The organism is Buttiauxella sp., assembly GCF_049686335.1.
Taxonomy (GTDB): Bacteria; Pseudomonadota; Gammaproteobacteria; order Enterobacterales; family Enterobacteriaceae; genus Buttiauxella.
The window spans coordinates 1-57,671 of sequence record NZ_JBAVHX010000021.1 but is presented as its reverse complement, the minus strand read 5'-3'; the positions used below and the strand labels follow the sequence as shown (position 1 = coordinate 57,671).

At 51.0% G+C, this 57,671-nt stretch carries 54 protein-coding genes; 42 read left to right on the top strand and 12 right to left on the bottom strand.

The features are described 5' to 3' along the window. Positions 1–17: 17 nt before the first annotated feature. From purF to hisP, 7 genes are all read left to right on the top strand, one after another. Positions 18–1,535 carry an amidophosphoribosyltransferase gene (gene purF, locus WBL83_RS14120; RefSeq protein WP_424589742.1) on the top strand — a complete coding sequence of 506 codons (1,518 nt, stop codon included), beginning with the start codon at positions 18–20 and terminating at the stop codon, positions 1,533–1,535. Positions 1,536–1,711: 176 nt separating this feature from the next. Next, positions 1,712–2,281, top strand: a complete 570-nt coding sequence (locus WBL83_RS14115) for a UbiX family flavin prenyltransferase (RefSeq protein ID WP_424589741.1) — start codon at positions 1,712–1,714, stop codon at positions 2,279–2,281. Positions 2,282–2,579: 298 nt separating this feature from the next. After that, positions 2,580–3,362, top strand: a complete 783-nt coding sequence (gene argT / locus WBL83_RS14110) for a lysine/arginine/ornithine ABC transporter substrate-binding protein ArgT (RefSeq protein WP_424589740.1) — start codon at positions 2,580–2,582, stop codon at positions 3,360–3,362. 297 nt (positions 3,363–3,659) lie between these two features. Further along, positions 3,660–4,442: a histidine ABC transporter substrate-binding protein HisJ gene (gene hisJ / locus WBL83_RS14105; protein ID WP_424589739.1), complete on the top strand. Its 783-nt coding sequence runs from the start codon at positions 3,660–3,662 to the stop codon at positions 4,440–4,442. Between the two features lie 74 nt (positions 4,443–4,516). Continuing rightward, positions 4,517–5,203, top strand: coding sequence for a histidine ABC transporter permease HisQ (locus WBL83_RS14100; protein WP_424589738.1), 687 nt, complete (start codon positions 4,517–4,519; stop codon positions 5,201–5,203). After that, positions 5,200–5,916, top strand: coding sequence for an ABC transporter permease (locus WBL83_RS14095; RefSeq protein WP_424589737.1), 717 nt, complete (start codon positions 5,200–5,202; stop codon positions 5,914–5,916). Before WBL83_RS14100 ends, WBL83_RS14095 begins: the two co-directional genes overlap by 4 nt. A 9-nt stretch (positions 5,917–5,925) precedes the next feature. Next, positions 5,926–6,699: a histidine ABC transporter ATP-binding protein HisP gene (gene hisP / locus WBL83_RS14090; RefSeq protein WP_424589736.1), complete on the top strand. Its 774-nt coding sequence runs from the start codon at positions 5,926–5,928 to the stop codon at positions 6,697–6,699. Between the two features lie 90 nt (positions 6,700–6,789). Here hisP and WBL83_RS14085 read toward each other — a convergent pair whose 3' ends face one another. The 3 genes from WBL83_RS14085 to yfcG all read right to left on the bottom strand — a co-directional run bounded on the left by WBL83_RS14085 (position 6,790) and on the right by yfcG (position 8,788). Beyond that, on the bottom strand, positions 6,790–7,683 hold the full coding sequence (locus WBL83_RS14085) for a TIGR01777 family oxidoreductase (protein ID WP_424589735.1): 894 nt from the start codon (positions 7,681–7,683) through the stop codon (positions 6,790–6,792). Between the two features lie 16 nt (positions 7,684–7,699). Next, positions 7,700–8,074 (bottom strand): dihydroneopterin triphosphate 2'-epimerase, encoded by a 375-nt coding sequence (folX, locus tag WBL83_RS14080; protein ID WP_424589734.1) that lies wholly within the window; start codon positions 8,072–8,074, stop codon positions 7,700–7,702. Positions 8,075–8,158: 84 nt separating this feature from the next. Then, entirely contained in the window at positions 8,159–8,788 is a 630-nt protein-coding gene (gene yfcG, locus WBL83_RS14075) for a GSH-dependent disulfide bond oxidoreductase (protein ID WP_424589733.1), read from the bottom strand. Between the two features lie 150 nt (positions 8,789–8,938). Here yfcG and yfcF point away from each other — a divergent pair, with 150 nt between their 5' ends. The 3 genes from yfcF to yfcD are packed head-to-tail and all read left to right on the top strand — an operon-like array spanning position 8,939 to position 10,793. Next, positions 8,939–9,583 carry a glutathione transferase gene (yfcF, locus tag WBL83_RS14070; RefSeq protein WP_424589732.1) on the top strand — a complete coding sequence of 215 codons (645 nt, stop codon included), beginning with the start codon at positions 8,939–8,941 and terminating at the stop codon, positions 9,581–9,583. Positions 9,584–9,639: 56 nt separating this feature from the next. Next, positions 9,640–10,191, top strand: coding sequence for a phosphodiesterase (gene yfcE, locus WBL83_RS14065; protein ID WP_424589731.1), 552 nt, complete (start codon positions 9,640–9,642; stop codon positions 10,189–10,191). A 56-nt stretch (positions 10,192–10,247) separates the two neighbouring features. Continuing rightward, positions 10,248–10,793, top strand: a complete 546-nt coding sequence (yfcD, locus tag WBL83_RS14060; RefSeq protein WP_424589730.1) for an NUDIX hydrolase YfcD — start codon at positions 10,248–10,250, stop codon at positions 10,791–10,793. Positions 10,794–10,875: 82 nt separating this feature from the next. On the opposite strand, the gene pta is transcribed toward yfcD, so the two are convergent. Beyond that, complete coding sequence (gene pta / locus WBL83_RS14055) at positions 10,876–13,017, bottom strand: phosphate acetyltransferase (protein WP_424589729.1); 2,142 nt, start codon at positions 13,015–13,017, stop codon at positions 10,876–10,878. Between the two features lie 199 nt (positions 13,018–13,216). Continuing rightward, positions 13,217–14,419, bottom strand: coding sequence for an acetate kinase (gene ackA, locus WBL83_RS14050; RefSeq protein ID WP_424589728.1), 1,203 nt, complete (start codon positions 14,417–14,419; stop codon positions 13,217–13,219). A 335-nt stretch (positions 14,420–14,754) separates the two neighbouring features. On the opposite strand from ackA, the gene yfbV reads away from it, so the two are divergent. The 4 genes from yfbV (at position 14,755) to WBL83_RS14030 (ending at position 18,363) form a co-directional block, all read left to right on the top strand. Next, on the top strand, positions 14,755–15,210 hold the full coding sequence (gene yfbV / locus WBL83_RS14045; RefSeq protein ID WP_424589727.1) for a terminus macrodomain insulation protein YfbV: 456 nt from the start codon (positions 14,755–14,757) through the stop codon (positions 15,208–15,210). 72 nt (positions 15,211–15,282) lie between these two features. Next, positions 15,283–15,777, top strand: a complete 495-nt coding sequence (locus tag WBL83_RS14040; RefSeq protein WP_424589726.1) for a YfbU family protein — start codon at positions 15,283–15,285, stop codon at positions 15,775–15,777. Continuing rightward, positions 15,770–16,450, top strand: coding sequence for a sugar phosphatase (locus WBL83_RS14035; RefSeq protein WP_424589725.1), 681 nt, complete (start codon positions 15,770–15,772; stop codon positions 16,448–16,450). Before WBL83_RS14040 ends, WBL83_RS14035 begins: the two co-directional genes overlap by 8 nt. A gap of 80 nt (positions 16,451–16,530) precedes the next feature. Further along, a complete protein-coding gene (locus WBL83_RS14030) occupies positions 16,531–18,363 on the top strand; it encodes an SLC13 family permease (protein WP_424589724.1) in 1,833 nt (610 codons plus the stop codon). A gap of 90 nt (positions 18,364–18,453) precedes the next feature. Here WBL83_RS14030 and yfbR read toward each other — a convergent pair whose 3' ends face one another. Next, a complete protein-coding gene (gene yfbR, locus WBL83_RS14025; protein WP_424589723.1) occupies positions 18,454–19,053 on the bottom strand; it encodes a 5'-deoxynucleotidase in 600 nt (199 codons plus the stop codon). A 97-nt stretch (positions 19,054–19,150) separates the two neighbouring features. After that, positions 19,151–20,365 (bottom strand): alanine transaminase AlaA, encoded by a 1,215-nt coding sequence (alaA, locus tag WBL83_RS14020; protein ID WP_424589722.1) that lies wholly within the window; start codon positions 20,363–20,365, stop codon positions 19,151–19,153. 1,010 nt (positions 20,366–21,375) lie between these two features. Between alaA and lrhA the strand changes: the two genes are divergently transcribed. The 20 genes from lrhA to WBL83_RS13920 all read left to right on the top strand — a co-directional run bounded on the left by lrhA (position 21,376) and on the right by WBL83_RS13920 (position 43,563). Then, the gene (gene lrhA / locus WBL83_RS14015) at positions 21,376–22,311 is read left to right on the top strand and encodes a transcriptional regulator LrhA (RefSeq protein ID WP_424589721.1); all 936 of its coding nucleotides are present in this window, start codon (positions 21,376–21,378) and stop codon (positions 22,309–22,311) included. Between the two features lie 639 nt (positions 22,312–22,950). After that, on the top strand, positions 22,951–23,439 hold the full coding sequence (nuoA, locus tag WBL83_RS14010; RefSeq protein WP_424589720.1) for an NADH-quinone oxidoreductase subunit NuoA: 489 nt from the start codon (positions 22,951–22,953) through the stop codon (positions 23,437–23,439). A 96-nt stretch (positions 23,440–23,535) separates the two neighbouring features. Then, positions 23,536–24,210, top strand: a complete 675-nt coding sequence (locus WBL83_RS14005; protein WP_424589719.1) for a NuoB/complex I 20 kDa subunit family protein — start codon at positions 23,536–23,538, stop codon at positions 24,208–24,210. An 89-nt stretch (positions 24,211–24,299) separates the two neighbouring features. Then, positions 24,300–26,111 (top strand): NADH-quinone oxidoreductase subunit C/D, encoded by a 1,812-nt coding sequence (nuoC, locus tag WBL83_RS14000; protein ID WP_424589718.1) that lies wholly within the window; start codon positions 24,300–24,302, stop codon positions 26,109–26,111. Positions 26,112–26,113: 2 nt separating this feature from the next. Next, positions 26,114–26,614 carry an NADH-quinone oxidoreductase subunit NuoE gene (nuoE, locus tag WBL83_RS13995; RefSeq protein WP_183270008.1) on the top strand — a complete coding sequence of 167 codons (501 nt, stop codon included), beginning with the start codon at positions 26,114–26,116 and terminating at the stop codon, positions 26,612–26,614. Continuing rightward, positions 26,611–27,951, top strand: a complete 1,341-nt coding sequence (gene nuoF / locus WBL83_RS13990; protein WP_424589717.1) for an NADH-quinone oxidoreductase subunit NuoF — start codon at positions 26,611–26,613, stop codon at positions 27,949–27,951. The genes nuoE and nuoF overlap by 4 nt, the downstream gene beginning before the upstream one ends. A 165-nt stretch (positions 27,952–28,116) precedes the next feature. Further along, complete coding sequence (nuoG, locus tag WBL83_RS13985; protein WP_424589716.1) at positions 28,117–30,840, top strand: NADH-quinone oxidoreductase subunit NuoG; 2,724 nt, start codon at positions 28,117–28,119, stop codon at positions 30,838–30,840. Next, complete coding sequence (gene nuoH, locus WBL83_RS13980; protein WP_064512669.1) at positions 30,837–31,814, top strand: NADH-quinone oxidoreductase subunit NuoH; 978 nt, start codon at positions 30,837–30,839, stop codon at positions 31,812–31,814. Before nuoG ends, nuoH begins: the two co-directional genes overlap by 4 nt. Before the next feature lie 14 nt (positions 31,815–31,828). Beyond that, positions 31,829–32,371: an NADH-quinone oxidoreductase subunit NuoI gene (gene nuoI, locus WBL83_RS13975; protein ID WP_121268553.1), complete on the top strand. Its 543-nt coding sequence runs from the start codon at positions 31,829–31,831 to the stop codon at positions 32,369–32,371. Positions 32,372–32,383: 12 nt separating this feature from the next. Beyond that, positions 32,384–32,941 (top strand): NADH-quinone oxidoreductase subunit J, encoded by a 558-nt coding sequence (gene nuoJ / locus WBL83_RS13970; RefSeq protein WP_424589715.1) that lies wholly within the window; start codon positions 32,384–32,386, stop codon positions 32,939–32,941. Then, on the top strand, positions 32,938–33,240 hold the full coding sequence (gene nuoK, locus WBL83_RS13965; protein ID WP_034458791.1) for an NADH-quinone oxidoreductase subunit NuoK: 303 nt from the start codon (positions 32,938–32,940) through the stop codon (positions 33,238–33,240). Before nuoJ ends, nuoK begins: the two co-directional genes overlap by 4 nt. After that, on the top strand, positions 33,237–35,078 hold the full coding sequence (nuoL, locus tag WBL83_RS13960; RefSeq protein WP_424589714.1) for an NADH-quinone oxidoreductase subunit L: 1,842 nt from the start codon (positions 33,237–33,239) through the stop codon (positions 35,076–35,078). The genes nuoK and nuoL overlap by 4 nt, the downstream gene beginning before the upstream one ends. Before the next feature lie 75 nt (positions 35,079–35,153). Next, entirely contained in the window at positions 35,154–36,683 is a 1,530-nt protein-coding gene (gene nuoM / locus WBL83_RS13955) for an NADH-quinone oxidoreductase subunit M (RefSeq protein WP_424589713.1), read from the top strand. Positions 36,684–36,689: 6 nt separating this feature from the next. After that, positions 36,690–38,147 carry an NADH-quinone oxidoreductase subunit NuoN gene (gene nuoN / locus WBL83_RS13950; protein WP_424589712.1) on the top strand — a complete coding sequence of 486 codons (1,458 nt, stop codon included), beginning with the start codon at positions 36,690–36,692 and terminating at the stop codon, positions 38,145–38,147. Between the two features lie 110 nt (positions 38,148–38,257). Next, positions 38,258–39,673: a deoxyribodipyrimidine photo-lyase gene (gene phrB / locus WBL83_RS13945; protein ID WP_424589711.1), complete on the top strand. Its 1,416-nt coding sequence runs from the start codon at positions 38,258–38,260 to the stop codon at positions 39,671–39,673. A gap of 10 nt (positions 39,674–39,683) precedes the next feature. Beyond that, positions 39,684–40,427 carry a type 2 GTP cyclohydrolase I gene (locus WBL83_RS13940; RefSeq protein ID WP_424589710.1) on the top strand — a complete coding sequence of 248 codons (744 nt, stop codon included), beginning with the start codon at positions 39,684–39,686 and terminating at the stop codon, positions 40,425–40,427. Positions 40,428–40,447: 20 nt separating this feature from the next. After that, entirely contained in the window at positions 40,448–41,104 is a 657-nt protein-coding gene (gene pxpB / locus WBL83_RS13935; RefSeq protein ID WP_424589709.1) for a 5-oxoprolinase subunit PxpB, read from the top strand. Beyond that, positions 41,098–42,030: a 5-oxoprolinase subunit PxpC gene (pxpC, locus tag WBL83_RS13930; protein WP_424589708.1), complete on the top strand. Its 933-nt coding sequence runs from the start codon at positions 41,098–41,100 to the stop codon at positions 42,028–42,030. The genes pxpB and pxpC overlap by 7 nt, the downstream gene beginning before the upstream one ends. Positions 42,031–42,047: 17 nt before the next feature. Further along, positions 42,048–42,839, top strand: a complete 792-nt coding sequence (gene nei / locus WBL83_RS13925; RefSeq protein ID WP_424589707.1) for an endonuclease VIII — start codon at positions 42,048–42,050, stop codon at positions 42,837–42,839. Between the two features lie 91 nt (positions 42,840–42,930). Beyond that, a complete protein-coding gene (locus tag WBL83_RS13920) occupies positions 42,931–43,563 on the top strand; it encodes a hypothetical protein (RefSeq protein ID WP_424589706.1) in 633 nt (210 codons plus the stop codon). Between the two features lie 122 nt (positions 43,564–43,685). On the opposite strand, the gene WBL83_RS13915 is transcribed toward WBL83_RS13920, so the two are convergent. Together WBL83_RS13915 and WBL83_RS13910 are read right to left on the bottom strand one after the other, a co-directional pair. Then, on the bottom strand, positions 43,686–44,972 hold the full coding sequence (locus WBL83_RS13915) for a citrate synthase (protein WP_424589705.1): 1,287 nt from the start codon (positions 44,970–44,972) through the stop codon (positions 43,686–43,688). Between the two features lie 336 nt (positions 44,973–45,308). Further along, positions 45,309–45,467 carry a hypothetical protein gene (locus WBL83_RS13910; protein WP_424589704.1) on the bottom strand — a complete coding sequence of 53 codons (159 nt, stop codon included), beginning with the start codon at positions 45,465–45,467 and terminating at the stop codon, positions 45,309–45,311. Positions 45,468–45,745: 278 nt separating this feature from the next. On the opposite strand from WBL83_RS13910, the gene sdhC reads away from it, so the two are divergent. The 8 genes from sdhC to sucD all read left to right on the top strand — a co-directional run bounded on the left by sdhC (position 45,746) and on the right by sucD (position 55,484). Then, a complete protein-coding gene (sdhC, locus tag WBL83_RS13905) occupies positions 45,746–46,150 on the top strand; it encodes a succinate dehydrogenase cytochrome b556 subunit (protein ID WP_424589703.1) in 405 nt (134 codons plus the stop codon). After that, entirely contained in the window at positions 46,144–46,491 is a 348-nt protein-coding gene (gene sdhD / locus WBL83_RS13900; RefSeq protein WP_424589702.1) for a succinate dehydrogenase membrane anchor subunit, read from the top strand. Before sdhC ends, sdhD begins: the two co-directional genes overlap by 7 nt. Next, the gene (gene sdhA / locus WBL83_RS13895; protein ID WP_424589701.1) at positions 46,491–48,257 is read left to right on the top strand and encodes a succinate dehydrogenase flavoprotein subunit; all 1,767 of its coding nucleotides are present in this window, start codon (positions 46,491–46,493) and stop codon (positions 48,255–48,257) included. The genes sdhD and sdhA overlap by 1 nt, the downstream gene beginning before the upstream one ends. A 15-nt stretch (positions 48,258–48,272) precedes the next feature. After that, complete coding sequence (locus WBL83_RS13890) at positions 48,273–48,989, top strand: succinate dehydrogenase iron-sulfur subunit (protein ID WP_064512632.1); 717 nt, start codon at positions 48,273–48,275, stop codon at positions 48,987–48,989. Between the two features lie 276 nt (positions 48,990–49,265). Further along, the gene (gene sucA, locus WBL83_RS13885) at positions 49,266–52,073 is read left to right on the top strand and encodes a 2-oxoglutarate dehydrogenase E1 component (protein WP_424589700.1); all 2,808 of its coding nucleotides are present in this window, start codon (positions 49,266–49,268) and stop codon (positions 52,071–52,073) included. Positions 52,074–52,087: 14 nt separating this feature from the next. Continuing rightward, positions 52,088–53,314: a 2-oxoglutarate dehydrogenase complex dihydrolipoyllysine-residue succinyltransferase gene (gene odhB / locus WBL83_RS13880; RefSeq protein ID WP_424589699.1), complete on the top strand. Its 1,227-nt coding sequence runs from the start codon at positions 52,088–52,090 to the stop codon at positions 53,312–53,314. A 131-nt stretch (positions 53,315–53,445) separates the two neighbouring features. Further along, the gene (gene sucC, locus WBL83_RS13875; RefSeq protein ID WP_424589698.1) at positions 53,446–54,612 is read left to right on the top strand and encodes an ADP-forming succinate--CoA ligase subunit beta; all 1,167 of its coding nucleotides are present in this window, start codon (positions 53,446–53,448) and stop codon (positions 54,610–54,612) included. Further along, on the top strand, positions 54,612–55,484 hold the full coding sequence (gene sucD, locus WBL83_RS13870; protein WP_424589697.1) for a succinate--CoA ligase subunit alpha: 873 nt from the start codon (positions 54,612–54,614) through the stop codon (positions 55,482–55,484). The genes sucC and sucD overlap by 1 nt, the downstream gene beginning before the upstream one ends. 121 nt (positions 55,485–55,605) lie before the next feature. Here sucD and WBL83_RS13865 read toward each other — a convergent pair whose 3' ends face one another. From WBL83_RS13865 to WBL83_RS13855, 3 genes are all read right to left on the bottom strand, one after another. Continuing rightward, positions 55,606–55,923, bottom strand: coding sequence for a hypothetical protein (locus WBL83_RS13865; protein ID WP_424589696.1), 318 nt, complete (start codon positions 55,921–55,923; stop codon positions 55,606–55,608). A gap of 201 nt (positions 55,924–56,124) precedes the next feature. Further along, entirely contained in the window at positions 56,125–56,730 is a 606-nt protein-coding gene (locus WBL83_RS13860; protein WP_424589695.1) for a hypothetical protein, read from the bottom strand. Beyond that, the coding region (locus WBL83_RS13855; RefSeq protein ID WP_424589694.1) for an RHS repeat-associated core domain-containing protein at positions 56,723–57,671 on the bottom strand (949 nt) is incomplete at its 5' end. The genes WBL83_RS13860 and WBL83_RS13855, both read right to left, overlap by 8 nt.

Genomic DNA, 57,671 nt, shown 5'->3' with positions numbered 1-57,671 from the left:
AATGAGGAAAAGACAACATGTGCGGTATTGTCGGTATCGCCGGTTTTATGCCGGTCAACCAGTCGATTTATGACGCGTTAACGGTGCTTCAGCATCGTGGGCAGGATGCCGCAGGCATCGTCACCATTGATGCCTTAAACTGTTTTCGTCTGCGTAAAGCTAATGGTCTGGTGAGCGATGTATTTGGTGCCATTCACATGCAACGCTTGCAGGGAAACATGGGTATCGGCCATGTACGTTACCCTACAGCGGGTAGCTCGAGTGCCTCTGAAGCCCAGCCTTTCTATGTGAACTCCCCTTACGGTATTACCCTTGCACACAACGGTAACCTGACGAACGCGCACGAACTGCGTCAAAAGCTGTTCGAAGAAAAACGTCGTCACATCAACACCACCTCAGATTCCGAAATCCTGCTCAATATTTTCGCAAGCGAGCTGGATAACTTCCGCAACTATCCGCTGGAAGCTGACAACATTTTTGCTGCCATTGCCGCAACTAACCGCCAGATCCGTGGCGCCTATGCCTGTGTTGCCATGATCATCGGCCACGGCATGGTAGCGTTCCGTGATCCTAATGGCATCCGTCCTTTGGTGATGGGTAAACGCGATTTGGGCGATGGCCGTACCGAATACATGGTGGCATCTGAGAGCGTAGCGCTTGACACGCTGGGCTTTGAATTCCTGCGTGATGTCGCCCCTGGCGAAGCGGTGTATATCACCGAGAAAGGGCAGTTGTTCACACGTCAGTGTGCCGACAATCCGACCAGCAATCCATGCCTGTTTGAGTACGTTTACTTCGCGCGCCCGGACTCATTTATCGACAAGATTTCCGTGTATAGCGCACGCGTTGAGATGGGTAAAAAACTCGGCGAGAAAATTGCTCGCGAGTGGGAAGACCTGGATATTGACGTAGTTATCCCAATTCCAGAAACCTCCTGTGATATCGCGCTGGAAATCGCCCATATCCTCAATAAACCGTACCGTCAGGGCTTCGTGAAGAATCGCTATGTTGGCCGTACCTTTATCATGCCAGGCCAGCAACTGCGTCGTAAATCTGTGCGTCGTAAACTCAACGCTAACCGTGCTGAGTTCCGCGATAAGAATGTGCTGCTGGTGGATGACTCCATCGTTCGCGGTACCACTTCTGAGCAGATTATCGAAATGGCACGTGAAGCGGGTGCGAAAAAAGTGTATCTCGCATCAGCGGCACCAGAAATTCGCTTCCCGAACGTATATGGCATCGATATGCCAAGCGCAAACGAACTGATTGCTCATGGCCGTGAAGTGGACGAAATTCGCCAGCTCATCGGTGCTGACGGTTTGATTTTCCAGGATCTGGACGATCTGATTGAAGCGGTTCGCGTTGAGAACCCGGACATCACGCAGTTTGAGTGCTCAGTATTCAACGGTATCTACGTCACCAAAGACGTGGATCATGAATACCTTGAGTATCTTGAGTCGCTGCGTAATGACGATTCGAAAGCCATTCAGCGTCAAAATGAAGTGGAAAACTTAGAGATGCATAACGAGGGCTAAAACCTTCACTTATGCCACTTATAGGGTGGATAAGTGCTGCGTCATCTACCTGCATTTATGGCGGATGACGCGGGGCTTATCCGCCCTACAAATTCCAGATCCACCACGTAACCTTGCATCCATCCCCATCTTCCGGCAAAGTCAGCCCAGATAAACTTCTCGGGCGAACGCAAATTATGAAACGGTTAATTGTTGGAATTTCAGGTGCCAGTGGCGCAACGTACGGTGTGCGACTGCTTCAGGTGCTGCAACAATTACCGGATATCGAAACGCATCTGATTATGAGCAATGCTGCTCGCCAAACCCTTGCGCTGGAAAGTGATATGTCCGTGCGTGAAGTTCAGGCGCTGGCGGATGTGGTTCATGATGCCCGGGATATCGCCGCCAGCATCTCCTCAGGCTCTTTTAAGACGCATGGCATGGTCATATTGCCTTGCTCTATCAAAACCCTTTCTGGCATTGTTCACAGCTATACAGATGGCCTGCTAACGCGTGCTGCAGATGTGGTGCTCAAAGAGCGACGCCCTTTGGTACTTTGTGTGCGCGAAACTCCATTGCACCTCGGCCATTTGCGCTTAATGACCCAGGCGGCTGAGTTGGGTGCCGTGATTATGCCGCCGATGCCTGCGTTCTATCATCGCCCGCAGAGCGTGCAGGATATTATTGACCAGACGGTTAATCGTGTACTCGACCAGTTTGATATTGAGCTTGCGCAAGACCTGTTCACCCGCTGGACTGGCGCATAAACACTGTGCCAGTGTGGTGCATCACAAAACCCAGCGCCTCATAATGGGGCGTTTTTGTAACCCCGATCACTTCCAGAACATTTATCCGCTATTTTCCTCCGTTAATGCTTTTCCCTCAGGCCAGACCTGCTATCTTTCAAGTCTGTGACATGGTTGTAACTATTTTTTAACACAAAAATGCGCACTTTCTTTCACGCAAGAAAAAGTGGCATGAGAACTGCAACTCTGAATCAGCAACACAAAACAAACACAACACGACATTACACATAATAAGATCAGTCAAACTTGAGGGTTACGTATGAAAAAGCAAGTTCTCGCTCTGTCTTTACTGCTCGGCTTGAGCACCACCGCAAGCGTCTTTGCAGCCCTTCCACAGAGCCTTCGTCTTGGTACGGATACGACATATGCGCCGTTTTCATCTAAAGACGCAAAAGGGGATTTTGTTGGTTTCGATATTGATCTCGGTAATGAGCTCTGTAAGCGCATTAATACTAAATGTACGTGGGTTGCAAGTGACTTTGATGCCCTGATTCCTTCGCTTAAAGCGAAGAAAATCGACGCCATCATCTCCTCACTGTCTATCACCGAAAAGCGCCAGCAAGAGATTGCCTTCTCCGACAAACTGTATGCTGCTGACTCCCGCTTAATTGCTGTTAAAGGCTCACCGGTTAAACCGACGCTGGATTCACTTAAAGGCAAGCACGTAGGCGTGTTGCAGGGTTCAACCCAGGAAGCGTTTGCTAATGCTGAATGGCGCACCAAAGGTATCGATGTGGTGGCTTATGCCAACCAGGACCTGATTTATTCGGATCTGGCGGCTGGCCGACTGGACGCGGCTTTCCAGGATGAAACTGCCGCGAGCGAAGGCTTCCTGAAATTGCCAGCAGGGAAAGGTTATGCGTTCGCAGGCCCGTCTGTGAAAAACAAACAGTACTTCGGTGACGGCACCGGTATTGGCTTGCGCAAAGACGATACTGAGCTGAAAGATGCCTTCAACAAAGCACTGGCAGAAATGCGTAAAGACGGTACTTACGACAAATTTGCTAAGAAGTACTTCGATTTTAATGTTTACGGTGAATAAGATTATCCCGTAGTCTGTAGCCCGGTTATGCTTTGATGCAGCCGGGCTGAATAGAATTGCAATCTAACCAAAGTTCGTTGCACCTGTAAGGTGCAAAAATTTAGCAATGCACCAAAATAGTGTATTGCTTGCATCTTGTTGGTGCAGTGGGTTTTTTTGACTTTTTGTGGCATGTGATTCTGGCGCGCCAGAATAGGAAAAAAACACTGTAACAAGATGCATAAATTGGCATGGAACGTGCAATTTTATCCGGTTAAAAAGCAATCGCGTATAAAAACAGTCTATTCGAGGATAATTATGAACAAGCAGATCATCGCTCTTTCGTTAGTACTGGCATTTTCCAGTGTTTCCACAGCTTTCGCCGCTATTCCTAAAAACCTACGCATCGGTACAGACCCGACTTACGCCCCGTTTGAATCAAAAAACGCGCAAGGGGAATTAGTGGGTTTTGACATCGATCTGGCAAAAGAACTCTGTAAACGCATCGAAACGAACTGCACCTTCGTGGAAAACCCACTGGATGCGCTGATCCCCTCGTTGAAAGCGAAAAAAATCGACGCGATTATGTCGTCACTTTCCATCACTGAAAAACGCCAACAAGAAATTGCCTTCACCGACAAACTGTATGCTGCAGACTCGCGTTTAGTGGTCGCGAAAGGGTCGCCAGTTCAGCCAACACTTCAGGCCCTGAAGGGTAAGCGCATTGGTGTTCTGCAAGGTACCACCCAGGAAACCTACGGAAATGAGCATTGGGCGCCTAAAGGCATCGAAATTGTCTCTTATCAGGGCCAGGATTCTATTTACGCTGACCTGACGGCTGGCCGTATTGACGCCGCATTCCAGGATGAAGTCGCTGCGAGCGAAGGCTTCCTGAAGCAACCGGTGGGTAAAGATTATCAGTTTGGCGGCCCGTCCATTAAAGACGACAAATTGTTTGGCGTAGGCACCGGTATGGGTCTGCGTAAAGACGACACCGAGCTGCGTCAGGCCCTGAACAAAGCGTTTGCTGAAATGCGCAAAGATGGGACTTACGAGAAGTTAGCGAAGAAATACTTCGACTTCGATGTTTACGGTGGTTAACAGTCACCAGTGGTTCAACCTGCCCTGAAAGGGCAGGTTAGGTTTGTGCAGACACTGACGACAGGATACGCACCATGCTGTACGGTTTTTCTGAAGTAATCTTTAAAGGGGCCATCGTCACGCTGGAACTGGCGCTAAGCTCCGTTATCCTCGCCGTTATCATAGGTCTGGCTGGAGCTGGTGCTAAGTTATCCAAAAACCGCCCTTTAGCGTTGCTGTTTGAAGGTTACACTACCCTGATTCGCGGTGTGCCGGATCTCGTGTTGATGCTGTTGATTTTCTACGGCCTGCAGATGGCACTCAATGTGTTAACCGACGCGATGGGAGCCGCTCAGTTTGATATCGACCCCATGGTGGCGGGTATCATTACCCTGGGCTTTATCTACGGTGCTTATTTCACTGAAACTTTCCGCGGTGCTTTCCTCGCTGTTCCACGCGGGCATATTGAAGCCGCAACGGCATTTGGTTTTACCGGTTCTCAAACCTTTCGCCGCATTCTCTTCCCGGCCATGATGCGCTTCGCGCTCCCGGGGATTGGCAACAACTGGCAGGTAATTTTAAAAGCCACTGCGCTGGTCTCTTTGTTAGGGCTGGAAGATGTGGTGAAAGCCACGCAACTTGCCGGGAAAAGCACCTGGCAGCCATTCTACTTTGCGATTGTTGCCGGGATCATTTACCTGATCTTTACCACGGTTTCGAACGGAGTCTTGCTCTGGCTTGAACGCCGCTACTCGGTGGGTGTGAAGAGGGCTGAGCTATGATCGAAATTATCCAGGAATACTGGAAAGCGCTGCTGTGGACGGATGGATACCGCTTTACCGGTGTCGCTATCACGCTGTGGTTGTTGATTACCTCGGTGGTAATGGGCGGGATTCTGGCGCTGTTCCTCGCGATTGGTCGCGTATCGAGCAACAAGTTTATTGCTTTCCCAATCTGGTTATTCACCTACATATTCCGTGGCACACCGCTGTATGTGCAATTGCTGGTGTTCTACTCCGGTATGTACACGCTGGAAGTGGTGAAAGGGACGGTGTTGCTCAATGAGTTTTTCCGCAGCGGCCTCAACTGTACGGTGCTGGCGCTGACGTTAAATACCTGTGCCTATACCACCGAAATTTTTGCCGGGGCGATTCGCTCGGTGCCGCACGGTGAAATCGAAGCCGCTCGTGCTTATGGTTTCTCGCCATTCAAATTGTACCGTTGCATTATTTTGCCATCGGCGCTGCGTATCGCGCTGCCAGCGTACAGCAATGAAGTCATTTTGATGCTGCACTCCACGGCGCTGGCGTTTACTGCCACGGTGCCTGATCTGCTGAAAATTGCCCGTGATATCAACTCCGCGACCTACCAGCCGTTTACGGCGTTTGGCATCGCGGCGGTGTTATATCTGATTATTTCTTACGTCCTGATAAGCCTGTTCCGCAGAGCCGAACAGCGTTTTATGCAGCACGTTAAACCCAGTTCTTCGCACTGAGTAATTCCCATGGCTGAAAATAAATTAAACGTAACTGATTTGCACAAACGCTACGGCGAACATGAAGTGCTTAAAGGGGTTTCTCTGCGCGCTAACGCGGGAGATGTGATTAGTATTATCGGTTCGTCTGGCTCCGGGAAAAGTACTTTCCTGCGTTGCATTAACTTCCTCGAAAAACCGAGCGAAGGGACGATTGTGGTCAGCAACCAGAATATCAACCTGGTGCGCGACACTGACGGGCAACTGAAAGTGGCGGATAAAAATCAGCTGCGTTTGCTGCGTACGCGTCTGACCATGGTATTCCAGCACTTCAACTTGTGGAGCCACATGACGGTACTGGAAAACGTCATGGAAGCGCCGATTCAGGTACTAGGCTTGAGCAAGCAAGAAGCCAAAGAGCGAGCCATTAAGTACCTCGCAAAAGTGGGTATCGATGAACGCCAGCAGGCGAAATATCCGGTGCATCTTTCCGGTGGTCAGCAGCAGCGTGTCTCTATCGCCCGTGCACTAGCGATGGAACCGGAAGTGCTGCTGTTCGATGAACCGACTTCTGCGCTCGACCCTGAGTTGGTAGGTGAAGTGCTGCGTATCATGCAGAAACTTGCTGAAGAGGGGAAGACCATGGTGGTAGTGACACATGAGATGGACTTTGCGCGTCATGTATCAAACCATGTGATCTTCTTGCACCAGGGCGTCATTGAAGAAGAGGGGACGCCAGCAGAGTTGTTTGGTAATCCCAAAAGTGCGCGTTTGCAGCAGTTTTTGTCGGGTTCGTTGAAGTAATTTCCCCTCACCCTAACCCTCTCCCCAGGGAGAGGGAACTATTCGGTTTTCTCCTTCTCCTGGGGGAGAAGGTTGGGATGAGGGCGTTTCCTACCGCACCACATCCCCCAACGCCTCCTCCAGGTCGTACCAACGGAAGCCAAATCCTGACTCTTCGAGCCGCTTCGGTAGCGCCCTTTGCCCGCCTAACACCAGCACCGAAGATTCCCCCATCATCAAGCGAACCGCCTTTGCCGGGGCGCGCATAAACGCCGGGCGATGGAGTGCATGGCCGAGCGCGTGAGAGAATTGTTCGTTACGTACCGGGTAGGGCGAAACCATGTTGAACGGCCCACGCAGATCGTTATCCAGCAGCCACAGGATCCCGTTGACCATATCGTCGATATGGATCCATGCCAGATACTGGCGACCGTCGCCTATCGGGCCACCCAGGCCTAAACGGAAGATTGGTAAGAGCTTCGCCAGAATCCCACCTTTTGGCGCCAGAACCACGCCGGTACGCAGCAGGCAGACACGCGTCTGCTCACTCTGCGCGCTGCAAGCGATTTGCTCCCAGCGGGCGCAAAGCTTGTGAGTAAACTCGTTATGCGGTGGCTCATCTTCGTTGACCACCACTTCGCCGAGGTCACCGTAGTAGCCTGCGGCAGAGCCGGAGATAAGCACTGAAGGCGGCGTCTGGCTTGCTTTAAACATCTCGACCAGACGCTCGGTGATTTGCCAACGGCTATTACACAGCCGCTGTTTTTGCGCCTCAGTCCAGCGTTTATCGGCTATCGGTTCGCCAGCCAGATTGATAACGGCATCAAACCCATCAAGATTGGATCTCTCACTCAACCCTTTCCAGAAGGTCACTTTGGTGTCAAACAGCGCACGGCCTTTCTCGGGATTTCGGGTAACGACGGTGACATCGTGCCCTAACTCCAGCAAGCGTGGCACCAGATGGCTGCCAATCAACCCCGTTCCGCCGGTTATCAGTATCTGCATGGTCGTCTCCAGCTTTTTACGCCTGGCGACGCCAACTCATTGTCATGGATACAGAGTCGGCATAACGCAGCGCGTGAAGTTTATCGATCTCTACTTCAGCATAAGACACCCACGGATGGTCGCATGCGATATCGAGCACATCCTGAGTTAATTTTTCCAGGAGTGAGAACCGAGTATTCTCAACCAACTGGATGATTTGTTTAGTAATGGTGCGATAGTTCAGCGCATCGTTAATATCTTCGCTGGCGCGAGCTTTGTCCGCCGGATAATGAATCGCGACGTTAATGACGATATCCTGGCGATTGGCAATTTCTTCTTCTTTGATGCCAATGAAGGTGCGCAGGCGTAAGTTTTTAATTCGAATAATCGCGTCTGGCTGATGAGATGACATTGCAGGTTTCTTCCATATGATTGTAATTTTCCAGCCCTAGAATACATGAGGAAAAACATTGCGCCCATAGCGGGCGCATTGGCATTAACTTATTTGTGATTGCTGATAGGCGCGTTCTGTCGCAGGGCGCGAGCGGATGCGCTCAAACCAGTTCTCGACTGCCGGGAAGTTCGCCAGATTAATGCGCTGGCGCTCATGTGAAACCGTCCACGGGTAGGTAGCGATATCCGCAATACTGTATTCATTGCCGCCCAACCAAGGGGTTTTCTCTAGCTGTTTGTTTAGCACGCCATACAAACGCTGAGTTTCCACCTGATAGCGTTCAATCGCATACGGCACAGGTTGCGGTGCGAAATGGTTAAAGTGATGGTTCTGACCAAGCATCGGACCGAAGCCACCGACTTGCCAGAACAACCATTGCAGGGTGTGGGCACGTTCACGCAGATCCTTGCTTAAAAGCTCGTTGGTCTTCTCCGCCAGATAAAGCAAAATTTCCCCTGATTCAAACAAGCTCAACGGGCTGCCACCATCGAGAGGATGCTGGTCGATAATTGCCGGAATTTTATTGTTTGGGGAAATCGCCAAAAAGGCAGGCTGAAACTGATCTCCTTTGCCAATATCAATACGGTGAATGTTGTACTCCAGACCTGCCTCTTCCAGAAACAGCGTGATTTTGTGGCCGTTTGGTGTCGGTGCGTAGTAAAGGTCGATCATCTCATTGCCATCCTGATATTAGTTTTTGCAGAACCCTATGGAGTATAGACTTTTTGATAAATTTGCCGGGCAGATGAGTTTTGCTCAAGTGACAACCGCCATTTTCCGCTATATGTTCAATAACCTGGAAGCTTGAATGATGGGGATATTATGAGCCAGCCGACAATAACGCTTTGGTCCGACAGTAACTACTTTAGCCCTTACGTGATGTCCGTCTATGTTGCCCTGAAAGAGAAGGGACTGAACTTTACGATGCAAACAGTCGACCTCAATACCGGACAAAACCTGCATCCCGGTTGGAAAGGCTATGACCTCACTCGACGCGTTCCTGTGATTGCGGTCGATGACTTTTTGTTAAGCGAATCCTCCGCGATTACTGAATATCTCGAAGATCGGTTTGCCCCGCCGACCTGGGAACGCATCTACCCACATGATTTAGAAAAACGCGCGCGTGCCAGACAAATTCAGGCGTGGATCCGCAGTGACTTAATGCCGATCCGTGAAGAGCGTTCAACCGATGTGATTTTCGCCGGTGTCAAAAAGCCACCGCTGAGTGACAAGGCGCAGGCCACAGCGCAAAAGCTGGTGACCACCGTTGAAGGTCTCTTGCCGGTCGGCCAGCAAAATTTGTTTGGTGAATGGTCTATTGCCGACACGGATCTGGCATTGATGCTTAACCGTCTGATCCTCAATGGCGATGAGGTACCTGAGCGCTTGCAAGAATATGCAACGTTCCAGTGGCAGCGCGCTTCGGTTCAACGTTATCTGGCACTTTCCGCAAAGCATTCTGGTTGATTCGCCCCATAATTCGTTATGATGAATTCGCTTATCATTAACAGGAATGTGGTTTTATGAAGCTAATGTTTGCCTCGGATATTCATGGTTCTCTACCCGCTACAGAGCAAGTGCTAGCGCACTTTGAGCGTAGTGGTGCTAAATGGCTGATATTACTGGGGGACGTGTTGAATCACGGGCCGCGTAATGCATTACCGGTGGGCTATAATCCAGGTGCGGTTGCAGAGCGGTTTAACAGCATTGCGGATAAAATTATTGCGGTGCGTGGCAACTGCGACAGCGAAGTTGATCAGATGCTGCTACATTTTCCGATAACAGCTCCCTGGCAACAGATTTTAATGGCCGATCAACGTCTATTCGTTACGCATGGCCATTTGTATAATCCTGACAAACTGCCTCCGCTGGCAGAAAATGACGTGCTGGTTTTTGGCCACACTCATCTACCCTTAGCGGAAAAACAAGATACAGTTTATCTGTTCAATCCAGGTTCGGTGAGTATTCCCAAAGGTGGGTTCGAGGCGAGCTACGGCATGCTAAACGATGGTGTTCTGAGCGTTCACGCACTGAATAACGATGGGGTTATTGCACAGGTCGAGATTACCCCGTAACTTACCGCCTGTTGAACATAACGCGCCATAAGAGCGCCCTGAATAAGGTTTCCCCGATGGTGGAACAGAGTCATTTTGTTGGCACGGAATGGATAGACATTGTCAATGAAGACAATGAAGTTATCGCGCAATCAAGTCGAGAACAAATGCGCGTGCAACGTTTACGACATCGTGCGACTTATATTGTTGTGCATGACGGTATGGGTAAGATTTTGGTGCAGCGACGCACTGAAACTAAAGATTTTATGCCGGGTATGTTAGATGCCACCGCGGGCGGCGTGGTTCAGGCCGACGAACAATTACTCGACTCTGCGCGCCGCGAGGCTGAAGAAGAGCTGGGTATCGCGGGTGTGCCTTTTGCCGAGCATGGTCAGTTCTATTTCGAAGATACCAACTGCCGGGTGTGGGGAAGCCTGTTTAGCTGCGTTTCTCATGGTCCGTTTGCTTTGCAGGAAGAAGAAGTCAGCGAAGTTTGCTGGATGTCTCCAGAAGAGATTACCGCCCGCTGTGACGATTTCACGCCGGACTCTTTAAAAGCCCTGGCATTGTGGATGACCCGCAACGCTAAAAATGAATCCCAGCACACCGCTGCTGCTGAGTAACTCATTCAGTTTTCTACGGAATATCGACAATAAAAAAAGGCCGCTAATACAAATTAGCGGCCTTTTTGCTTCTCAGAAGAACTTAGTCTTGTTGAGAAGACTGAATCGCAGTCAGAGCGATGGTGTAAACGATATCGTCTACCAGTGCGCCACGAGACAAGTCGTTAACGGGTTTACGCATACCTTGCAGCATTGGCCCGATGGAGATCAGGTCGGCTGAACGCTGTACCGCTTTATAAGTGGTGTTACCGGTGTTCAGGTCTGGGAAGATGAATACGGTAGCGCGGCCCGCAACTGGTGAGTTTGGCGCTTTGGACTTAGCAACGTCAGCCATAACTGCGGCGTCATATTGCAGCGGACCATCGATAACCAGGTCAGGACGTTTTTCCTGAGCGATACGAGTCGCTTCACGTACTTTCTCAACGTCGCTACCAGCACCAGAAGTCCCGGTGGAGTAAGACAGCATCGCAACGCGTGGGTCGATACCGAATGCAGCAGCGGAATCCGCAGACTGAATTGCGATTTCTGCCAGCTGCTCAGCTGTTGGATCCGGGTTGATCGCACAGTCACCGTAAACATAAACCTGTTCTGGCAGCAGCATGAAGAAGACAGAAGAAACCAGCGAGCTTCCTGGTGCAGTTTTGATAAGCTGCAACGGAGGACGAATGGTGTTTGCGGTGGTGTGAACCGCACCGGAAACCAGACCGTCAACTTCGTCTTGCTCAAGCATCAACGTACCCAGCACAACATTGTCTTCCAGTTGCTCACGAGCAACGGCTTCAGTCATACCTTTGCTCTTACGCAGCTCAACCAGGCGAGCAACGTAGCTTTCGCGAACCACTTCTGGATCCACGATTTCGATGCCTGCGCTCAGTTCAACGCCTTGCGCTGCAGCAACACGGGTGATTTCATCCGGGTTACCCAACAGTACGCAAGTTGCAATACCACGTTCAGCACAGATAGATGCCGCTTTCACGGTACGTGGCTCTTCGCCTTCTGGCAGTACAACACGTTTACCGGCTTTACGAGCCAGTTCAGTGAGCTGGTAGCGGAACGCTGGAGGAGACAGACGACGGCTGCGCTCAGAAGTTGCAGTCAGAGATTCGATCCAGTTTGCATCAATGTGGCTTGCCACATATTCCTGCACTTTTTCGATACGCTGATGGTCGTCAGTTGGGACTTCCAGGTTGAAGCTCTGCAGGCTCAGAGAAGTCTGCCAGGTGTTGGTATCAACCATGAACAGCGGCAGGCCAGTGGCGAATGCACGCTCACACAGTTTGCTTACGCGTGGGTCCATTTCGTAACCACCGGTCAGCAGAACTGCACCGATGTCGACACCGTTCATTGCGGCCAGGCACGCTGCAACCAGCACGTCTGGACGGTCTGCTGAAGTCACCAGCAGAGAACCTGGGCGGAAATGCTCCAGCATGTGCGGAATGCTACGCGCACAGAAGGTTACAGACTTCACGCGACGGGTTTTGATGTCGCCTTCGTTGATGATGGTGGCGTTCAGGTGACGCGCCATATCAATTGCGCGAGTTGCGATCAGATCGAAACTCCACGGCACACAACCCAGAACTGGCAGCGGGCTGTCAGCAAACAGTTCTTTAGGATCGATGTTTGCGATGCTCGCTTTAGTGGAGTCATCGAAAATCTCGGACAGGTCAGGGCGAGTACGACCTTGATCATCCACTGGGGCATTCAGTTTGTTGATGATTACGCCAGTGATGTTGGTATTTTTGCTACCACCGAAGCTGCTGCGAGCCAGTTCGATACGCTCTTTCAACTGCTCTGGAGAGTTGTTACCCAGAGACATCACGAAGACGATTTCAGCGTTCAGCGTTTTAGCAATTTCGTAGTTCAGAGACTGCGCAAACTGATGCTTGCGAGTAGGCACCAGGCCTTCAACCAGAACCACTTCAGCATCTTTGCTGCTGGCGTGGTAGTTGGCGATGATCTCTTCCATCAGCACGTCTTGTTGGTTGCTGGATAGCAGCGACTCAACGTGGTTCATGTGCAGTGGCTCAGCGGTAGGGATGCTGGAGTTTGCACGAACGATGCTGGTGGTTTGATCTGGAGTATCGTCACCGGTACGCGGTTGAGCGATAGGTTTGAAAACGCTAAGGCGAACGCCTTTTTGTTCCATAGCACGGATAACACCCAGGCTGACGCTAGTCAGGCCGACGCTAGTTCCGGTAGGGATCAGCATAATAGTACGGGACACGGTATAACCTCTTTGTCTATACCCTTCATACTTCAAGTTGCAGGGGTGTTGGCTGCACTCACTCACACCAGTCACTTACTTCAGTAAGCTCCTGGAGATTCCTGAGCTTGCCGCCTGGCTGCAACTCGAATTATTTTGGGTATTGCCTTTACAGGACTCAGAAAACAGTACCGCCAGCGAAGGCTGGCGGTAAGGAGAATCAAGCGGTCAGGCGAGATGCATCCTGAGCGATAACCAGTTCTTCGTTGGTCGGAATGACCACCGCAGCACGGGTACCCTCTTTGTTGATGAAGCCTGATTTGCCAAAGCGTGCAGCCAGGTTGCGTTCGTGGTCAACTTCGAAGCCCAGAACACCCAGTTTGCCCAGAGACAGTTCACGAACCATCGCGGCGTTTTCACCGATACCACCGGTGAATACCACTGCGTCCAGACGACCATCCATCAGCGCAGTGTAAGAACCGATGTATTTAGCCAGGCGGTGGCAGAAGACGTCCATTGCACGCTTAGCGTCTTCTTTAGTTGTGTAGTTGTCTTCAACATAACGGCAGTCGCTGGTGACTTCAGTCAGACCCAACAGGCCAGATTCTTTGGTCAGCATTTTGTTGATGTCATCAATGCTCATGCCTAGGGAATCGTGCAGGTGGAAGATAATCGCTGGATCGATGTCACCAGAGCGAGTACCCATTACCAGACCTTCCAGTGGAGTCAGACCCATAGAGGTGTCAACACACTTGCCGTTACGGATAGCAGAAACAGAACCGCCGTTGCCCAGGTGGCAAGTGATGACGTTCAGCTCTTCTACCGGTTTGTTCAGCATTTTCGCGGCTTCTTGAGTCACATAGAAGTGGCTGGTGCCGTGTGCGCCGTAGCGACGAACGCCGTGCTCTCTGTACAGTTTGTACGGCAGAGCATAGAGATAAGATTCTTCTGGCATGGTCTGATGGAACGCGGTGTCAAACACTGCAACGTTTTTATCAGCCAGTTTAGGGAAAGATTTCAGTGCTTCAGCAATACCGATCAGGTGTGCCGGGTTATGCAATGGTGCAAAAGAAGCAGTATCTTTGATACCCTGAATCACGGTCTCGTCGATAACAACGGAGCGGGTGTACTTCTCGCCGCCGTGAACAACACGGTGGCCGATAGCAGTCAGCTGCTCGGACAATTCAGGTTTTTGTGCCAGAATGGTATTAACCATAAAGTTCAGAGCTTCGCTGTGAGCGGCGCCTGCACCCAAAGCCGCTTCTTGTTTACCGCCGTCCATTTTCCACTTGATACGTGCTTCAGGAAGATGGAAACATTCGGCTAAACCAGAGAGGTACTCGTCACCGTTTACAGCATCAATAATTGCGAATTTCAGTGAAGAGCTACCGCAGTTCAGAACCAGTACTAGCTTACTCGACATGGAAGTACCTACTTTTATACGTGGCTAAAAAAACGTCATTTAGTCTCTCAGCGTAGCGCATGATGAGACAGACATTTATGATTAACGTCATGCCGAAAGCGTTTTTTTGGCATGACGAAGAAATACTCTTGAGTTTACGCCAGTTTGCGTGATTTTTGTGCAATGGCGAACTGAGCAAAAAATTGACAACCTGCGGTTTCCCTTCTACGGCCATCAAGGCCGGCACAGGATAACTGATTGCGATGGTTAAAGACAAAAGATTTTGAACCATGTAATTTAGAGTTGTTTAATTGCACAAAAATTTTATTTTTTATATGTGAAGTTGAGGTAAAGCCATGTCTATCCCTAAAAATAGCCACGCTAGCTGGTTCAGTATGTTCAGCCGTGGGCAACACTATTCAAAGACCTGGCCAGTTGATAAACGCCTCGCGCCTGTCTTTGTAGAAAACCGTGTGATCCGCGCCACGCGTTTTGCCATCCGCTTTATGCCTCCGCTCGCTGTGTTCACGCTGACCTGGCAAATTGCGCTTGGCGGCCAACTTGGCCCTGCCGTTGCCACCGCTTTATTTGCCTGTAGTCTGCCGATGCAGGGATTATGGTGGTTAGGTAAACGCTCCGTGACGCCACTTCCGCCAACCTTGTTGAGCTGGTTCTATGAAGTCCGGGGTAAATTGCAGGAAGCAGGGCAGGCATTAGCGCCTATCGAAGGCAAGCCAGACTACCAGGCACTGGCAGATGTACTGAAGCGTGCGTTCAAGCAACTGGATAAAACTTTTCTGGATGATTTGTAAAATCCCTGCCGCTACGCATATAAAGAAGGATATTTTTTCGCAGGCTTATGTCTGCGCAATAGGAGCTAAGAAATGGAAATGACTAACGCCCAGCGTCTGATTTTATCGAATCAGTACAAAATGATGACCATGCTCGACCCGGACAACGCCGAGCGTTATCGTCGCCTGCAAACGCTCATTGAGCGTGGCTATGGTTTGCAAATGCGCGAGCTGGATCGTGAATTCGGTGAGCTGACGGAAGAAACCTGTCGCACCGTTATCGACATTATGGAGATGTATCACGCTCTGCATGTCTCCTGGACCAACCTGAAGGACAACCAGGAAATCGACGAACGTCGTGTGACTTTCCTTGGCTTTGATGCGGCTACCGAAGCGCGTTTCCTCGGTTATGTTCGCTTTATGGTGAACATTGAGGGTCGTTATGCTCATTTTGATGCAGGGACTCATGGCTTCAATGCGCAGACCCCAATGTGGGAAAAATATCAGCGCATGTTGAAAGTCTGGCAGTCTTGCCCGCGTCAGTACCATTTAAGTGCGAACGAAATCGCGCAAGTTATTAATGCCTGAGGGGGAAAGCGTGGTGAAGTGCAAAGGTTTCTTGTTTGATTTGGATGGGACACTGGTTGACTCTCTGCCAGCCGTCGAGCGAGCCTGGATTAACTGGGCTAAGCGATTCGATATTTCGCCACAGGAAGTTTTAGGCTTTATTCACGGCAAACAGGCGATCACTTCGTTACGCCACTTTATGGCGGGCGCGACTGAAGATGAGATTCAGCAGGAGTTTCTTCGTCTTGAGAAAATCGAGTCTGAAGATACCGACGGGATTGTGGCGCTGCCTGGTGCCGTGGAGCTGCTGACTCATTTGAATGAAGCGGGCATTCCGTGGGCTATCGTGACGTCGGGTTCATTACCGGTGGCGTCTGCTCGCCGTGCGGCGGGTGGTTTACCGAAGCCTGAAGTTTTGGTCACCGCTGAGCGTGTTGCGCGCGGGAAACCAGAGCCGGATGCCTACTTGCTCGGCGCGCAATTGCTCGGTTTCGAGCCGGAAGAGTGCGTGGTGGTGGAAGATGCTCCAGCTGGCGTGTTGTCAGGTTTGGCGGCGGGCTGTCATGTGATTGCCGTCAATGCGCCAGCAGATACGCCGCGCCTTGAGCATGTCGATTATGTGCTGCATTCATTGACCGAGCTTCTGGTTCAAAAATTGCCAGATGGCACAGTTGAAGTGTTCAGAAAACACTGAACATATGATTTAGCCCCGCGATAGCGGGGCTTTTTTATGGCAAAATTTCTTCTTCCTGAGCAATCACAAAAGGAATTGTTTTGAACTCAGAACTGATTTGGGTTTTATCATTGCTGGCAATAGCCGTCGTGTTATTCGCCACCGGTAAAGTGCGCATGGATGCGGTCGCACTGCTTGTCATTATTGCTTTTGTCCTCAGCGGTACACTCTCTCTTAGCGAAGCCTTCTCAGGCTTTAGCGACCCCAACGTTATTCTTATTGCAGCGCTATTTATCATTGGCGATGGCCTGGTGCGCACCGGCGTGGCTTCCAAAATGGGTTCGTGGCTGGTGGACGTGGCGGGCAGCAGTGAAACCAAAATGCTTATTTTGCTGATGCTGACCGTTGCCGGGCTGGGCGCGTTTATGAGCTCGACAGGCGTGGTCGCCATTTTTATCCCCGTGGTACTCAGCGTTTCAATGCGCATGAAAACTTCCCCGTCGCGCCTGATGATGCCGCTAAGTTTTGCAGGGCTGATAAGCGGCATGATGACGCTGGTCGCTACCCCGCCAAACCTGGTGGTGAACAGCGAACTGTTGCGGGAAGGTTTGCAGGGGTTCCATTTCTTTAGCGTCACGCCTATCGGGCTGGTTATTTTGCTGCTGGGCATCGGTTACATGCTCATCGCGCGTTTTGCTTTAAACGGGCAGAAAAAGGACGATGGGAAACAAAACTGGCGACGCCGTACTTTCCGTGATCTGATTAAAGAATATCGTTTAACCGGGCGCGCACGTCGTCTGGCGATCCGCCCCGGTTCGCCAATGGTTGGCCGTCGCCTGGACGATTTAAAATTGCGTGAGCGTTATGGTGCGTACGTCATAGGTCTTGAGCGCTGGCGTAAATTCCGCCGCGTTATTGTCAATGTGACCGGGACGACTGAGTTTCGCGCCCGTGATGTGCTGTTAATTGATATGTCTGCGTCCGAAGTTGACCTGCGTGAGTTTTGTAGTGAGCAGATGCTAGAACCGATGGTCCTGCGCGGTGAGTATTTCTCGGATCAGGCGCTCGACGTTGGCATGGCTGAAGTTTCATTAATCCCTGATTCTGAACTGTTTGGTCAGACGCTTCGTGAAATCGGTTTTCGTACACGCTATGGCCTGAATGTCGTGGGGCTGCGTCGTAATGGTGAAGTGATGGATGGGCTTCTGGTGGATGAGTCCTTACAACTGGGGGATATTTTGCTGGTAGTGGGCGACTGGAAGCTTATCAGCCAGTTACAGCAAAAAGGCCGCGATTTCCTGGTACTCAATTTGCCGGTAGAGGAGGGCGAAGCATCGCCTGCTCACAGCCAGGCACCACATGCGATTTTCTGCCTGGCACTGATGGTTGCGCTGATGCTGACCGACGAAATCCCCAATACGATAGCTGCGATTATCGCCTGTTTGCTGATGGGGAAATTCCGCTGCATCGATATGGAAAGCGCTTATAGAGCGGTGCACTGGCCAAGCATTATCCTGATTGTCGGGATGATGCCTTTTGCGCTTGCGTTGCAAAAAACCGGCGGCGTGGATTTGATAGTTAATGGCCTGATGCAGATGGGTGGCGGTTACGGCCCGCACTTGATGCTAATTTGCCTGTTCGTCATGTGCGCCGCGATTGGTCTGTTTATCTCTAACACGGCGACGGCTGTTCTGATGGCACCGATTGCGCTGGCTGCGGCAAAAACCATGGGCGTCTCGCCTTATCCGTTCGCCATGATTGTCGCACTAGCTGCATCAGCTGCGTTTATGACGCCAGTCTCATCCCCGGTTAATACCCTGGTGCTGGGGCCGGGGAATTATAAGTTCAGCGATTTCGTGAAAATGGGCGTGCCATTTACGGTGATTGTGATGGTGGTAAGTGTGGTGATGGTGCCGATGCTGTTCCCATTTTGACTCATTAGTGTCGGTTGGCGCTTGCGCTATCCGACCTACGAAAAATGACGTGGGTGGATAAGCGCAAGCGCGATCCACCATTACCCCAAACTAAAGCGGTGAATCCTGGCTAATCTCATCCAACGAAAGCTGGAAACTTGGCACAAAAACCGTCATGAAATAGTCCATCTCTTCGCTGTGACGCTCCGACAGCGTTTTCTCGAGACGGCTTTTTGCCAGTAAAAATTCATTGTTACCCGCAGAGAGTTCTTCCAGACATTTCAGATACGCACATAACGCATCAGCCTGTTTGACGATAGCTCGCTCTTCATCACTACTCTGATGTTCATCAATGAGCGGCGCCCAAATGTCACGTAACTCTTCTGGCACCATATCGATCAATTTCTGCTGCGCGATTTTCTCAATAGCCTTGTATTCGTGAGCTATTTGCGAGTTGAAATATTTCACCGGAGTTGGCAAGTCACCCGTCAGCACTTCACTGACGTCGTGATACATCGCTAATAATGCGACATGCTCAGCGTTAATCTGTCCGTTAAATTTGCGGTTTTTTATTACGGCTAAGGCATGAGCAACCATAGCGACTTGCAGACTATGCTCAGAAACATTTTCAGTGCGCACATTGCGCATGAGCGGCCAACGGTTGATTAATTTCAGACGTGAAAGGTGGGCAAAAAAATGGCTCTGGCTCATAGATACACTCGGGGTCTGTAGGGCGGGTAAGCAGAGCGTCACCCGCCGAGAACGTGGTGGACCAAGCTTACGCTTATCCACCCTTTGAGGCTAAAAATTACTGATGGTAATGACCGAGGAAACGACCAAATTTACTGATAGCCATATCCAGTTCATCAACGCGCGGTAAGGTAACAATACGCACGTGATCAGGCCACGGCCAGTTAAACGCAGTCCCTTGAACCAACAGCACTTTTTCCTGTAACAAGAAGTCTAGCACCATTTTTTGGTCGTCATGGATGTTAAAGCGCTTAGCATCTATTTTCGGGAACATATACAGCGCCCCGCGTGGTTTCACGCATGAAACGCCAGGAATATCGTTAAGCAGTTCCCATGCCCGGTTACGCTGTTCGTACAGACGTCCGCCGGGAACAATGAATTCGCTAATACTTTGATAACCGCCCAGTGCCGTTTGAATGGAGTGTTGTGCCGGAACGTTGGCACACAGACGCATAGACGCCAGCATCTCCAGCCCTTCGATATAACCTTTCGCGTGTTTCTTCGGCCCGTTCAGGACCATCCAGCCCTGACGGAAGCCCGCAACACGGTAGGTTTTTGACAAACCATTGAAGGTCACGGTCAGCAGATCCGGGGCTAGCGCTGCAATCGAATGGTGCTGCGCTTCGTCGTACAGAATCTTGTCGTAAATTTCATCAGCGAAAATGATCAAATTATGCTGACGCGCGATTTCAACAATTTCCAGCAGCAGCTCTTTCGAGTAGACCGCACCGGTTGGGTTGTTGGGGTTGATAATCACGATACCGCGGGTACGTGGCGTGATTTTAGCGCGAATATCATCAAGGTCAGGGAACCAGTCGGAAGACTCATCACATAAGTAATGAACGGCTTTACCACTGGAAAGCGAGACGGCTGCGGTCCATAAAGGATAATCAGGAGCAGGCACCAGCATCTCATCACCGCTGTTTAGCAGTGCTTGCATGGATTGAACAATCAGCTCAGAAACACCGTTGCCGATATAGATATCTTCAACCGTCACATCCCGCATTTCGCGTGCCTGATAATGCTGCATGATGGCTTTACGTGCGGAGTAGAGTCCTTTTGAGTCGCAATAGCCCTGCGCCGTAGGTAAGTTACGAATCACATCGACAAGGATCTCATCCGGGGCATCAAAGCCAAAGGGCGCCGGGTTGCCAATATTCAGCTTGAGGACTTTATTCCCTTCTTCTTCGAGGCGTTTCGCTTCTTTGAGCACTGGGCCACGGATGTCATAACAGACGTTATCAAGTTTGCTGGATTTTTCGATAGGGGACATGAACCTGACCTTAAATGTTAGCGCCACTTCCTGCCGTGGAAGCGACCAGGCAACAATGTACTCCTGCAACGCCCAGATTTGAAGGTTGTCGAAGCGCCAATTAGTAATAAATCTTCAATTTTTAGGAGAAGGGTAAAAGTCACTGAATAACCATTTATTGGAGTTATATATCGCTAACTGTACAAATAACAAAATTAAATATACTGTAATTTCATATTTACAATATTATTAGCTCGTTAAAGGTGAGTGCTGTAGTAGGTACTGCTAATCATCAAGCTAATTAAACTGAGTAATAGTTAAGGAAAATTGAATATTCATGCTGATGTTTAAATGTAGTGCGTGAGTGTGAGTTAATAATATGTATATAAAAATAATCCAGTATGTGATTAATATAAACAAAAAATAGAGTTAAGTTGCTTCTCATTTAGAATGTAGAATTTTGGACAATTCTCAGAATAAATGGTTGAGGAGCGAAATAAAAAAGAGAATGAGATCAGATAATTCGTAACAAAAGTTATGAGTTAGGTCGTTTTGCGGTAAGATACTGTCCTGAAAATGGTAGCTAAATCTTGCTAAAAATATCGCAACCTCATGTTTTATTGTGGATTGGTTGGCAGGCGTCGTAGTGTGTCAATTGCCAGTGAAACGAAGTGCCTTAAAGAAAACTTTCACGGTGCTTACGCTTGTTTTTGCCCTGAATTGAATAAATAAAACTCTGTGCTGAAGTTGTTTTACAATAATTACTCAGTTTTAATTTTAGTGGCTAGTACGTTTAGACGAATGTTTGTATGTTGTTATCGTCCGTATAATATCCCCGGGTATATGTGTGTCGCTTTATTGAGTCGCATTCGCCTGAGGGCATGAAAAATAAATAAGTCAGAACGACTGTCAGGATGACGGTGCTCCCCTCTGGGAGGCGTTCTGTAAAAGGGAATTGCTTTATCTTTTTGATAAATCACAGCAATAGAACAAAGGCAGACTCGTAAGAGCAACCTACTAGTGAAAAAATTATGATTAACGCAAATCGTCCGATACTCAATCTCGACCTCGATCTGCTCAGGACTTTCGTTGCCGTAGCGGATCTCAATACTTTTGCCGCTGCTGCCGTTGCGGTTTGCCGTACACAGTCGGCTGTCAGCCAGCAGATGCAACGTCTTGAACAGTTAGTTGGAAAAGAGCTTTTTGCCCGTCATGGCCGTAATAAACTGCTGACCGAGCACGGTATACAGCTCCTTGGTTATGCGCGAAAGATTCTGCGTTTTAATGATGAAGCATGTACTTCGCTGATGTTCAGTAATTTACAGGGCGTATTAACGATTGGCGCATCTGATGAAACCGCGGATACCATTCTGCCGTTTCTGTTAAATCGGATTAGCTCGGTCTACCCAAAATTGGCGTTGGATGTTCGTGTTAAACGTAATCCATTTATGGTTGAAATGCTCAATCAGCAGGAAGTGGATTTAGTCGTCACCACCACCAAGCCTGCGCATTTTGAATCCATTGTTTTACGCACTTCGCCAACGTTATGGTACTGCGCTGCAGATTACGTCTTCCAGAAAGGTGAAACGGTGCCGTTGGTCGTGCTCGATAATCCGAGCCCATACCGTGACATGATGATTGAGCAATTGAATGCAGCCCGTATTCCATGGCGTATTGCCTATGTTGCATCGACGCTCTCTGCGGTTCGTGCGGCGGTGAAAGCAGGGCTGGGGATTACTTCCCGTCCGGTGGAAATGATGAGCCCGGAACTGCGCGTACTCGGAAACGCCGATGGTTTGCCAGCCATGCCTGATACGCAATACATGCTGTGTCGCAATCTGCAAACCACCAATGATTTGGCTCAGGCTATTTTCACCGCGTTGGAAAGTAACCCGAATCCATATCGTTACATCGCTTCTTCAGATGAAGATGGCGATGCGATGTTAATGGAAGGGGATTTCGAGTAATTCCGTACCCGTATTAGTGATTTGTTAGTAACAAATTATGAAATTCCAAAACAGGTCATTGAGCGCTCTTTTTGCGTCAATGGCTTGTTTTTTAATCAGCACGCCCTGGATTGATGACTTTTTTGTAAAAAAGCTTTTTAAAACAATCTGTTTTGCACCTCTCTGACTACCGCTATTCTTTATACATCCGACCAATCAAAAGCGGTTTAAATGTTAAAAAATAGGCTGCAATGTTGTTGGTTTTTGATATGAATTAACAAAAGCGTGTCTCAGATCAAGAAAATACTCCCTATAGGGGGGATGAATAGTTGAGATTTCCTGCCAAAATAGAGCAGTAGTTATTTTTTTCCTCCTTAACGGACTCGATTCACCTTCATTAAAAACGAGTTAGTAACGCGACGTTACCAGCTTTTAACGCATTAAATGTTAATGAAGTTGCTTTGATGTAAATTAATGTGTGGATACTTTTGTTAAAGTTGACAAAAGGTTATAGAAAGGAGTAAAAAACCCCATCAATTTGCTGGTAAAGTTTTGATTCCGGCAGTAATTGTAAGGTTAATTGTTCCTCCCCATGAATCGATGTGGTGTTCATCTGCCAGCAAGAGCAGAGACTTTGGCGCCACTTTTGATGAGTAAGCAATGAGTATGTCAACATCCACTGAAGTTATCGCTCACCACTGGGCGTTCGCAGTCTTTCTTATTGTTGCCATAGGCCTGTGTTGCGTAATGCTTCTCGGGGCCTGGTTCCTTGGCGGGAGAGCTAAGGGTCGGCACAAAAATACTCCCTTCGAGTCAGGTATCGACTCAGTTGGTACTGCGCGCTTACGTCTATCCGCTAAGTTTTACCTGGTTGCCATGTTCTTCGTCATCTTTGACGTGGAAGCCTTGTATCTCTACGCGTGGTCAGTTTCTATTCGTGAAAGCGGATGGATAGGCTTCGTCGAGGCCGCAATTTTCATTTTTGTGCTGCTGGCAGGCCTGGTATATCTCGTGCGCATTGGTGCGCTTGATTGGACCCCTGCGCGTTCGCGTCGCTCCCAAATCAATCCAGAAACCGACAGTATTACTAACCGTCATACGCAAGATGCTCTAAAGAATTCTGATTACAGCAAGGCGGCAAGCGAGTAAATCCCATGAGCTTACTTAGGTAAGTGATTGGGGTTTATGAACGCAGCCAACACCGCTGTAAACTGAATTATAACGAGCATAAAATGAGGCAATAAGATGGACTATACGCTCACCCGCATAGACCCCGACGGTGAGAACGACCGTTACCCCCTGCAAAAACAGGAGATCGTAAGCGATCCTCTTGATCAAGAAATCAACCGTAGTGTGTACATGGGCAAGCTCGAACATGCCATGCACGATATGGTGAACTGGGGGCGTAAAAACTCAATTTGGCCTTATAACTTTGGCCTTTCTTGCTGCTACGTTGAGATGGTGACTTCGTTTACCGCGGTGCATGACGTGGCACGTTTTGGTGCCGAAGTACTGCGTGCCTCTCCGCGTCAGGCCGACCTGATGGTTATTGCAGGAACCTGCTTTACCAAGATGGCTCCCGTTATTCAGCGCCTTTACGATCAAATGCTCGAGCCTAAATGGGTCATTTCGATGGGTGCGTGCGCCAACTCCGGCGGCATGTATGACATCTACTCTGTGGTGCAAGGCGTGGATAAATTCCTGCCAGTGGATGTTTATATCCCAGGTTGCCCACCGCGCCCGGAAGCTTACATGCAAGCACTGATGCTGCTGCAAGAGTCCATCGGCAAAGAGCGTCGTCCGCTGTCCTGGGTTGTTGGCGATCAAGGCGTCTACCGCGCCAACATGCAATCAGAGCGTGAACGTAAACGTGGCGAGCGTATCGCTGTCACCAACTTGCGGACACCAGACGAGATTTAATATGCGCCTGTGGGCAGTGTGAGTTTACTTCGCATATCAATAATACTAGCGCGAAGCCACTGCTGACAGTCACCACAGTACCATTTGCAATGGTGAGAATTATGACCGATTTAACTGCGCATGATGCCAACCAGGAAGCCTGGCAAACCCGTGACCATCTGGATGATCCGGTTATTGGTGAACTGCGTAACCGTTTTGGGCCGGATGCTTTCACTGTTCAGCCTACCCGCACTGGTGTTCCAGTGGTCTGGGTTAAGCGCGAACAATTACTCGAAGTAGGCGACTTCTTAAAGAGACTCCCGAAGCCCTACGTCATGTTGTTCGACTTACACGGCATGGACGAACGTCTTCGTACCCACCGCAACGGTTTACCGGCTGCGGATTTTTCCGTTTTCTACCACCTGATTTCTATCGATCGCAACCGCGACATCATGCTCAAGGTGGCACTGTCTGAAAACGATCTGAATGTCCCTACATTCACCAAACTTTTCCCGAATGCCAACTGGTATGAGCGTGAAACCTGGGAAATGTTTGGCATCACCTTTAATGGTCACCCGCACCTGACGCGCATCATGATGCCGCCAACGTGGGAAGGCCATCCACTGCGTAAAGACTACCCGGCGCGCGCCACCGAATTCGATCCGTTTGAATTGACCAAACAGAAAGAAGACCTCGAGATGGAAGCGCTGACCTTCAAGCCTGAAGAGTGGGGCATGAAGCGCAGCAGCGAACATGAAGATTTCATGTTCCTGAACCTTGGTCCAAACCACCCCTCCGCGCACGGTGCATTCCGTATTGTCCTGCAACTCGACGGTGAAGAAATTGTCGATTGTGTGCCGGACATCGGTTACCACCACCGTGGTGCTGAGAAGATGGGTGAGCGTCAGTCCTGGCACAGCTACATTCCGTACACCGACCGTATCGAGTACCTGGGCGGCTGCGTGAACGAAATGCCTTATGTGTTGGCGGTTGAAAAACTGGCGGGCATCAAGGTTCCAGAGCGTGTCGACGTTATCCGCGTCATGCTTTCTGAACTGTTCCGTATCAACAGCCACCTGCTGTACATCTCCACGTTTATTCAGGACGTGGGCGCGATGACCCCGGTGTTCTTCGCCTTTACCGACCGTCAGAAAATTTATGACCTGGTCGAAGCGATTACCGGTTTCCGTATGCACCCGGCCTGGTTCCGTATCGGCGGTGTCGCTCACGATTTGCCAAACGGTTGGGAACGCTTGCTCAAAGAGTTCCTCGACTGGATGCCAAAACGTCTGGATTCCTACGAGAAAGCAGCACTCCGCAACACCATTCTGAAAGGTCGTTCTCAGGGTGTGGCTGCGTACGGTAAAAAAGAAGCGCTGGAGTGGGGTACCACCGGTGCGGGTCTGCGTGCAACGGGCGTCGATTTCGATATCCGTAAAGCGCGTCCCTATTCTGGCTATGAAAACTTCGACTTTGAAATCCCAGTGGGCGGTGGCGTCAGTGACTGCTACACCCGTGTGATGCTGAAAGTTGAAGAACTTCGCCAGAGCTTGCGCATTCTTGAGCAGTGCCTGAAAAACATGCCTGCTGGCCCGTTCAAAGCTGATCACCCGCTGACAACGCCGCCACCGAAAGAGCGCACGCTGCAACATATCGAAACCCTGATCACTCACTTCCTGCAAGTTTCGTGGGGCCCGGTCATGCCGGCTAACGAATCATTCCAGATGATTGAAGCGACGAAAGGGATTAACAGTTACTACCTGACCAGCGACGGTAGCACCATGAGCTACCGTACCCGTATCCGTACCCCGAGCTTTGCGCACTTGCAGCAAATCCCGGCGGCGATTCGCGGCAGCCTGGTTTCTGACCTGATTGTCTATCTGGGTAGTATCGATTTTGTAATGTCTGATGTGGATCGCTAACTATGCACGATAAACAACAACCCCAGGCCGAAGCTTTTGAGCTAAGTGCGGCAGAGCGTGATGCGATTGAGCACGAAAAACATCATTACGAAGATGCTCGCGCCGCATCTATCGAAGCGCTGAAGATTGTCCAGAAACAGCGTGGCTGGGTGCCTGACGGCGCGATTTATGCCATTGCTGAAGTTCTGGATATCCCTGCCAGCGACGTAGAAGGTGTTGCCACATTCTACAGCCAGATTTTCCGCCAGCCGGTAGGCCGCCACGTTATTCGCTATTGCGACAGCGTGGTTTGCCATATTACGGGCTACCAGGGCATTCAGTCGGCTATCGAAGCAAAACTGAACATCAAACCGGGTCAAACCACGTTTGATGGTCGCTTTACCCTGCTGCCGACTTGCTGTCTGGGCAACTGCGACAAAGGGCCGACCATGATGATTGACGAAGATACGCACAGTCATCTGACGCCGGAAGCGATCCCTGATTTGCTGGAGCAGTACAAATGAAAACCATTATTCGTACTGCCGAAACCCATCCGCTGACCTGGCGGTTGCGCGATGACAAACAGCCTGTGTGGCTGGATGAATATCGCAGCAAAAATGGTTACGAAGGTGCGCGTTTGGCACTGACGGGTTTGGCACCGGACGAAGTCGTTAATCGTGTTAAAGACGCTGGCCTGAAAGGGCGCGGCGGTGCAGGCTTCTCCACTGGATTGAAGTGGAGCCTGATGCCGAAAGACGAATCCATGAACATCCGTTACCTGCTGTGTAACGCCGATGAAATGGAGCCTGGTACTTATAAAGACCGTCTGCTAATGGAGCAACTGCCACACCTGCTGGTGGAAGGCATGTTGATTTCAGCATTCGCGCTGAAAGCATACCGCGGTTACATCTTCCTGCGTGGCGAGTACATCGAAGCGGCTGTGCATTTGCGCCGTGCGATTCAGGAAGCGACCGAAGCCGGGTTGCTGGGTAAAAACATTCTCGGTTCAGGTTTTGATTTTGAGCTGATCGTGCACACCGGTGCCGGGCGTTATATCTGTGGTGAAGAAACCGCACTGATTAACTCCCTGGAAGGCCGCCGCGCGAACCCACGTTCAAAACCACCATTCCCTGCTTCAAGCGGTGTCTGGGGTAAACCGACCTGCGTCAACAACGTCGAAACGCTGTGTAACGTCCCTGCGATTCTGGCCAATGGCGTCGAGTGGTACCAGGGCATTTCTACCAGTAAAGATGCGGGTACGAAGCTGATGGGCTTCTCCGGTCGCGTGAAGAATCCTGGCGTTTGGGAATTACCGTTCGGCACCACCGCACGTGAAATTCTTGAAGATTACGCGGGTGGCATGCGCGATGGCCTGAAATTCAAAGCCTGGCAGCCGGGCGGGGCAGGGACTGACTTCCTGACCGAATCGCACCTTGATCTGCCGATGGAATTTGAAAGCATTGGTAAAGCGGGTAGCCGTCTGGGTACGGCGCTGGCGATGGCTGTTGACCATGAAATTGGTATGGTGCCGCTGGTTCGCAACCTGGAAGAGTTTTTTGCCCGTGAGTCTTGCGGCTGGTGTACACCGTGCCGTGACGGCTTACCGTGGAGTGTGAAAATTCTGCGTGCGCTGGAACGTGGCGAAGGCCAACCTGGGGATATCGAGACACTTGAGCAACTGTGTCGTTTCCTTGGGCCGGGTAAAACCTTCTGTGCGCATGCGCCAGGTGCGGTTGAACCGTTGCAGAGTGCGATTAAATATTTCCGCGATGAATTCGAAGCAGGCATTGCCAAACAAGATTTCGGGAACACCCGCGCGATTAGCGGTATTCAACCGAACTTGTTAAAAGCACGCTGGTGATAGACCACTTTTCACCCTCACCCTAACCCTCTCCCTGAGGGAGAGGGGATCGATCACTGTTCCCCCTCTCCTGGGGGAGAGGACCGGGGTGAGGGCGAAGGTTGTTCGCACAAGAATTTTTGATTAACGCCTGAATATTTCAGGCCAACTGGAAGCATGCTGACTATGGCTACGATACATGTAGACGGCAAAGAATATGAGGTAAACGGGTCAGACAACCTGCTGCAAGCATGTCTGTCACTCGGCCTTGATATTCCTTATTTTTGCTGGCACCCGGCGCTAGGCAGCGTCGGTGCTTGCCGCCAGTGCGCGGTGAAGCAATATCAGAACGCAGAAGATCTTCGTGGCCGTCTGGTGATGTCCTGTATGACACCGGCCTCAGACGGTACGTTTATCTCCATTGAAGATAGCGAAGCAAAGGAATTCCGTGAAAGCGTTGTGGAATGGTTGATGACCAACCACCCACACGACTGTCCGGTTTGTGAAGAAGGCGGCAACTGCCACCTGCAGGATATGACGGTCATGACCGGTCATAGCTTCCGCCGTTATCGCTTCACAAAACGTACGCACCGTAACCAGGATCTCGGCCCATTCATTTCTCACGAAATGAACCGCTGTATCGCCTGTTACCGCTGTGTGCGTTACTACAAAGATTATGCCGATGGCAAAGATCTGGGCGTCTATGGTGCCCATGACAACGTTTACTTCGGTCGTCCTGAAGACGGTACGCTTGAAAGCGAATTCTCCGGTAACCTGGTAGAAATTTGCCCGACTGGCGTATTCACGGATAAAACGCACTCCGAGCGTTATAACCGTAAGTGGGACATGCAATTTGCACCAAGCATCTGCCAACAGTGCAGCATCGGCTGTAACACCAGCCCTGGTGAGCGCTATGGTGAATTGCGTCGTATCGAAAACCGCTACAACGGCACCGTGAACCATTACTTCTTGTGTGACCGTGGCCGCTTTGGTTATGGCTACGTCAACCTGAAGGACAGGCCACGCCAGCCAATTCAACGTCGTGGCGACGATCTGATCACACTGAACGCTGAACAAGCGATGCAGGGTGCGGCAGATATTCTGCGTCAGTCGAAGAAAGTTATCGGTATTGGCTCCCCGCGTGCCAGCGTTGAAAGCAACTTCGCGCTGCGTGAACTGGTGGGTGCAGCTAACTTCTACACCGGTATCGCAAGCGGTGAACAAGCGCGTCTGCAACTGATGCTGAAAGTGCTGCAAGAAAGCGGCATTCATACGCCGGCACTGCGTGAAATCGAATCCTACGATGCGGTTCTGGTGCTCGGCGAAGACATTACTCAGACCGGTGCGCGTGTTGCGCTGTCTGTGCGTCAGGCTGTGAAAGGCAAAGCACGTGAGATGGCAGCAGCACAGAAAGTGGCTGACTGGCAGATTGCGGCCATCCTCAACATTGGCCAGCACGCTAAACATCCGCTGTTTGTTACCAACGTTGACAGCACTCGTCTGGACGACATCGCTGCATGGACTTATCGTGCGCCGGTAGAAGATCAGGCGCGTCTGGGCTTCGCAATCGCCAATGCGCTGGACAGCAATTCCCCAGCCGTTGAACTCGATCGCGACCTGAAAAACAAAGTCGACGTGATCGTTCAAGCGCTGGCTGGTGCGAAAAAACCATTGATCGTTTCCGGTACCAACGCCGGTAGCGAAGCGGTCATTCAGGCTGCTGCAAACGTGGCTAAAGCCCTGAAAGGCCGTGGCGCTGATGTCGGTGTCACGATGGTTGCGCGTGCAGTTAACAGCGTCGGCCTAGGTCTGATTGGTGGCGGTTCGCTTGAAGAAGCGTTGAGTGAACTGGAAAGCGGTGCTGCCGATGCGGTAGTCGTGCTGGAAAACGATCTGCATCGCCATGCTTCTGCGGCTCGCGTTGATGCAGCACTGAGCAAAGCTCCGCTGGTATTGGTTATTGACCATCAGCGCACTGCAATTATGGATAAAGCGCATCTGGTGCTGTCCACCGCAAGCTTTGCCGAAAGTGACGGTACTGTCATCAACAACGAAGGGCGTGCACAACGTTTCTTCCAGGTTTATGACCCGGCGTACTACGACAACTCGATTGTGATGCTCGAAAGCTGGCGTTGGCTGCATTCTCTGCAAAGCACGGTCGAAAGCCGTGAAGTGGACTGGACGCAGTTGGACGATGTTATCGATGCCTGCGTCAAAGCGTTACCGCAACTGGCTGGGATTAAAGATGCGGCACCTGATGCAAGCTTCCGTATCCGTGGTCAGAAACTGTCACGTTCTCCAATCCGCTCCAGTGGTCGTACGGCAATGCGCGCCAACATCAGTGTGCATGAACCGCGTCAGCCGCAGGATAAAGACACTATGTTCGCCTTCTCAATGGAAGGGAACAACAGTCCGTCGGCCAATCGCCAGCAGATCCCATTCGCATGGGCACCAGGCTGGAACTCACCGCAAGCATGGAACAAGTTCCAGGCCGAAGTGGGTGGCAAATTGCGTCACGGCGATCCTGGTGTGCGTCTGATTGAAGCCTCCGAAACGGGTATTGATTACTTCACCGACGTGCCGGACATCTTCCAGGCAGAAGAAGGTCAATGGCGTATCGCGCCTTACTATCATCTGTTTGGCAGCGATGAAATGTCTCAGCGCTCAGAAGTGTTCCAGCGCCGCATGGTCGAACCTTACGTCAAGCTCAACCCAGCCGATGCCGCAAAACTTGGCGTGAATGCGGGAAGCCTGATTTCGTTTAGTTATGAAGGCCAGACACTGAGTCTGCCATTGCAACTTTCCGAAGGGTTGGCAGCAGGGCAGGTGGGTTTACCGATGGGTATGCCTGGCATTGCTCCAGTACTGGCGGGTGCTCGTCTTGAAAATCTTCAGGAGGCTGGCCAATGAGTTGGTTAACACCGGATGTTATCGACATTCTGCTGAGCATTCTCAAAGCGGTCGTTATCCTGCTGGTCGTGGTGACATGCGGCGCGTTCATGAGTTTTGGCGAGCGCCGTTTGCTGGGTCTGTTCCAGAACCGTTACGGACCTAACCGTGTTGGCTGGGGTGGCTCGCTCCAGCTGGTCGCGGACATGATCAAAATGTTCTTTAAAGAGGACTGGACCCCGCGCTTTGCGGACCGTGTCATCTTTACCCTGGCGCCGATGATTGCCTTCACCTCGCTGCTGCTGGCCTTTGCGATTGTGCCAGTCAGCCCAAGCTGGGTGGTCGCCGATCTGAACATTGGTATTTTGTTCTTCCTGATGCTGGCAGGTCTGGCGGTTTACGCCGTACTGTTCGCTGGCTGGTCAAGTAACAACAAATACTCACTGTTAGGTGCGATGCGTGCTTCTGCGCAGACACTGAGCTACGAAGTGTTCCTTGGTCTGTCTCTGATGGGCGTTGTTGCTCAGGCTGGGTCGTTCAATATGGGCGATATCGTTGATAACCAGGCCAACTTGTGGAACGTGATCCCGCAGTTCTTTGGCTTCGTTACCTTTGCTATCGCAGGCGTGGCAGTGTGTCACCGTCACCCATTTGACCAACCAGAAGCCGAGCAAGAACTGGCAGATGGTTACCACATCGAATATTCCGGCATGAAGTTTGGTTTGTTCTTCGTGGGTGAATATATCGGCATCGTGACTGTTTCAGCCTTAATCGTGACCCTGTTCTTTGGTGGCTGGCATGGCCCGTGGTTACCACCGTTCATCTGGTTCGCGCTGAAAACCGCGTTCTTCATGATGATGTTCATTTTGATCCGTGCAGCATTACCTCGTCCGCGTTATGACCAGGTGATGTCCTTTGGCTGGAAAATTTGCCTGCCGTTGACACTGGTCAATTTGCTGGTGACCGCTGCGGTCATTCTCTATCAGGCACCATAAGGGGTGAAAAAACCATGACATTGAAAGAGTTAGTGGTTGGTTTCGGCACCCAGGTACGCAGTATCTGGATGATCGGTCTGCACGCGTTTGCCAAACGCGAAACGCAGATGTATCCGGAAGAACCAGTGTATTTACCACCACGCTATCGTGGCCGCATCGTGTTAACGCGCGATCCGGACGGCGAAGAGCGTTGTGTTGCCTGTAACCTGTGTGCGGTAGCGTGTCCGGTAGCCTGTATCTCTTTGCAAAAAGCCGAAACGAAAGATGGCCGCTGGTATCCAGAGTTTTTCCGTATCAACTTCTCGCGCTGCATTTTCTGTGGCTTGTGCGAAGAAGCGTGCCCAACAACGGCAATTCAGCTTACTCCAGACTTCGAGCTGGGCGAGTTTAAGCGTCAGGATTTGGTGTACGAAAAAGAGGACCTGCTGATCTCCGGTCCGGGTAAATACCCGGAATATAACTTCTACCGGATGGCAGGTATGGCAATCGACGGCAAAGATAAAGGCGAAGCGGAAAACGAAGCTAAGCCTATCGACGTCAAAGGCCTATTACCTTAAAGGAGCAAGGCAATGGAATTCGCTTTTTATATTTGCGCAATCATCGCGGTCGGGACCACCCTGCGGGTGATCACGCACACCAACCCGGTGCATGCCTTGCTGTATTTGATCATCTCACTGCTGGCGATCTCTGGGGTGTTCTTCGCCCTGGGGGCATACTTTGCCGCAGCGCTTGAGATTATCGTCTACGCCGGCGCCATTATGGTGTTGTTCGTCTTTGTGGTGATGATGCTAAACCTCGGTGGTGCGGTCGTTGAACAAGAGCGTAACTGGCTTAAGCCGCAGTTGTGGATTGGACCTGGCGTGTTGTCAGCCATCCTGCTGTCGGTATTGGTGTACGCCATCCTGAGTATCAATGACCAGGGTATCGACGGCACATCTGTCAGCGCTAAACAGGTCGGTATCGCGCTGTTCGGGCCATACGTTCTGGCAGTGGAATTAGCCTCAATGCTGCTGTTGGCGGGTCTGGTTGTTGCCTTCCACCTCGGTCGTGAAGATCGCCCTGGTGAAGTGCTGAGCAATCGCCAGGCGGACCAGGCTGTGAAAAGAAAAACGGAGGAGCACGTATGATTCCGCTGCAACATGGACTAATCCTCGCGGCTATCCTGTTCGTACTGGGCCTGACGGGGCTGGTGATTCGTCGCAACCTGCTTTTCATGCTGATTAGCCTGGAAGTGATGATTAACGCTGCGGCACTCGCGTTTGTGGTCGCTGGCAGTTATTGGGGCCAGGCTGATGGCCAGGTGATGTATATACTCGCGATTAGCTTAGCTGCTGCCGAAGCCAGTATTGGCCTCGCACTATTACTGCAGCTCCATCGTCGTCGCCAGAGCCTGAATATCGATTCAGTAAGTGAGATGCGTGGATGAACCTTCTCTGGTTAACCATTCTTTTGCCTTTTGTTGGCTTTTTATTGTTGGCGTTTTCTCGTGGTCGTTGGTCAGAGAATCTTTCTGCAACGGTCGGAGTCGGCTCGATTGGTCTTGCGGCCTTAGTTACCGCGATTGTCGGCGTAGATTTCTTTAACAACGGGCAACAAGCCTTTACCCAGCCGCTTTGGACCTGGATGGCAGTCGGCGATTTCAACATCGGCTTCAATCTGATCCTCGACGGTTTGTCCTTAACCATGCTGTCTGTGGTGACCGGCGTTGGCTTCCTGATCCACATGTTCGCCTCCTGGTATATGCGCGGTGAAGAGGGCTACTCTCGCTTCTTCGCTTACACCAATCTGTTTATCGCCAGCATGGTGATTCTGGTTCTCGGTGACAACCTGTTGCTGATGTACCTCGGTTGGGAAGGCGTTGGTCTGTGCTCGTATCTGCTGATTGGTTTCTATTACACCGATCCAAAGAACGGCGCTGCCGCGATGAAAGCGTTTGTTGTGACCCGTGTGGGTGACGTGTTCCTCGCGTTCGCGTTGTTCATTCTTTACAACGAACTGGGCACGCTGAACTTCCGCGAAATGGTTGAGCTGGCGCCGCAGCACTTTGCTGCGGGTAACCAGATGCTGACTTGGGCAACCCTGATGCTGTTGGGCGGTGCGGTAGGTAAATCTGCGCAGCTGCCATTACAGACCTGGCTTGCAGATGCGATGGCTGGCCCAACGCCGGTTTCAGCGCTGATTCACGCCGCGACCATGGTAACGGCGGGCGTCTATCTGATTGCCCGTACGCACGGTCTGTTCCTGTTAACACCTGAAGTGCTGCATTTAGTGGGCATCGTGGGTGCGGTTACGCTGGTGATGGCAGGCTTTGCTGCTCTGGTGCAAACCGACATTAAACGTGTGCTCGCGTACTCGACCATGAGCCAGATTGGCTACATGTTCCTGGCACTCGGTGTACAAGCGTGGGATGCGGCCATTTTCCACCTGATGACTCACGCGTTCTTTAAAGCGTTGTTGTTCCTGTCATCTGGTTCGGTAATTCTTGCCTGCCACCACGAGCAAAACATCTTCAAAATGGGTGGCCTGCGTAAGTCCATTCCGCTGGTGTATGTCTGCTTCCTGGTGGGTGGTGCCGCATTGTCTGCGCTGCCAATCATTACTGCGGGCTTCTTCAGTAAAGATGAAATTCTGGCCGGTGCGATGGCAAATGGTCATATCAACCTGATGGTTGCAGGTCTGGTCGGTGCGTTTATGACCTCTCTGTATACCTTCAGAATGATCTTCATCGTCTTCCACGGTAAAGAGCAAATTCACGCTCACGCAGGGAAAGGCATTACTCACCATCTGCCGCTGATTGTGTTGCTGGTGCTGTCCACGTTCGTTGGCGCAATGATTGTTCCGCCACTGCACGGTGTTCTGCCTGCCACCACTGAGCTTGCGCACGGTAGCGTTCTGACTCTGGAGATTACCTCAGGCGTTGTGGCGATTGCCGGTATCCTGATTGCTGCGTTCTTGTGGTTGGGCAAACGCACTCTGGTCACCGCCATTGCAAACAGCGCACCGGGCCGCTTCTTCGGTACCTGGTGGTTCCATGCCTGGGGCTTCGATTGGCTGTACGACAAAATCTTCGTTAAGCCATTCCTGGGTATCGCCTGGCTGATTAAGAGCGATCCACTGAATTCACTGATGAATATTCCGGCAGTCCTTTCACGCTTTGCAGGTCGCGGCCTGTTGGTGAGCGAGAACGGTTATTTACGCTGGTATGTCGCCTCAATGAGTATTGGTGCAGTCGTGATTCTGGGCTTGCTGCTGGTCTTGCGCTAATTCAACATTCCCTCCTCTTTGGGGGAGGGAAGTGAGTGATGTTTTGGTTTATTTTGACTTAGGGACACAAATGCCATGCTATTACCCTGGCTGATACTAATCCCCTTTATTGGCGGCTTCTTCTGCTGGCAGACTGAACGCTTCGGCGTAAAAGTGCCACGTTGGATTGCGCTGGTAACGATGGGGCTGACACTCGCTCTTTCACTGCAACTGTGGTTAGCCGGTGGTTACTCGCTGACGCAATCCGCAGGTTTGCCGCAGTGGCAGTCTGAATTTATCCTGCCGTGGATCCCACGTTTTGGGATTGAGATCCACTTAGCACTTGATGGCTTGTCATTGCTGATGGTGGTGCTCACCGGCCTGCTCGGTGTGCTGGCAGTACTTTGTTCCTGGAATGAAATTGAAAAATATCAGGGCTTCTTCCACCTCAACTTGATGTGGATCCTCGGTGGCGTTATCGGCGTGTTCCTTGCCATCGATATGTTCCTGTTCTTCTTCTTCTGGGAGATGATGCTGGTACCGATGTACTTCCTGATTGCACTGTGGGGCCACAAAGCCTCCGACGGGAAGACGCGTATCACCGCGGCCACCAAGTTCTTCATCTATACCCAGGCAAGCGGCCTGGTGATGTTGATTGCGATCCTTGGCCTGGTCTTTGTGCATTACAACACCACAGGTGTCTGGACGTTTAACTACGAACAACTGCTGCATACCGAAATGTCCCACGGTGTTCAGTGGCTGTTGATGCTTGGCTTCTTCATTGCGTTTGCGGTGAAAATGCCAGTCGTTCCATTGCACGGTTGGTTGCCAGATGCGCACTCCCAGGCACCAACGGCGGGTTCTGTTGACCTCGCAGGTATCTTGCTGAAAACGGCAGCTTACGGCCTGCTGCGTTTCGCACTGCCACTGTTCCCGGAAGCCTCCGCTGAATTTGCGCCAATCGCGATGTGGTTGGGTGTCATCGGTATCTTCTACGGCGCGTGGATGGCGTTTGCGCAAACAGATATCAAACGTCTGATTGCTTACACATCTGTCTCCCACATGGGCTTCGTGTTGATTGCCATTTATACCGGCAGCCAGCTGGCCTACCAGGGTGCAGTGATTCAGATGATTGCTCACGGTCTTTCTGCGGCCGGTATGTTCATCATCTGTGGTCAGATTTACGAGCGTTTGCACACTCGTGATATGCGTCTGATGGGCGGCCTGTGGAACAAAATTAAATGGCTGCCGGGTCTGTCGTTGTTCTTTGCAGTGGCAACGCTGGGTATGCCGGGTACCGGTAACTTCGTTGGCGAATTTATGATTCTCTTCGGCAGCTTCCATGTCGTGCCAGTGATTACCATTATCTCGACCTTCGGTCTGGTCTTTGCCTCTGTTTATTCTCTGGCGATGATTCATCGTGCTTACTTCGGTAAAGCGAAAAGTGAAATCAGTGATAAACAACTGCCAGGCATGTCGCTGCGCGAGTTCTTTATCATCCTGTTGCTGGTGGTGTTGTTAGTCCTGTTGGGCTTCTACCCGCAGCCAATTCTGGATACTTCGCATGCCGCGATGAGCAATATTCAGCAGTGGTTTACCAGTTCAATTCCAACTACAAGGCCGTAATTCGCCATGACTATAACTCCTCAACAATTGATCGCGCTGCTACCGCTGCTCGTCGTCGGATTGACGGTGGTGGTTGTGATGCTCTCCATAGCGTGGCGACGCGACCATTTTGTCAATGCAACACTGTCAGTTATCGGCCTGAACGCCGCATTGGTTTCACTGTGGTTTGTCGGCCAGGCTGGCGCGATGGACGTCACGCCGCTGATGCGCGTCGATGGCTATGCCATGCTCTACACCGGTCTGGTTCTGCTGGCGAGCCTCGCGACCTGTACGTTTGCTTACCCGTGGCTTGAGGGTTACACCGACAACCGCGAAGAGTTTTACCTGCTGGTGCTGATTGCCGCACTGGGCGGTATTCTGCTGGCAAACGCTAACCACCTGGCGGCCTTGTTCCTCGGTATTGAATTGATTTCACTGCCGCTGTTCGGCCTGATTGGTTACGCCTTCCGTCAGAAACGCTCGCTGGAAGCCAGTATCAAGTACACCATTTTGTCTGCCGCAGCCTCTTCCTTCTTGCTGTTCGGTATGGCGCTGGTGTATGCGGAATCTGGCGACCTGTCGTTTGTCGCGCTCGGCAAGAGCCTGGCAGACAACATGCTGCACGAACCGCTGCTGCTGGCAGGTCTGGGTCTGATGATTGTTGGCCTCGGCTTTAAACTGTCACTGGTTCCATTCCATCTCTGGACGCCAGATGTTTATCAGGGCGCTCCGGCTCCGGTTTCCACTTTCCTGGCAACCGCCAGCAAAATCGCCATTTTTGGTGTGGTGATGCGTCTGTTCCTCTATGCGCCAGTCGGCGATAGCGAAGCAGTGCGTGTGGTGCTGGGGATTATTGCTTTCATCTCCATCATCTTCGGCAACCTGATGGCGTTGAGCCAGACCAACATCAAGCGTCTGCTGGGCTACTCGTCTATCTCCCACCTCGGTTATTTGATGGTGGCATTGATTGCGCTGCAAAGCGGCGATATGTCGATGGAATCAGTAGGCGTTTATCTGGCAGGTTACCTGTTCAGCAGCCTCGGCGCGTTCGGCGTGGTCAGCCTGATGTCCAGCCCATATCGTGGTCCGGATGCAGATTCTCTGTACTCCTACCGTGGTCTGTTCTGGCATAAACCGGTTCTGTCTGCGGTAATGACGGTGATGATGCTGTCACTGGCGGGTATCCCAATGACGCTGGGCTTCATTGGTAAGTTCTACATCATCGCAGTAGGCGTGCAGTCTCACCTGTGGTGGTTGACCGGTGCTGTGGTGCTGGGTAGTGCGATTGGTTTGTACTACTACCTGCGAGTAACGGTGAGCTTGTATCTGAACGCACCGCAACAGCTGACCCGTGATACCCCAACTAACTGGGCGTTCACCGCAGGCGGTGTGGTTGTTCTGATCTCAGCCGTACTGGTGCTGTTACTGGGTGTTTACCCACAACCGCTCATCAGCCTGGTGCGTCTGGCGACACCGATGATGTAAGCCGTATCTGAATGAAATTAAAAGGCTGCCTTTCGGGGTGGCCTTTTTTATTTCAATGAATTGCTACACTTAAGTAAACTTTTAGCTTCGGCAATGAATAATGGAGTGGTATGACCACGCATCTGGTCTGGTTTCGCAATGATTTACGCATTAATGACAATCTGGCACTGAGTGCTGCGTGTCGTGACCCCGACGCTCGAGTGGTGGGGCTGTTTATTGCCTCGCCAGAACAATGGCGGCAACACGATATGTCGCCACGCCAGGCCGAGTTTATCTGGCAACATGTGCAAAGTTTGTCTCATGCACTTGCCCAGCGCGGCATTGAGCTGCGCGTTCATCAAGTGGGTGATTTTAATGACTGCGCTGAATATCTGAAGAATTTCTGCGAAGCGCAGCACGTCGACGCACTGTTTTATAACTATCAATACGAACTTAATGAACGACAGCGCGATGCTGCGGTTGAAAAGGCGCTGGGTCGGGATGTGGTTTGCCAGGGTTTTGATGACAGCGTATTACTGCCGCCCGGGAGCGTGACGACGGGCAATAACGAGATGTACAAAGTCTTCACGCCATTTAGCAAAGCGTTTATCAAACGCTTGCACGAAGGCTTGCCTGAATGCGTTTTGGCTCCGCTTCCGCGCGGTGATGAACTGTCAGTCACGTCCGCAGAGTCGTTTGATTACCCGCGCGCGGACGTTGACCCTATGCTGTTCCCCATCGGCGAACGGGCCGCTATCGCTAAATTGCGCGAGTTTTGCCAGCATCCTGCCGCAGCTTATCCCGGGCAACGTGATTTCCCCGCCATCGACGGCACCAGTCGTTTATCGGCTTATCTGGCGATTGGTGTGCTGTCACCACGCCAGTGTCTCCACCGCTTGCTGAAAGAGCATCCCCAGGCGCTGGAGGGGGGGAGCGGGAGTGTCTGGTTAAACGAATTAATCTGGCGCGAGTTTTATCGCCATTTGCTGGTGGCGTACCCGAAACTTTGTCGCCATCAGCCATTTATCTCATGGACGGATAACGTTGCCTGGCGGCAAGATAACGCTCAATTTGTTGCCTGGCAGAAGGGCAACACTGGTTTTCCAATCGTCGATGCGGCGATGCGCCAGATGAATGCTACTGGCTGGATGCACAACCGCTTGCGTATGGTGGTGGCCAGCTTTTTAGTCAAAGATTTATTGTGTGACTGGCGGCAGGGTGAACGCTATTTTATGTCACAACTGATTGATGGTGATCTGGCTGCCAACAACGGTGGCTGGCAGTGGGCCGCCTCGACGGGCACTGACGCGGCACCTTATTTTCGTATTTTTAACCCTACCACCCAGGGCGAGCGGTTTGACAAGCAAGGTGAATTTATTCGTCAGTGGTTGCCAGAACTGGGTGATGTGCCTGATAAATACATTCATACCCCGTGGGTCTGGGCCGAGAAACAGCAACTGACGCTGGACTATCCGCAGCCAATTGTTGACCATAAACAGGCACGTATAGCGACACTCGCCGCTTATGAAGTGGCCCGTAAATCTTGAGAGAAAGAACATGAAAAATAGCGAACTGGAACGCCTGATTAACGAAAAACTCAACAGCGCTGCGATTAGCGACTATGCGCCAAATGGTTTGCAGGTTGAAGGCCGCGAAGAGGTTCGCAAAATTATCACGGGCGTAACGGCAAGTCAGGCGCTGATTGATGAGGCAATACGTAGCCAGGCGGACGCGGTGATTGTGCATCATGGTTACTTCTGGAAAGGGGAATCCCCGGTGATTCGTGGCATGAAACGCAATCGCCTGAAAGCCTTGCTCAGCAACGACATCAATCTCTACGGCTGGCATTTGCCGCTTGATGCTCATCCACAACTGGGTAATAACGCGCAACTCGGCGCACTTCTTGGGATTGAAACCCAGGGTGAAATCGAGCCGCTGGTACCGTGGGGAGAATTTCCCACGCCGCTTTCTGGCGTAGAACTGGCATCATGGATTGAGATGCGCCTTGGCCGCACACCGCTGTGGTGTGGCGATACCGGCCCTGAGCAGATCCGTCGCGTGGCCTGGTGTACGGGCGGTGGGCAAAGCTTTATCGATAGCGCGGCACGTTTTGGTGTCGATGCATTTATTACTGGCGAAGTGTCAGAGCAAACCATTCATTCTGCGCGTGAGCAGGGGCTACATTTCTACGCGGCCGGGCACCACGCCACTGAACGTGGCGGCATCCAGGCACTGAGTGACTGGCTGAACAGCGAAACAGATTTGGAAGTGACATTCATCGATATTCCAAACCCAGCGTAGCGCAAAACCAAGGAGCAAAAGTGCAAAGAGCACGGTGTTATCTGTTAGGCGAAAGTGCAGTGGTTCTTGAGTTGGAACCCCCTATATCGCTGGAAAGCCAGCAACGCATCTGGGGATTAACTCAACGACTGATGGAAGCGCCAGGGGTTACAGACGTGATCCCGGGGATGAATAACATCACTGTGGTTCTGCGTGACCCGAAAAGTGTGGCGCTGGATGGCATTGAACGTATTCAACGCTGGTGGGAGGAGAGCGAGGCGATTGTGCCAGAATCCCGCCGCATTGAAATTCCGGTGATTTATGGTGGCAGTTTCGGCCCAGATCTCGAGGAGGTCGCTAAACGTTGCGGGTTATCGCCAGCTCAGGTAGTAGAGCAACACTCATCAGTTGAGTACATCGTCTACTTCCTCGGTTTCCAGCCAGGTTTCGCCTATCTTGGCGGTCTGGCAAAGACGCTTGAGACACCACGCCGCGCTGAACCACGTTTGATGGTGCCAGCCGGTTCGGTGGGGATCGGTGGCAGCCAGACGGGGATTTATCCGCTAGCGACACCGGGAGGTTGGCAAATTATCGGCCAGACTTCGGTGCAGTTATTCAATCCGGCAAAAGAAAATCCAACATTATTAACCCCGGGTGATACCGTCCGCTTCGTGCCTCAAAAGGAGGGCGTGTGCTGAAAATAATTCGTGCAGGAATGCATATGTCGGTACAGGGTACGGGACGTTATGGTTATCGGCAGTTAGGCGTGAGCCTGTGCGGTGCGCTTGATACTCCAGCACTGCAAACGGCGAATTTGCTGGTGGGCAATGAACCTGACAGTGCTGCGTTAGAAATTACTCTGGGAAATTGTGTCGTCGAGTTCACGCAAGACGGATGGTTTGCGCTGACAGGAGCGGGCTGTCATGCGGACCTGGATGGTCGTGCGGTGTGGACGGGCTGGCGTTTGCCGGTGAAAGCGGGCCAGCAACTGAAGCTCAAAAACCCCGAGCGTGGTATGCGTAGTTATCTTGCCGTTGCAGGTGGATTTGATGTTCCCGAAGTGCTGGGCTCGTACAGTACCGATATAAAAGCCCAAATCGGTGGCATCGAAGGGCGGCTACTTAAAGATGGCGATGAAATCGCGCAACTGCCTGCAACACGACATTTCCGTGAAGCGCGTGGCGTGAAACAGCTGTTGTGGGGAAACCGCATTCGTGCGCTCGAGGGGCCGGAGTATCACGAGTTCACTCAAACCTCTCAGGACGCGTTCTGGCGTTTGCCGTGGCAGCTTAGCCCGCAGAGTAACCGGATGGGTTATCGTTTACAGGGGCAGCGGCTGGAGCGCACCACAGACCGCGAATTACTGTCACACGGATTGCTGCCGGGTGTGGTGCAAGTACCGCACAACGGTCAGCCTATCGTGTTGATGAATGATGCTCAGACAACGGGCGGCTATCCGCGCATTGCGTGCGTTATCGAAGCGGACATGTTTAATCTGGCGCAATTGCGTTTGGGTGAACCGATCCACTTCGTACACACCACGCTGGAGGAAGCACTGAAAGCGCGTCGCGAGCAGCATATTTACCTCGAACAACTGGCCTGGCGGCTGAATAACGAAGACTGATTCTCAGGGATAATCTGATGCCAGAAGGCCCGGAAATACGACGAGCGGCTGACAAACTCGAAGCCGCGGTTTTAGGTAAGCCTATCACTGCGGCCTGGTTTGCCTTTCCTGCTTTAAAAGCGTTTGAAAAGGCACTTGTAGGCCAAAAAGTTGAGTGTATCGAAACGCGCGGTAAAGCGTTACTGACGCATTTCTCTGACGGTTTGACTCTCTACAGCCACAACCAGCTTTACGGCGTGTGGCGCGTGGTTAATGCCGGGGAAATACCGGAAACTAATCGTGTTTTACGCGTAAACTTGCAGACCGCCGATAAAGCCATTTTGCTCTACAGCGCCTCGGATATTGAAATGCTCGATGCGGAGGGGGTGGCGAGTCATCCATTTTTGCTCCGTGTTGGCCCGGATGTATTAGATCTCACTCTGAGTGCCGAACAGGTTAAAGAACGATTATTATCTGCAAGATTTCGCAAGCGACAATTCAGCGGTCTGTTGTTGGATCAGGCGTTTCTGGCAGGATTAGGAAACTATCTGCGCGTTGAAATTCTGTGGGCAGTAGGTTTGCTGGCGCAACATAAAGCACAGGATTTAACCCCCGTACAACTCGATAAACTGTCGCATGCCCTGCTGGATATTCCTCGACATTCCTACAATACCCGTGGAAATGTCGATGAAAATAAACATCATGGGGCGATTTTTAGCTTTAAGGTGTTTCATCGGGCAGGGCAGAAGTGCGAACGCTGCGGTGGCAAAATAGAGAAAACAATGCTGTCATCCAGGCCATTTTATTGGTGCCCGGGTTGTCAGCATTAACAATCCTGAGGATTGCGTTTATCTCATCTGACAGAGATCGGGTATATTGGGACGCAGATCACAAAAATATCTTAAAGGAAGACGTTGTACTATGAGTTATCGTTTCGCCCTGACTGCCATAGCAGCCGTTTTAGCCCTCACGGGATGCGCAAAATCGAAAACCGCCGACCAGACTCCGGCTTTCGATTTCGGCTCCTCGCGGGTGACCGTGACGCATATCCCGACTAAAACCGATGATGGCACCGCAATTTACGTGACTATTGATAGCAAGGATGCCGGTGCGCTGGGGAAGAGTGAGAGTCTCGAAGTTCAACTGCCAGAGGGCAAACATAAAGTCGGCGGCTATGCCCGGACGCTGATTGGTCGCGTGACCATAGCGCCTGTCGAAGTGTCGACATCAAGTGATGTTGTCAGCCATGTGACCTATTCTGTGACGAAGGGCAAACCAACATTTATCGTCCGTGCATCAACGCCAGTTCCGAAACCGAAGTCAGAATCGATTCCGGCGGAACCCGTTCCGATGATACCGAAACAAATTGAAGAGCCTGCCGCCACCGAACAGACGCAGACTGATGCACCTGTCGCGCCAGTAGCAACGCAGGAACCCCAGGAACCGCCGAAAGTTACCGAGTTGACGCCAACCATTCAATCGCCGACTGAGGCGCAAACATCAACCCCGCAGGGCGTGAGCATCACAACTCTGACGGATACCCCGCAGGCGTAACACTGGCGAGTAGAAACTAAAAAACTGGCGGATGACGTTTGCGCTTATGCACCTTACGAAACCGTTACTCGCAATATAAAAAAACGCGCCATTTGGCGCGTTTTTACTTTTCAGAAACGAACTTATTTCTTCAAATCAGATTTGAAATCACGCTGTGCGTAGCCAGTGTACAACTGACGTGGACGGGCAATTTTAATGCCGTCGTCGTGCATTTCGTTCCAGTGAGCAATCCAGCCAACAGTACGCGCCATCGCGAAGATAACGGTAAACATGGAAGATGGAATCCCCATGGCTTTCAGGATGATGCCTGAGTAGAAGTCCACGTTCGGGTAGAGTTTCTTCTCGATGAAGTACGGGTCGTTAAGCGCGATATGCTCAAGTTCCATCGCCACTTCCAGCAGGCTGTTATCTTTCAGATTCAGCTCTTTCAGAACTTCATGGCAGGTTTCACGCATTACAGTGGCACGCGGGTCGTAGTTTTTGTAGACGCGGTGACCAAAGCCCATCAGGCGGAAAGAGTCATTCTTATCTTTCGCACGACGGATGAATTCTGGAATGTGTTCAACGCTGCTGATCTCTTCGAGCATTTTCAGCGCCGCTTCGTTAGCACCACCGTGCGCAGGTCCCCACAGGGATGCGATACCGGCAGCGATACAGGCGAACGGGTTAGCGCCAGAAGAGCCTGCGGTACGAACGGTAGAGGTGGAAGCGTTTTGCTCGTGGTCAGCGTGCAGGATCAGAATTCGGTCCATAGCGCGTTCGAGAATCGGGTTAACTTCGTATTTCTCACACGGAGTGGAGAACATCATATTCAGGAAGTTACCGGAGTAGGACAGGTCGTTGCGTGGGTAAACGAACGGCTGGCCAATGGAATATTTGTAACACATGGCTGCCATCGTTGGCATTTTGGACAGCAGGCGGAACGCTGCAATTTCACGATGGCGTGGGTTATTCACGTCCATGGAGTCATGATAAAACGCCGCCAGCGCACCGGTCACGCCGCACATTACCGCCATCGGGTGGGAATCACGACGGAAACCGTGGAACAAACGGGTGATTTGTTCGTGGATCATAGTGTGACGGGTAACGGTGGTTTTGAATTCTTCGTATTGTTCCTGATTCGGTTTTTCGCCGTTCAGCAGGATGTAGCAGACTTCAAGATAGCTGGAGTGGGTTGCCAGTTGATCGATTGGGAAACCACGGTGCAACAAGATGCCTTCATCACCGTCGATAAAGGTGATTTTCGATTCACATGATGCGGTAGAGGTGAAACCTGGGTCAAAAGTAAACACACCTTTAGAACCAAGACTACGGATATCAATTACATCCTGACCGAGTGTGCCTTTTAGCACATCCAGTTCCAGAGCATCATCACCGTTATAGGTGAGAGTTGCTTTTTTATCAGCCATTTACGGTCTCCTTAGCGCCTTATTTCATCAGACTGCGCGGTGCCCGACTTGCCTATTCCCGTCATACTTCAAGTTGCATCTTTGTTGGCTTTCCTCGCTCACCCCAGTCACTTACTTATGTAAGCTCCAGGGGATTTGCTGCGTTGCCGCCTCGATGCCACTCGAATTATTTAGGAAATACATTCAAACCAACCGTGACGCTTACCCGTTTTTTTATTTGCTCGTGGCTCTGTTTTGATTGTGTACAGCCAGGGTACAGAGCGATGGGCGCTTGCAGGTAACACATGCCACGCAGGCGATAAATCAGCAAATCAAGGTGTTAGCAGTCCATATCATTCAAACCTGTTTACCACTAATAACTGTCCTAATCGACTGGGTCAATACCGACACACTGTTACATAACTTATTCTCAGGTGAAAGGCTGACCCTATAACTTTTGCGAATTATACGGCTTTTCTGGCTCCGTTTGTAACAAGAATGTTTAACTTTTGTCAAATCAGATGATTAAAATTTAAAATAATGTTGTTATCGTGATCGTGCTCACTGTTCCGACTAAAACCCTTCAAACTATATGTAGGTTAATTGTAATGAATTTGTGAAGCGCCTATACTGCCGCCAGGTCTCCGGAATACCCTGCCACCGGGCGCCACCCAGCGTTGTAGCCAGTTTTTTGGCATCTGGATGTAGCTGTTTTTGCATGACGCACAGTTATAGAAAGTTCACGCTGTCTGACCCCGCCTGCAGACCCGGAGGAAGGAAACAATAAGAACAGCATGTGGGCGCTATTCATGATAAAAAATGCGAAAAAACAAAGACCTGTAAACCTCGATCTCACTACGATGAGGTTCCCCGTCACTGCAATCGCTTCCATCCTCCATCGTGTATCCGGCGTGATCACCTTTGTGGCTGTTGGCATCCTACTTTGGTTATTGGGTCAGTCACTCTCCTCTCCAGAAGGCTTCCTTGTTGCGTCAGCAATCATGGACAGCTTCTTTGTTAAATTCATTATGTGGGGCATCCTCACCGCGCTGGCTTATCACGTTGTTGTGGGTATTCGCCACATCATGATGGACACCGGTTTGCTGGATGAAACCCTGATAGCGGGCAAACGATCCGCGATGATTTCCTTTGTCTTGACTTTCGTGCTTTCAATTCTCGCAGGAGTCCTCGTATGGTAAGCAATGCCTCCGCATTGGGTCGCAATGGTGTGCATGACTATATTCTGGTTCGTGCCTCCGCCATCGTCATCACCCTGTACATCATTTATATGATCGGGTTCTTCGCTGTTACCGGCGATTTAACCTACGAGGTCTGGAGTGGTTTCTTCGGCTCCGCCTTCACCAAAGTGTTCACCCTGCTGACATTGTTCTCAATTTTGATCCATGCCTGGATTGGCATGTGGCAGGTGTTGACCGACTACGTTAAACCAGTGGCGATTCGTCTTGGGCTGCAACTGCTGATTGTTGTGGCACTGCTGGTTTACGTTATTTATGGATTCGTTGTGGTGTGGGGTGTGTAATGAATTTACCAGTCAGAGAGTTTGATGCAGTCGTCATCGGTGCAGGTGGCGCAGGTATGCGCGCCGCGCTGCAGATTTCCCAGTCAGGCCAGACTTGTGCCTTGCTGTCTAAAGTTTTCCCAACCCGTTCCCACACCGTGTCTGCGCAGGGTGGTATTACCGTTGCACTGGGTAATACCCACGAAGACAACTGGGAATGGCATATGTATGACACGGTAAAAGGTTCCGACTATATCGGTGACCAGGACGCCATTGAATATATGTGTAAAACCGGCCCGGAAGCGATTCTGGAACTGGAACATATGGGTCTGCCGTTCTCCCGTCTTGAAGATGGCACTATTTATCAGCGTCCGTTTGGTGGCCAGTCGAAGAACTTCGGTGGCGAACAAGCGGCACGTACTGCGGCGGCTGCCGACCGTACCGGTCACGCATTGCTGCACACCCTTTATCAACAGAACCTGAAAAACAAAACCACTATTTTCTCCGAGTGGTATGCGCTGGATCTGGTGAAAAACGCCGATGGTGCCGTGGTGGGTACCACCGCACTGTGCATCGAAACCGGTGAAGTGGTTTACTTCAAAGCGAAAGCAACCGTACTGGCTACAGGCGGTGCAGGCCGTATTTATCAGTCCACCACTAACGCCCACATTAATACCGGCGACGGTGTTGGCATGGCGCTGCGTGCTGGTGTACCGGTGCAAGACATGGAAATGTGGCAATTCCACCCAACCGGTATCGCCGGTGCGGGCGTTCTTGTTACAGAAGGTTGTCGTGGTGAAGGCGGTTATCTGCTGAACAAACATGGCGAACGTTTCATGGAACGTTATGCGCCAAACGCCAAAGATCTGGCGGGCCGTGACGTTGTGGCTCGTTCCATCATGATTGAAATCCGTGAAGGTCGTGGTTGCGATGGCCCATGGGGTCCACACGCTAAATTGAAACTCGACCACCTGGGCAAAGAAGTTCTGGAATCACGCCTGCCGGGTATCCTTGAGCTGTCACGTACCTTTGCACACGTTGACCCGGTTAAAGAGCCGATTCCGGTTATCCCTACTTGCCACTATATGATGGGCGGGATCCCGACCAAAGTAACCGGCCAGGCGCTGACCGTAAACGAGCAGGGCGAAGACGTCGTTATTCCGGGTCTGTTTGCCGTGGGCGAAATCGCCTGCGTATCGGTTCACGGTGCTAACCGTCTGGGCGGCAACTCGCTGCTTGACCTGGTGGTGTTCGGTCGCGCTGCGGGTCTGCATCTGCTGGAGTGTATCGCTGAGCAAGGCGAACTGCGTGATGCCAGCGAAGACGACATCAATGCCGCTCTGGAACGTCTGAACCGCTGGAACAATAACCGTAACGGTGAAGATCCAGTGCAAATCCGCAAAGCGCTTCAGGAATGTATGCAGCATAACTTCTCGGTATTCCGTGAAGGTGATGCCATGGCAAAAGGTCTTGAGCAGCTGAAACAAATCCGTGAACGCCTGAAAAATGCCCGTCTGGATGACACTTCAAGCGAATTCAACACCCAGCGTGTTGAGTGCCTGGAGCTGGATAACCTGATGGAAACCGCTTATGCAACCGCTGTGTCCGCGAACTTCCGCACCGAAAGCCGTGGCGCGCATAGCCGCTTCGACTATCCGGACCGTGACGATGCAAACTGGCTATGCCATAGCCTGTATCTGCCTGAGTCGGAAAGCATGACTCGCCGTGAGGTGAACATGCAGCCGAAACTGCGTCCGGCATTCCCGCCGAAAGTGCGTACTTATTAATAGCGGAGCAAAGTGATGAAACTCGAATTCTCTATTTATCGCTACAACCCGGATGTTGACGATGCTCCGCGTATGCAGGAGTACACCCTGGAAGGGGAAGAAGGGCGCGACATGATGTTGCTTGACGCGCTGATGCAACTGAAAGAAAAAGATCCGACGCTGTCGTTTCGTCGCTCATGCCGTGAAGGGGTTTGTGGCTCTGATGGCGTGAACATGAACGGTAAAAATGGTCTGGCTTGTATCACGCCAATCTCCGCACTGGGTAACGGAAAGCAGAAGATTGTTATCCGCCCACTCCCAGGTTTGCCGGTTGTGCGAGATCTCGTTGTGGACATGGGGCAATTCTATGCTCAATATGAGAAGATTAAGCCTTACCTGTTGAATAATGGGCAGAATCCACCGGCTCGTGAGCATTTACAGTCACCTGAGCAACGTGAAAAACTCGATGGGCTGTACGAATGTATCCTTTGTGCTTGCTGCTCGACGTCCTGCCCATCATTCTGGTGGAACCCGGATAAGTTCATCGGTCCGGCAGGTCTACTGGCGGCGTATCGCTTCTTAATCGATAGCCGTGATACTGAAACCGCCAGTCGTCTTGACGGTATCAGTGATGCTTTCAGTGTATTCCGCTGCCATAGCATCATGAATTGCGTCAGTGTTTGTCCTAAGGGGCTAAACCCGACGAAAGCTATCGGCCATATTAAGTCGATGTTGCTGCAAAAGAGTGCCTGATAGTTCCCTCTCCTGGGGGAGAGGGTTAGGGTGAGGGCGACCGATGCTGGACACAACCCTCACCCCGACACTCTCCCTGAGGGAGAGGGAGTCATAAAAATGCAGGAAATCTTTAAAAACTGCCCTGTTGCGACAGTTTTTAAAGGTTCCTTCTCGAGCCGCCTGGAAAGGAAAAAGGCTCGTAGTTGTGAACCCCGGTAATGCGTACAGCTTCTGTATTTTGTACGTAATAGTTATTCACGGCGAAATAAGCATAAAAATGCTTAAGGGATCACGATGCAGAACGGCGAAATGAAAGCCTGGCTGGATTCCTCTTACCTGGCAGGTGCAAACCAGTCCTGGATAGAGCAGCTCTATGAAGACTTCTTAACCGATCCTGACTCTGTTGATGCGCACTGGCGCTCAATGTTCCAGCAATTACCTGGAACCGGGGCCAGACCGGATCAATTCCATTCCAAAACACGTGATTATTTCCGTCGTCTGGCGAAGGATGCCTCACGTTATTCCACCGCAATTACCGACCCTGACACTGACGTTAAGCAAGTCAAAGTCCTGCAGTTGATCAACGCCTGGCGTTTCCGTGGTCATCAAGCTGCAAACCTTGATCCGCTTGGCCTGTGGAAACAGGACTCGGTTCCCGATTTGGATCCTGCTTTCCACAATCTGACGGATGCCGATCTTCAGGAAACTTTCAACGTGGGTTCTTTTGCCAGCGGCAAAGAAACCATGAAGCTTGCTGACCTGATTGATGCGCTCAAACAGACCTACGGCGGTTCGATCGGTGCGGAATATATGCACATCACTAGCACTGAAGAGAAACGCTGGATCCAGCAGCGCATTGAATCGGTGGTAGGTCACTCAACATTTACGGTTGAAGAGAAAAAACGCTTCCTGAGCGAACTGACTGCAGCTGAAGGGCTTGAGCGTTACCTGGGTGCGAAATTCCCGGGCGCGAAACGCTTCTCACTGGAAGGCGGTGACGCACTGGTGCCAATGCTCAAAGAGATGATCCGCCATGCGGGCAAGAGCGGCACACGTGAAGTGGTTCTGGGTATGGCGCACCGTGGCCGCCTGAACGTACTCATCAACGTACTGGGTAAAAAACCGCAGGAACTGTTCGACGAGTTTGCCGGTAAACATAAAGAACACCTGGGCACCGGTGACGTGAAGTACCACATGGGCTTCTCATCTGATGTTGAAACCGAAGGCGGCCTGGTACACCTGGCGCTGGCGTTTAACCCGTCGCACCTTGAAATCGTAAGCCCGGTGGTTATCGGTTCTGTACGTGCGCGTCTGGACAGGCTGGATAAACCAGGCAGCAACCAGGTTCTGCCAATCACCATTCACGGTGACGCAGCGGTTGCAGGGCAGGGCGTGGTTCAGGAAACCCTGAACATGTCCAAAGCGCGTGGTTACGAAGTGGGCGGTACCGTTCGCATCGTAATCAACAACCAGATTGGTTTCACCACATCCAACCCACTGGATGCGCGTTCTACACCGTACTGTACCGATATCGGTAAGATGGTGATGGCGCCAATTTTCCACGTGAATGCTGATGATCCTGAAGCTGTAGCGTTTGTTACTCGCCTGGCGCTGGACTTCCGTAACACCTTCAAGCGCGACGTGTTTATTGACCTGGTTTGCTACCGTCGCCATGGTCATAACGAAGCTGATGAGCCAAGTGCAACTCAGCCGATGATGTACCAGAAAATTAAGAAACACCCGACGCCGCGTAAAATTTACGCCGACCGTCTGGAGCAGCAAAAGCTTGCCACGCTGGAAGATGCCACCGAAATGGTGAACCTCTACCGTGATGCGCTGGATGCCGGTGAGTGTGTGGTGAAAGAATACCGCCCAATGAACATGCATTCGTTTACCTGGTCGCCATACCTCAACCACGAGTGGGATGAGAGCTATCCGAACAAGGTAGAGATGAAGCGTCTGCAGGAGCTGGCTAAACGTATTAGCAGCGCACCTGAAACCGTTGAAATGCAGTCACGTGTAGCGAAAATCTACAGCGACCGCATGGAAATGGCGAACGGCGCGAAGAAATTCGACTGGGGTGCTGCAGAAAACCTGGCGTACGCCACTATGGTTGATGAAGGTGTTTCTGTACGTTTGTCTGGTGAAGACGTGGGTCGTGGGACCTTCTTCCACCGTCACGCGGTGATTCACAACCAGACCAACGGTTCGACTTACACCCCGCTGCAACACGTTCACAACAGCCAGGGCGAGTTCAAAGTTTGGGACTCCGTGCTGTCTGAAGAAGCGGTTCTGGCGTTTGAATACGGTTATGCGACTGCGGAACCGCGTACGCTGACTATCTGGGAAGCGCAGTTCGGCGACTTTGCCAACGGTGCTCAGGTTGTTATCGACCAGTTCATCAGCTCCGGCGAGCAAAAATGGGGCCGTATGTGTGGCCTGGTGATGTTGCTGCCACATGGCTACGAAGGCCAGGGTCCAGAGCACTCATCCGCTCGTCTGGAACGTTACCTCCAGCTGTGTGCTGAGCAGAACATGCAGGTTTGCGTGCCTTCTACTCCAGCGCAGGTTTACCACATGCTGCGTCGTCAGGCGCTGCGCGGTATGCGTCGTCCGCTGGTCGTCATGTCACCGAAATCCCTGCTGCGTCATCCGCTGGCGGTTTCTACTCTCGACGAATTGGCTAACGGTAGCTTCCTGCCAGCGATTGGCGAAGTTGACGAGCTGGATCCAGCTGGCGTGAAACGCGTGGTAATGTGTTCTGGTAAGGTTTATTACGATTTGCTGGAACAGCGTCGTAAGAACGATCAGAAAGATGTGGCGATTGTGCGCATCGAACAGTTGTATCCATTCCCGCACCAGGCGATGCAGGAAGTATTGAAACAGTTTGCTCACGTACATGATTTTGTGTGGTGCCAGGAAGAGCCGCTTAACCAGGGCGCATGGTACTGCAGCCAGCACCATTTCCGTGAAGTGATTCCATTTGGATCAGCCCTGCGTTATGCAGGTCGTCCAGCCTCCGCTTCACCAGCGGTAGGGTACTTGTCCGTTCACCAGAAACAGCAGCAAGATCTGGTTAATGACGCGCTGAACGTCGATTAATTAAAGGATAAAAAATGAGTAGCGTAGATATTCTAGTTCCTGACCTGCCTGAGTCCGTTGCCGATGCGACTGTTGCAACCTGGCATAAAAAACCGGGTGACACCGTTACCCGTGACGAAGTGCTGGTGGAAATCGAAACTGACAAAGTGGTACTGGAAGTACCGGCGTCTGCAGATGGTATTCTGGATGCTGTACTGGAAGATGAAGGGACAACCGTTACCTCTCGTCAAATCCTGGGCCGTTTGCGTGAAGGCAACAGTTCCGGCAAAGAGACTTCTGCGAAAGCAGAAAGCAAAGAGTCTACTCCGGCTCAGCGCCAGCAGGCTTCTTTGGAAGAGCAGAGCAACGACGCACTCAGCCCGGCTATTCGTCGTCTGATAGCTGAACATTCTCTGGACGCTAATGCCATTAAAGGCAGCGGTGTCGGCGGTCGTATCACCCGTGAAGATGTTGATAAACATCTGACTCAAGCGAAAGCGGCTCAACCTGCTCAAGCTAAAGCCGCTACAGAGACCAAAGCACCGGTTGCTCCACTGGCAGGTCGCAGCGAAAAACGCGTTCCGATGACACGTCTGCGTAAGCGTGTTGCCGAGCGCCTGCTGGAAGCGAAAAACTCCACCGCCATGCTGACTACGTTTAACGAAGTGAACATGAAGCCAATCATGGAACTGCGTAAGCAGTACGGTGAATCCTTCGAGAAACGTCATGGTGTGCGTCTGGGCTTCATGTCCTTCTACATCAAAGCGGTTGTTGAAGCGCTGAAACGCTACCCTGAAGTCAACGCGTCTATTGATGGCGAAGACGTGGTTTACCACAACTACTTCGACGTGAGCATCGCGGTTTCGACTCCGCGTGGTCTGGTTACGCCAGTACTGCGTGATGTTGATACCCTCGGCATGGCTGACATAGAAAAACGTATTAAAGAACTGGCTGTGAAAGGCCGTGACGGCAAGCTGACCGTGGAAGATTTGACTGGCGGTAACTTCACCATCACCAACGGTGGTGTGTTTGGTTCTCTGATGTCTACGCCAATCATCAACCCGCCGCAGAGCGCGATCCTCGGCATGCACGCCATCAAAGATCGTCCGATGGCGGTTGACGGTAAAGTTGAGATCCTGCCAATGATGTATCTGGCGCTGTCTTACGACCACCGTCTGATAGATGGCCGTGAATCAGTGGGTTATCTGGTAGCAATCAAAGAATTGCTCGAAGACCCGACTCGTCTGCTGCTGGACGTTTAGTACCCTACGCTCGGTGGTTAAAACTGCCGGGCCTATAATAATCACCTGCCTTGTAGGTCGAAAGCTGCGCGTCATCCGACGCGGATTGCGATAACTGACCGACATGTTTTTATGAAGGATGGATAGAACTCATGAACTTACACGAGTATCAGGCGAAACAGTTGTTTGCTCGATATGGCCTACCGGCTCCAGTCGGTTATGCCTGTAACACGCCACGTGAAGCGGAAGAAGCAGCCTCTAAAATTGGCGCAGGTCCGTGGGTGGTAAAATGTCAGGTTCACGCTGGTGGCCGCGGTAAAGCGGGCGGCGTGAAAGTGGTAAACAGCAAAGAAGATATCCGTGCTTTTGCTGAACACTGGCTGGGTAAACGCCTGGTGACCTACCAGACAGACGCAAACGGCCAGCCGGTTCACCAGATTCTGGTTGAAGCTGCGACTGACATCGATAAAGAACTGTATCTTGGCGCGGTGGTTGATCGTAGCTCCCGTCGCGTAGTGTTCATGGCGTCCACCGAAGGTGGCGTTGAAATTGAAAAAGTTGCGGAAGAAACCCCGCATCTGATCCACAAAGTTGCACTGGATCCGCTGGCAGGCCCAATGCCTTATCAAGGCCGTGAACTGGCGTTCAAACTGGGTCTGGAAGGTAAACAAGTTCAGCAGTTCACCAGGATCTTTATGGGGCTGGCGAACATCTTCCTTGAGCGCGATCTTGCGCTTATCGAAATCAACCCGCTGGTTATCACTAAGCAGGGCGATCTGGTTTGTCTTGATGGCAAACTGGGTGCCGATGGCAACGCACTCTTCCGCCAGCCAGAGCTGCGCGAAATGCGTGACCCAAGCCAGGAAGATGCACGTGAATCTCAGGCTGCACAGTGGGAACTGAATTACGTTGCCCTTGATGGCAACATCGGTTGCATGGTTAACGGTGCGGGCCTGGCAATGGGCACCATGGACATCGTTAAACTACACGGCGGCGAACCTGCTAACTTCCTGGATGTTGGCGGCGGCGCAACCAAAGAACGCGTGACCGAAGCATTCAAAATCATTCTGTCTGACGACAAAGTGAAAGCCGTACTGGTTAACATCTTCGGCGGTATCGTACGTTGCGACCTGATTGCAGACGGCATCATCGGTGCGGTTGCAGAAGTAGGTGTTAACGTTCCGGTGGTAGTACGCCTGGAAGGTAACAACGCGGAACTGGGTGCGAAGAAACTGGCTGACAGCGGCCTGAATATTATTGCAGCAAAAAGTCTGACGGATGCAGCACAGCAGGTTGTTGCTGCCGTGGAGGGGAAATAATGTCCATTTTGATCGATAAAAACACCAAGGTGATTTGCCAGGGTTTCACCGGCAGTCAGGGGACTTTCCACTCCGAGCAGGCGATTGCATACGGTACGCAAATGGTTGGCGGTGTTACGCCAGGTAAAGGCGGTACAGAGCATCTGGGTCTGCCAGTATTTAACACCGTGCGTGAAGCCGTAGAAGCCACAGGCGCAACCGCTTCTGTTATCTACGTTCCTGCACCGTTCTGCAAAGACTCCATTCTGGAAGCTATCGATGCAGGCATTAAGCTGATCATCACCATCACCGAAGGCATCCCGACGCTGGATATGCTGACGGTGAAAGTGAAACTGGACGAAGCTGGCGTGCGCATGATTGGGCCAAACTGCCCAGGTGTGATCACCCCAGGCGAGTGCAAAATCGGCATCATGCCAGGTCACATTCACCTGCCAGGCAAAGTGGGCATTGTTTCCCGCTCTGGTACGCTGACGTATGAAGCGGTTAAACAGACTACTGACATCGGTCTGGGCCAGTCCACCTGTGTGGGCATCGGTGGTGACCCGATCCCAGGCTCTAACTTCATCGACATTCTGAAGATGTTCCAGGAAGATCCGAAAACTGAAGCTATCGTGATGATCGGTGAGATCGGTGGTAGCGCAGAAGAAGAAGCAGCAGCTTACATCAAAGAGCATGTGACCAAGCCAGTAGTGGGTTACATCGCCGGTGTGACTGCACCGAAAGGCAAGCGTATGGGCCACGCGGGCGCCATCATCGCTGGTGGCAAAGGTACTGCGGATGAGAAATTCGCAGCACTGGAAGCTGCAGGCGTGAAAACCGTTCGCAGCCTCGCTGACATCGGTGATGCACTGAAATCTATTCTGCCTCAGTAAAGAAATAAGAGTAAATCCCCTAAGCAGATGTGATTTTAATGCGAAGGGGATAATGTTCGACATGGTTGGCCGCTCAATGAGCGGCCTTTTTTGTTCATATTGAATATATATATCCTATTAACTATGGATATTGGCATTCCGTATTAGATTTATATGTATGATTTTCTTCAGAAGGCGCTGGGTATTTCTTGATAAATTCACTGGCAAGTTTTTTTGCCTGTTCGATTTCTTTATCATTAAGTTTTCGGGCAATATCATCGAGTGGTTTTTTTGCATCTATAAGGCCATTTGAATATGCTGTAGCATACCACGCGTAAGCCTGAGTAGAATCCTTGTCCTTTCCCTTTGCAGAATCGCATTCCAGGAAAAAGCTGCGATTAAAACCAGGTAAAATATAATAAAAGACAAAAAGTTTCTGATGATTATAATTTCTTTGCACATGTTTACCTCAATCAATTTAATGGAGAGGATAAACTTGTATTGTAGGGTGCTTTAATTTCTGGAGAAATTTTTGACCTGTACCGATAAATGATTTGCACAGTGTTCGCTGTGGCTCAAATGAACCCTCAATTGTGATTTTTATTTCTATTTTGTGCAGGTGTTAGCCTGCACTGCATCGGCCACACACATCTACTAAACTTCACACTTCAGCCTGTCTGACATTAACCGGGTAATCTATATGCTTCAACATTAGATCGCCGTTATTTACTGTATAAAAATCAAAGGAGATATTTTCACGTCGTCCTGATTGATATAAGGATATGCAATAAACACTGTACTCTATTTTCTTCATGTTTATACCTTTCACTATGACACTTATAGACTGAATATCTAAGGATATTAATTTCCCTTCATTGGTTTGTCTTTTTTTTACACCATTCAATATGTCGGGAATTGCTTTCTCATTTATGCCGTTTATAATGTAAAAATTCTCACCGTAACTCATTGTAATTGTGTTGTATTCCATTTTGAATTGTTCAATTTTTTTATTTATTTTCCTTTTATCTAAATAAATCGTGGAGATACTATTAACAATGGCAAAGAAAATGCTCACGGAAATAAGTTTAAAAATTTTTAATATATATCCATCATTGTAATGGAATATTTTTACATTATAATAATCGATCATTCCTATGGTTGTCACAATAGCTACGAAAACGGGAAAGCTACAAATCGTTATGTATGAGAGGATGGACATTTTTTTATTAACATTTTTGCGCCGTTTAAAAAAAGACATCTTAATCATTACCATTATCCTTATTTATGATACTTCCCACATTATCACTTGTACCTTCAGACGTTATCCCTGTAACGTAGTCACCAACAATATTTGATAACAACGGTATTTTGCCCAAAAGACCACTTACGACTGTTCCAACTCCAGCCCCTACAGCACTGCTATTACTCCCACTATTTAAATAAGCAATTCCGGAAGCGATTAATGTGTTCGTACTAAGTAAACGGCCTGGATATAAAGCGCCGGTCAATGCAGCTGTGGCTGCATCAGAAGCCTTTACCTCTCCGTGTTCAATCCATTGATATGAAATATTCGCAGAACAAAAAAGAGTGCTACTTCGAATCATATTTGCAAAAGATGCTGCAGGTCCAAATAGAGCTGTAAGCGAAATAATTGGCGTATCAATCGACCATGCTTTTACATAGTCAGAACCAGGGGTCCACGCTCCTTCGGTGGATGCCATATTACTTAATGCCCTGGCAGATTCGTCAGATGATAAACGGGCTCCAGCAGACGTGGCTGCCTCACCATAGTCAACTCCACCAATAGTCCCCAGCGAAAACAAATCTCCCCAGTTATCACTAAGACCTAAGGGATCACTTTGCTGTATGGGGTTGAATGTATAGCTATAACCATTCCATCCCCCCGCCAACCCAATCGGATCCTGACTGATATACCTTCCCTGAGCCGGGTCGTAATAACGGTGCCGGTTATAATGCAGCCCCGATTCTTCATCGATCTGCTGGCCCTGCATTCTCAGTGGCTGATGCAGTTGCTGCGGATTGTTTTCGCTGAGGACGTTGCCCCACGGGTCGAGGGTGATGTGCCAGTCGATATTCCCCTCGCGATCCACCAGTGCCAGCGGCGTGCCCAGATGGTCGCAGTGGTAGAGGTGGATTTTGCGGTCGTTTTCCGCTTCCGGCTCCAGCCACAGGGCGAGGTTTTCGGCC

Excerpts from the sequence above, each read along its gene's own strand:
- purF (WP_424589742.1), top strand. The coding sequence starts at position 18 with ATGTGCGGTATTGTCGGTATCGCCGGTTTTATGCCGGTCAACCAGTCG.
- WBL83_RS14115 (WP_424589741.1), top strand. The coding sequence starts at position 1,712 with ATGAAACGGTTAATTGTTGGAATTTCAGGTGCCAGTGGCGCAACGTAC.
- argT (WP_424589740.1), top strand. The coding sequence starts at position 2,580 with ATGAAAAAGCAAGTTCTCGCTCTGTCTTTACTGCTCGGCTTGAGCACC.
- hisJ (WP_424589739.1), top strand. The coding sequence starts at position 3,660 with ATGAACAAGCAGATCATCGCTCTTTCGTTAGTACTGGCATTTTCCAGT.
- WBL83_RS14100 (WP_424589738.1), top strand. The coding sequence starts at position 4,517 with ATGCTGTACGGTTTTTCTGAAGTAATCTTTAAAGGGGCCATCGTCACG.
- WBL83_RS14095 (WP_424589737.1), top strand. The coding sequence starts at position 5,200 with ATGATCGAAATTATCCAGGAATACTGGAAAGCGCTGCTGTGGACGGAT.
- hisP (WP_424589736.1), top strand. The coding sequence starts at position 5,926 with ATGGCTGAAAATAAATTAAACGTAACTGATTTGCACAAACGCTACGGC.
- WBL83_RS14085 (WP_424589735.1), bottom strand. The coding sequence starts at position 7,683 with ATGCAGATACTGATAACCGGCGGAACGGGGTTGATTGGCAGCCATCTG.
- folX (WP_424589734.1), bottom strand. The coding sequence starts at position 8,074 with ATGTCATCTCATCAGCCAGACGCGATTATTCGAATTAAAAACTTACGC.
- yfcG (WP_424589733.1), bottom strand. The coding sequence starts at position 8,788 with ATGATCGACCTTTACTACGCACCGACACCAAACGGCCACAAAATCACG.
- yfcF (WP_424589732.1), top strand. The coding sequence starts at position 8,939 with ATGAGCCAGCCGACAATAACGCTTTGGTCCGACAGTAACTACTTTAGC.
- yfcE (WP_424589731.1), top strand. The coding sequence starts at position 9,640 with ATGAAGCTAATGTTTGCCTCGGATATTCATGGTTCTCTACCCGCTACA.
- yfcD (WP_424589730.1), top strand. The coding sequence starts at position 10,248 with ATGGTGGAACAGAGTCATTTTGTTGGCACGGAATGGATAGACATTGTC.
- ackA (WP_424589728.1), bottom strand. The coding sequence starts at position 14,419 with ATGTCGAGTAAGCTAGTACTGGTTCTGAACTGCGGTAGCTCTTCACTG.
- yfbV (WP_424589727.1), top strand. The coding sequence starts at position 14,755 with ATGTCTATCCCTAAAAATAGCCACGCTAGCTGGTTCAGTATGTTCAGC.
- WBL83_RS14040 (WP_424589726.1), top strand. The coding sequence starts at position 15,283 with ATGGAAATGACTAACGCCCAGCGTCTGATTTTATCGAATCAGTACAAA.
- WBL83_RS14035 (WP_424589725.1), top strand. The coding sequence starts at position 15,770 with ATGCCTGAGGGGGAAAGCGTGGTGAAGTGCAAAGGTTTCTTGTTTGAT.
- yfbR (WP_424589723.1), bottom strand. The coding sequence starts at position 19,053 with ATGAGCCAGAGCCATTTTTTTGCCCACCTTTCACGTCTGAAATTAATC.
- alaA (WP_424589722.1), bottom strand. The coding sequence starts at position 20,365 with ATGTCCCCTATCGAAAAATCCAGCAAACTTGATAACGTCTGTTATGAC.
- lrhA (WP_424589721.1), top strand. The coding sequence starts at position 21,376 with ATGATTAACGCAAATCGTCCGATACTCAATCTCGACCTCGATCTGCTC.
- nuoA (WP_424589720.1), top strand. The coding sequence starts at position 22,951 with ATGAGTATGTCAACATCCACTGAAGTTATCGCTCACCACTGGGCGTTC.
- WBL83_RS14005 (WP_424589719.1), top strand. The coding sequence starts at position 23,536 with ATGGACTATACGCTCACCCGCATAGACCCCGACGGTGAGAACGACCGT.
- nuoC (WP_424589718.1), top strand. The coding sequence starts at position 24,300 with ATGGTGAGAATTATGACCGATTTAACTGCGCATGATGCCAACCAGGAA.
- nuoE (WP_183270008.1), top strand. The coding sequence starts at position 26,114 with ATGCACGATAAACAACAACCCCAGGCCGAAGCTTTTGAGCTAAGTGCG.
- nuoF (WP_424589717.1), top strand. The coding sequence starts at position 26,611 with ATGAAAACCATTATTCGTACTGCCGAAACCCATCCGCTGACCTGGCGG.
- nuoG (WP_424589716.1), top strand. The coding sequence starts at position 28,117 with ATGGCTACGATACATGTAGACGGCAAAGAATATGAGGTAAACGGGTCA.
- nuoH (WP_064512669.1), top strand. The coding sequence starts at position 30,837 with ATGAGTTGGTTAACACCGGATGTTATCGACATTCTGCTGAGCATTCTC.
- nuoI (WP_121268553.1), top strand. The coding sequence starts at position 31,829 with ATGACATTGAAAGAGTTAGTGGTTGGTTTCGGCACCCAGGTACGCAGT.
- nuoJ (WP_424589715.1), top strand. The coding sequence starts at position 32,384 with ATGGAATTCGCTTTTTATATTTGCGCAATCATCGCGGTCGGGACCACC.
- nuoK (WP_034458791.1), top strand. The coding sequence starts at position 32,938 with ATGATTCCGCTGCAACATGGACTAATCCTCGCGGCTATCCTGTTCGTA.
- nuoL (WP_424589714.1), top strand. The coding sequence starts at position 33,237 with ATGAACCTTCTCTGGTTAACCATTCTTTTGCCTTTTGTTGGCTTTTTA.
- nuoM (WP_424589713.1), top strand. The coding sequence starts at position 35,154 with ATGCTATTACCCTGGCTGATACTAATCCCCTTTATTGGCGGCTTCTTC.
- nuoN (WP_424589712.1), top strand. The coding sequence starts at position 36,690 with ATGACTATAACTCCTCAACAATTGATCGCGCTGCTACCGCTGCTCGTC.
- phrB (WP_424589711.1), top strand. The coding sequence starts at position 38,258 with ATGACCACGCATCTGGTCTGGTTTCGCAATGATTTACGCATTAATGAC.
- WBL83_RS13940 (WP_424589710.1), top strand. The coding sequence starts at position 39,684 with ATGAAAAATAGCGAACTGGAACGCCTGATTAACGAAAAACTCAACAGC.
- nei (WP_424589707.1), top strand. The coding sequence starts at position 42,048 with ATGCCAGAAGGCCCGGAAATACGACGAGCGGCTGACAAACTCGAAGCC.
- WBL83_RS13920 (WP_424589706.1), top strand. The coding sequence starts at position 42,931 with ATGAGTTATCGTTTCGCCCTGACTGCCATAGCAGCCGTTTTAGCCCTC.
- WBL83_RS13915 (WP_424589705.1), bottom strand. The coding sequence starts at position 44,972 with ATGGCTGATAAAAAAGCAACTCTCACCTATAACGGTGATGATGCTCTG.
- sdhC (WP_424589703.1), top strand. The coding sequence starts at position 45,746 with ATGTGGGCGCTATTCATGATAAAAAATGCGAAAAAACAAAGACCTGTA.
- sdhD (WP_424589702.1), top strand. The coding sequence starts at position 46,144 with ATGGTAAGCAATGCCTCCGCATTGGGTCGCAATGGTGTGCATGACTAT.
- sdhA (WP_424589701.1), top strand. The coding sequence starts at position 46,491 with ATGAATTTACCAGTCAGAGAGTTTGATGCAGTCGTCATCGGTGCAGGT.
- WBL83_RS13890 (WP_064512632.1), top strand. The coding sequence starts at position 48,273 with ATGAAACTCGAATTCTCTATTTATCGCTACAACCCGGATGTTGACGAT.
- sucA (WP_424589700.1), top strand. The coding sequence starts at position 49,266 with ATGCAGAACGGCGAAATGAAAGCCTGGCTGGATTCCTCTTACCTGGCA.
- odhB (WP_424589699.1), top strand. The coding sequence starts at position 52,088 with ATGAGTAGCGTAGATATTCTAGTTCCTGACCTGCCTGAGTCCGTTGCC.
- sucC (WP_424589698.1), top strand. The coding sequence starts at position 53,446 with ATGAACTTACACGAGTATCAGGCGAAACAGTTGTTTGCTCGATATGGC.
- sucD (WP_424589697.1), top strand. The coding sequence starts at position 54,612 with ATGTCCATTTTGATCGATAAAAACACCAAGGTGATTTGCCAGGGTTTC.
- WBL83_RS13860 (WP_424589695.1), bottom strand. The coding sequence starts at position 56,730 with ATGATTAAGATGTCTTTTTTTAAACGGCGCAAAAATGTTAATAAAAAA.